Source organism: Caulobacter sp. LARHSG274, assembly GCF_052871235.1.
In genome coordinates this window covers 52937-106973 of the sequence record NZ_JBIXJO010000013.1, presented here as the reverse complement: position 1 = coordinate 106973, position 54037 = coordinate 52937, and the positions used below count along the sequence as shown (strand labels likewise).

The window sequence follows — 54037 nt, the reverse complement described above, 5'->3', positions numbered from 1 at the left end:
CCGTTCGACGATCTCCTCGAACTCCTCGACATTGTAGGCGATGCCGCCGCCGGTGCCGGCCAGGGTGAAGGACGGGCGGATGATGGCCGGCAGGCCGACGAAGGCCAGGCCGTCGCGGGCCTCCTCCAGGGTGTGGGCGGCCTTGGACTTGGGGCTTTCCAGGCCCAGCTTGTCCATGGCGTCGCGGAACTTCTGGCGGTCCTCGGCCTTGTCGATCACCTCGGCCTTGGCGCCGATCATCTCGACGCCGTACTTGGCCAGGGTGCCGTTGGCTTCGAGCGCCAGAGCGGTGTTCAGCGCCGTCTGGCCGCCCATGGTCGGCAGCAGGGCGTCGGGCCGCTCCTTGGCGATGATCTTGGCGACCATGTCCGGGGTGATCGGCTCGATATAGGTCGCGTCGGCCACGTCCGGATCGGTCATGATCGTGGCCGGGTTCGAATTGACCAGGATGATCCGGTAGCCCTCGGCGCGCAGCGCCTTGCAGGCCTGGACGCCCGAATAGTCGAACTCGCACGCCTGGCCGATGACGATCGGACCCGCGCCGATGATCAGGATCGAGGAGATGTCTGTTCTTTTGGGCATCGGAAAACTCGCGCGCAGAGACACGGTCGCGCACATCCGCGCGCCCGCTGCCGACCATCTTGCAGGTTAAGCCGCCCGTTTAGAGAGGGAGTCGGGTCGGCGCAACCCCGGAACTTGGCGGGAGGTTAACGCGGGTTTCGGGTGAACGGGGTTCGAAGGTTCGTCCCTTTCCAGGATCGCCAGAGTCTCGCCTTCCCAGGGCCCGCGCCGAGGGCTCATCGAACAACAGTCGTTGACAGCCGCTCGCTCTTCATTTAACCATCACGTTAATTAGCATAGATGTTAAATAAATGACCGATCAGCTCTCCGTCACCTTCCAGGCCCTGGCCGACCCGACCCGCCGCGCGATCCTGGCGCGGCTGGCCGACGGCGCGGCGTCGGTCAACGAACTGGCCGAGCCGTTCGAGATCAGCCTGCCGGCCGTCTCCCGCCACCTGAAGGTGCTGGAGAGCGCGGGCCTGATCAGCCGCACCCGCGAGGCCCAACTGCGGCCCTGCAAGCTGGAGCCCGAGGCCTTGAGACACGCCTTCTCCTGGATGGAGACCTACCGCCGGTTCTGGGACGACAGCTTCGACCGCATGGCCGACTACCTGGCCGAGCTGCAGGCCAGGACCGCCCAGGCCGCCCACACCCCGAACAAACCCCTTCGCCCCAAGGAGCCCAAGGCATGACCGACGTCGCTTCCCCATCCCCCTCGCCGGCGACCTCGGTCGTGCAGGACGACGAACTGCTGATCGAGCGGATCTTCGACGCCCCGCGCGACCTGGTCTTCTCGGTCTGGACCCAGCCCGAGCACCTGATGCGCTGGTGGGGGCCCAAGACCTTCACGCCGATCGGCATCGAGCAGGACTTCCGCGTCGGCGGCGCCTACCGGTTCGGGATGCGCAGCGAGGAAGGCCGCGAGATCTGGAAGGCGGGCGTCTACCAGGAGATCGTCCCGGGCGAGCGCATCGTCATGACCTTCCGGTGGGAGGACGGCGCCTGGGACGTCGACAACCTGGTCACCGTCACCTTCCTGCCCATGGCCAGCGGCCGGACGCTGCTGCGCTTTCACCAGACCCCCTTCAAGACCGTCGCCGCCCGCGATTCCCACATCGGCGGCTGGACCAGCCTGTTCGAGAAGCTCAACACCTACCTGGAGACCGTGCAATGAACGCCATGACGCAAACACCCCCCGTCGTTTCCGCCTTCGCCTGGGTGCCCGACTTCGCCCGCGGCCACGTCCGCGACCTTCGGGTCCGCTGGGCCCTGGAGGAAGCCGGCCTGCCGTACGGCACCTTCAAGCTGTCGCCCGGTGAGAACGCCGGCGCCTATCGCCAGCAGCAGCCGTTCGGCCAGGTTCCGGCCTATCGCGACGGCGAGGTCGAGATGTTCGAGAGCGGCGCCATCGTGCTGCATATCGCCGAGCAGTCGGAGACCCTGATGCCGCGCGATCCGGCCGGCCGGGCTCGGGCCCTGACCTGGATGTTCTGCGCGCTGAACACCATGGAAATCCCGGTCGGCAACCTCGCCGACATCGACATCTTCAACGCCGGCGCCGACTGGACCAAGGAACGCCGTCCCGCCGTCGAGGCCCACGCCCGCAAGCGCCTGGGCGAGCTGGCCCTGCGCCTGGGCGACAACCTCTATCTGGACGGCGACCGCTTCACGGCCGGCGACCTGTTGATGACCGACGTGCTGCGCAACGTCCCCGCCGCCCTGCTGGCCGAGCAGCCCAAGCTCGTCGCCTATGTCGAGCGCTGCACGGCCCGTCCGGCCTTCCAGAAGGCCCTCGCCGCCCAGATGAGCGATTTCACGGGCTCGCCGCCGCCCGGCTGGAACTGAGGTCGGTTCAAACCCGGGAAGGTCGCTGAACGCGGCCTTCCCGGGTTTCCTGTCTAGCGGCCGTTTGCTTCAAGTTGAGACGCGCCTCCCAAATCCCCGTCTCCCCGGCGAAGGCCGGGGCCCAGGTGAAACCCACGAGCCGCTCAGGATGAATCTGGATCCCGGCCTTCGCCGGGAAGACGGAAGAAGGGGAGAGCGCGTTGATCTAAAATCAATACGCTCTAGCGACCGCCGATCTGCGGCGGCGCGCGCACCACCGGCGGGACGGCGGGAATCTCGGCGGGCGTGTCGGGCATGGTCCAGGCCCAGCCGGCCGCCGCCCGTTCGTAGCCCAGCTTGAACAGGGCATTGCGATTGTTGGCGGCGAAATCGAGGCCCGAGGCGTCGACATCGGCGGTGTCGGGGATGGCGCTGTAGAACAGCTGGCCGCCGTTGCGCCGGGCGAAGGCGCTGCTGGCCGCCAGGTGGGTGCGCATCAGGGCCTTGCTCATGGCGTCCCACGAGCGGCCGACGATCGACAGGGCCCCGCCCTTGGTGAAGCCGAAGGCGCCGCCGACCTTGCCGTTGACGATCACGAACATCCGGCCAGGGCGGGCCGAACCCTTGTCCGCCGTCCACAGCAGCAGGGACTCCGGGGCCACGAAGAACGGAATGGTCACCCCGCCATCGACATGCATCTCCGACAGGTGGCGCGGATGCCCTTCGATCTCGATCAAGGTGGGCGGGAAGACGCCGGGAATGCTGGCCGAGGCGACCATCACCTTGATGAACAGCTCGCGGGCTTCGGCGTCGTGGCGGCTGGCGATCGCGCCCATGTCCCAGATCACCGTCTCCTCGGTGTCGAGGTTGGTGGTGGCGATCAGCAGTCGCCGGCCGCGCTTGTGCTCGGCGGCGATGGCCTGCAGCATGTCGTCGGTGACATAGCTCTCGACCAGGGCGCGCAGGGCGGCGTTGCTGTAGAAGCTGGGATGGAACAGCACGCCCAGCCCGCGCGACTTCAGCACCCGGCCGGCCGCCTCGCCGGTCGAGGCCTCCTTCAGGCGCTCGTCCCAGCTGGGGCCGAGGAAGGCGAAGGGCGCGGCGAGAGCGCCGGTGCTGACCCCGGTGACGATGTCGAACTCGGGCCGTTCGCCGCGCGCGGTCCAGCCGACCAGGACGCCGGCCCCGTAGGCCCCGTTCGAGCCGCCGCCCGACAGGGCCAGGACGTCGAAACTCTTCTGGACCTGGGCGCGCTTGCGGGCCGGGGCGGCGAAGCGGATGGCCGCGTCGCTGTCGCTGGCGTTGAACCGCAGTTCCGCCAGGCCGCTGGGCGGGGCGGTGGCCAGGTCGCTGGCCTGGAAGGTGTCGCGTGACAGCGAGCCGCAGGCCGCCAGGCCGAGCGTCATGCAGACCAGGGCGAGAAGGCGGATGAGACGCATGGTGGAACCGCTGCCTTGACCGTTCTTGGTGTTACGCCGCCGGGCGCACGTCGTCCATGCCGGACGTCTCAAACCCGTTCATGGCCGCGGTTTCGCGCAAAGATAAGGCGCAAAGAAAATGGGCCGGCGCGTGTGCGCCGGCCCATTCCAAATCTCGAAGGCTGAAGGCGATTAAGCCTGCAGTTGGCCCGCCGACATCTTGCCCGAGCGGTTGTCGCGCTCGAGTTCGTAGGTGATCTTCTGACCTTCATCCAGGCCGCGCAGACCGGCGCGTTCAACGGCCGAGATGTGCACGAAGACGTCGGCGCCGCCGTCGTCCGGTTGAATGAAGCCGAAGCCCTTGGTGCCGTTGAACCATTTCACGGTGCCGGTAGCCATAGTGGTAGTCCTTGCAGTCAATATTCGTCGGCGGAGTCGTTCCGCGCGACGATCAAATTTCGTTGGGGATCGGTGGGCGCGTCCGGCGCTCTCACAAGGAGAGCATGGAAAAGCAGGCCGAACGGCAGCGAATTCGATAAGCCACCATGAAGCCCCCGCGAACTTTCCGCAAGTGAATTCGTGAATCGTCGGGATTCCAAAATAGTTTTGGACCCCAAGCGCCACTTTGAACGTTAATCTACTCTCTCGCGCTACTGCGGGAGTTTTTTGTCTTTCAAGGAGTGAACCATGACCCTGATCGAGCGGATTCCTCTGCTGAACGACCAGGAGCTGGTGACGCTTCTGGCCAACGCCCGCCGGCTGGACATTGTCGGGACGCCCGAGCAGCGCCGCGGCGCGACCGAAGTCCTGCCCGTGCTGGAACTGGAGGCGTCCAAGCGTCGTCAGGTCACGCTGGAAGCGGCCACCAAGAAGCGCGGCGCCGCCACCGCCGCCAAGCGCAAGGCTGAAGCCGCCTAGGCGTCGTCCGCGCATCCCTGCAACCAAACTCGCCTTGCCTGCGCCGTTATTGAGAGTCATTCTCAATAACGGCGCAGCGCTTTGGAGGCGGTCATGGTGTTTCGGGCGACGGGAATTGTCTGGCTGGCCCTGATGATGCAGGCCGAGCGCATCCGCCGGGGCGAGGCCGGTCCCGGCGACCGGCTCGACAGCGAATGGCTACTGCACGGTCCCACCGATCCCGACGTGGTCGAGACGGCCGAGCCGCCGATTACGCTGCTGGCGGCGGAGTAGGGGCTCTAGGCTCTATGGACAGTTGACGATCTTGGGCCGAATTCCTCGTCCTTCGACAGGCTCAGGATGAGGAATTCTACTGAACCGCCTTGCCAGTAACCCTCATCCTGAGCTTGTCGAAGGACGAGGGCGGCGCCCACCACGTTAAACGCCCAACTATCCACACCTGGACCCTCAGGTCGCCAGCTTGAACATCCGGCCTTCGCGCCACAGGGCCGGGAGCATCAGCAGGCCCAGGCAGACCAAGGCGATGGCGATCCGCGACGCCTGCGGAAACGGGCCTTCGTAGAAGTCCAAGGTTCGCACCCCGAACACCAGCAGCACGTGCCAGGCGTAGATCTGCAGCGAGTGGCGGCCCAGCAGCCGCAGGAACGGGGTGCGGAAAAAGCCCAGAAGCAGCGCCGAGACCTTGCGGATCCAGGCCCGCGGCGAGCGCGGCCCGGCGATCAGCAGCCAGGCCAGGCCGATCCCGGCGGCGGCGAAGTTGAGCAGGTAGACCAGGCTGAAATCGCCGCGCAGCTCGAACTGGCTGAAGCGCTCCAGCACCTGCGGCGGGATCTGGTTGGCGGTCAGACCGACCCGGAACGGCAAAAAGAACAGGCAGATCGCCAGGGCGGTCTTGGGCAGCCAGGTCTGGTCGGGGTGGAACACCTGGTCCCAGCGCAGCCGGCCGGTGACGGTCAGGACGCCCAGCACCATGGCGCTGACGAACACGATCTGCCAGGCCATCAGGTTGAAATGGCCCCGCAGTCCGGTGCGGCCCTGCTCGGCCAACCAGGTGTTCAGGGCGGCGGTGAACGGCTGGTGCAGGCCAAACTGCGCGGCCAGCCACAGCAGGGCCGAGCCGACCAGCACCATGCCGCCATGCCCCCGCAAGCAGGCCCAGACCAGAACCGGCGAGGCCACCATGTAGACGACGTACTGCGGCAGGATGTCGAGCAGGGTCGGCTGGTAGAGCAGCGCCGCCGCGCTGGCCAGGCCCGGCAGGTTGCCCCAGTCGAGGGCGCCCAGCCAGTCGGTCCAGGAGCGAGCGGCCCGCGGCGCCAGCCAGGCCAGGGTCAGGACGCCGGCCAGACTGGCCATGGCGTAGAGGTAGATCTCCCCGCTACGCCGCCACAGCGCGCTCGCCCCGCGTCGGAAGCCGGCCCGCAACATCTTGCGCCCATAGACCATGCCGACCAGCAGGCCGGAGATGAACACGAAGCCCTGGGCGTCCTCGACGAAGGCGATCTGGCGCTGATTGATCCAGATCAGCCAGTAGCCGCCGTTGAAGACCAGGTGGTTGATCAGCATGAACACCAGAAAATAGCCGCGCAGGCCGTCGATCACGTCGATGCGCGGCGCGGGGGCACCGCCGACGGCCTTGTCGCTTTCCGGCGTCGTCATGCTTCCGGGTCATCCCGCGCGGTCGAGACCGCCTAGGTGCGTCAGCACCATGGCCTCAATCGGGCGGCGGACCGGACGAGACGCTAACGCGCCGTGTCGGCAATCGGCGGATAGGGGTGGGTTCCGCCGTTCGGGTCCTCGACCTCGCCGTCGACCGCCAGGTAGTCCGGGCCGATCGGGACCTTGCCGTGGCCGTCGGGGATGTCGAGCACATAGGTCGGCTGGCACAGGCCCGAGAAGCGGCCGCGGATGGCCCGCATCAGGGCGCGGCCTTCCTCGACCGTGGTCCGCAGGTGGGCCGTGCCGGGGGCGTGGTCGCCGTGGTGCAGGTAGTAGGGCCGGATCCGGGTCTCGACGAAGGCCCGCATCAGCGCGCCCAGGGTCTCGGGATCGTCATTGACGCCGCGCAGCAGCACGGTCTGGCTGAGCATCGGCAGGCCGGCGTCGATGATCCGCGCGCAGGCGGCCCGGGCCGCCGGGGTCAGCTCGCGGACGTGGTTGGCGTGCAGGGCGACATAGACCGCCTTGCCGGGGACCTTCAGGGCCGCGACCAGCTCGTCGGTGATCGCCTCGGGGTCGACGGCCGGCGCGCGGCTGTGGAAGCGCACGACCTTGACGTGGTCGATGGCCGCCAGCCGCCGGCCCAGGTCGCGCAGCCGGCGCGGCGACAGCACCAACGGGTCGCCGCCAGTGACGATCACCTCCCAGATCTCCGGATGGCCGGCGACATAGGCGAAGGCGGCGTCCAGCTGGGCCGGGGCCAGATTGGCCAGGCCCTCGGGCCCGACCATTTCGCGCCGGAAGCAGAACCGGCAATAGACCGCGCACGTATGGGTGGGCTTGAGCAGCACGCGATCGGGATAGCGGTGGACGATCCCTTCGACCGGACTGTGGGTCAGGTCGCCGATCGGATCGGCGACTTCCCCGGCGCTCTCGACCAGCTCGGCTTCGTGGGGCAGGAACTGGCGGGCGATCGGGTCGGCGGGGTCGGCCGGGTCGATCAGTTCAGCCATGGCCGGGGTGATCGCCACCGCATAGCGCGCCGCCACCTGTTCGAGGGCCGGCAGGCGCTCGGGGGCGATCAGGCCGGCTTCGGCCAGGGCCAGGGCGCTGCGGAGGGTGGGGGCGGCGGTCATGGATGGCGCGGCATATGGCCCATCGGCGGGGCCGAAGCAATGCGACGCGGGACGAGACGCCTTGCAAACCCGCCGCGGAATCGCTGGATAGCGGTCCCACACAGGAGCGCAGGACGATGAAGCTGATTCCCACCCTGATGCTGGCGGCCGCCCTGGCGCTGGGCGCGGGCCAGGCCCTGGCCGACCCGCAGTTCCTGGTCGGGACCTACAGCGCCGACGGCCACAAGGGCATGACGCTGCTGAAGTTCGCGCCGGCGACCGACCGCTTCACCGCCGTGCGGACCTTCGCCGACGTCGAGAACGCCTCCTTCGCCCTCTACGACGCCAAGACCGGCCGCCTGTACGTCACCGACGAGATCGAGGCCGCCGGCCAGGTCGGCGCCTACAGACTGTCCAAGGACCTCAAGACCCTGGCCCCGCTCGGCGTCCAGCCGTCGGAAGCCGGCGCCCCCTGCTACCTGGCGCTCAGCCCCGACAAGACGCGCCTGGCGGTCGCCAACTATTTCGGCGACGTGGTGGCGGTGTTCGCGATCGATCCGAAGACCGGCGCGATCCGGCCGGGGCCGCAGGTGCTGCATGCGGCCGGCGAGCCGCAGGCCGCCTTCAAGGCCGGCCACGCCCACTGGGTGCAATGGTCGCCGGAGGGCGATCGGATCTATGTCAGCGACCTGGGCCATGACGAGATCCGCAGCTATGCCTATGACGCCCGCACCGGCGCGATCGGCGCGCCGACCACCGCCGCCGCCCTGCCGAAGGGCGCGGGCCCGCGCCACCTGGCCTTCCACCCCAAGGGCCGGTACGCCTATGTCGTGGCCGAACTGGCCAACACCGTCACCGCCTTCCGGCGCGAGGCCGACGGGACGCTGACCGCGCTGCAGACCGTCTCGACCCTGCCCGCCGGCTTCACCGGCAAGAGCCAGGCGGCCCATCTGGTCATCAATGCGGCCGGCGACACGCTCTACATGTCCAACCGCGGCCACAACAGCATCGCCAGCTTCCGCATCGGCGCCGACGGCAGGCTCACCCCGCTGCAGACGATCGCCACCGGCGGCGACTGGCCGCGGTTCTTCCTGCTCGACGCCCCCGACCAGCGCCTGTTCGTGGCCCATCAGCGGAGCAACGACATCGTGGTGTTCCACCTTGAGGCCGACGGCACGCTGACGGCGACGGGCAAGCGCTTTGAGATGTCCCGGCCAGTGATGATCGTCCCCGTCGGGCGGTAGCGCCCTACGGCAGCGCCGCCTTCTGCAAGGTCTCGCGGGTCTCGCAGGCCACCCGGCCGGAGCCGCCGGTGGCGCCGTTGATGTCGTCGACCTTTTCGCCCTTGCGCCAGCCCTTGGGCAGCAGCATGTCGCCGGTGTAGTCTATGCCCAGGTCGATCCACTTGTCGGCCGCGCAGTCGAGGGCGAAGACCAGGATCGGGCCCTTGCCGGCCGGCCAGTTCTTGTAGGGACCGTTGGGCCTGCCCTCGGCGATGCGCAGGACGATCAGGCCGGACGCCTGGTCCACGCGCATGAAGTCCTCGTCGTAGAAGGTTTTCGCCTCGCCGGGCGCGGGCTTCCAGGTTTCGGCCCGCGGGGCGGTGGCGGTCGCCATCGCCAGGCCCAGGGCCGTTACGCTTAGCAAACACAGACCGAGCCGCTTCATCGCCGCCCTCCCCGTATGCCTTATCGTTGGGAGGAGATTAAACCCGCCAAGCTTGAGCGGCAAGCGAAGCGTCCCGGGAGCGTCAGCTCGCCCGCGCCGCCAGGCCTTCGGCGATCGCCGTGTTCAGCGCCGCGACCCCGGCGGCCGGGCCGCCCGGATGTTTCCAGACCCCGGCCGAGACCGCCAGGAAGTCGGCCCCGGCCGTCGCCAGGGCGGCGGCGTTGTCGGCCGTGATCCCGCCGATCGCCACGCAGGGGGTCTCCATCACCTCCTGCCAGATCGACAGGATCTCCGGATCGGCGGTGGTCGGGGCGTCCTTGGTGGTGGTCGGGAAGAACGCCCCGAACGCCACATAGTCGGCCCCGGCCTCGGCGGCCTCCATGGCCAGGTGGCGGCTGTCGTGGCAGGTGACGCCGATCATCGCATTGGGCCCCATCAGCTTGCGGGCCTGGGCGTAGGGCATGTCGTCCTGGCCGATATGGGCGCCGTCGCAGCCCAGCCGGGCGGCGAGGTCCGGACGGTCGTTGAGGATCACCGCCACGCCGCGGGCGCGGGCGATCGGCGACAGGGTTTCGACGGCGGCGGCGATGACGTCGTCGGGGGCGTCTTTCAGGCGGATCTGCAACGCGGCGACGTCGCCGCCGTCCAGGGCCGCGGCCAGGTCGCGGCCGAAGGCGGCCAGGTCGTCCAGCACGGGCGGGGTGATCAGATAGAGGCGGCAGTCGGTGCTCATGGGCCGGGGATTACGCCAATTCGCGGCCCGGGACGAGGGGGCAGGCGGCCGGGTTCAAATGTCGCACTGCGAGTCAGTTGCAAAAGCCCCGCGCCTGCGCTACATGAGAATGACAATCATTCGGCGGGAAGCGCGTCCTTGTACGTCTGCAACTGTAACGGCATCCGCGAGCGCGAAGTGCGCGCCGCCATCGACGCGGGGGCCACCCGCCCCGCCGAGGTGTTCCGTCACAAGGGCTGCCAGGCCCAGTGCGCCAAGTGCGTCTGCGAGATGCGCCAGATGATTCAGGAAAGCCGCGAGGCCCTGGCCTACGCCGCCGAATAGCCGGCGAATTCCGCGACCGCGAAGCAGTTTCACGCTTTTCCGTGAGGCTGAGAAACACTTGCAGACATAGCGGTTGAAGCCCCTGCGACAATCGATCACGGTCCCTCGACTTTCGAATCTGAGGAGGCCGCCATGCAAGGCGATCCTGGCGTCATCCGACTCCTGAACGCGGTGCTCACCAACGAGCTGACGGCGGTGAACCAGTACTTTCTGCATGCGCGGATGTACGACAACTGGGGCTTCAAGCGCCTGGGCAAGATCACTTACGACGAGTCGATCGGCGAGATGAAGCACGCCGACAAGCTGATCAACCGCATCCTGTTCCTTGAGGGCCTGCCCAACCTGCAGGACCTGCACAAGCTGAAGATCGGCGAGACCGTGCCTGAATGCCTGGCCAGCGACCTGTCGGTCGAGGTCGGCGGCCGCGAGACCCTGATTCCCGGGATCATCCAGTGCGAACAGGCCCGCGACTATGTCAGCCGCGAGCTGCTGCGCGAGATTCTCAGCGACACCGAGGAGCACATCGACTTCCTGGAGATGCAGCTGGGCCTGGTGAAGTCGCTGGGCGAGCAGAACTACCTGCAGAGCGCGGTCGGGGAGCTGCCGGCCTAGGGTGGCGGAGCCCTCACAAAGCCTGCGGCCCGGCTGGAACCAAGGTCCAGCTAGGCGGGTTACAGGCATGTTTAGCGAGGAGTTCCGTCATGCACATCCCGAACGGCAAATCCCACGGGAGGCGGGCCCTCGCCGGCCGCGAGTCGTTCGAGATCGACACCAAGGCCGACACCCCGGTCACGGCCGGCGCCCAGCTGGCCATCGGCCTGGCCCTGGCCGGCGGAGCGATCCTGGTCTCGACCCTGCTGGGCCGCCGCCACGAGCGGCTGATCGACGACGAGGAATATGCCGTCGGCTACGCCGAGATGCATGAGCCGGTCGCCCACCAGCCCAAGGCCCTGACCAGCCTGATCCTGCCGCCGCTGTTCATCGCCATGACCCTGTCGGGCCTGCGCATCTGGAACGCGCCCTCCAGCCCCACCCGGACCCGGGCTCTTGCCCTCTGGAGCCTGGTGCAGGGCTTCAACGCCCTGTGGCTGGCCCTCGGCGCCAAGCGCGTCGGGGGTCAGCTGGGGGCGGCGACGGCCTCGCTGGCGGCCTCAGCGGCCTATGCGGTGCAGGCGCGCAAGCTGGTCACCCCCGCCTCGGGGTTTTCCAGCCCCTATCTCGGCTGGCTGGGCTTCGCCAACGCCCTGACGGAAGAGCTGTGGAAACGCCCGCGCCGCGCCACCGTCCACTGAACCCCGTTCATTGACCGTTCAGCCGGCAACGGCTTAGCTTCCCCAACCTCTGGGGGAGTGTTCGAGCCATGCGACCGTCGATGATGCTGACCGCGGCCCTGCTGCTGCTGGCCGGCTGCGCCACCATGAGCAAGGACGCCTGCCTGCAGGGCGACTGGGCCGGCGCCGGCTTCAAGGACGGCGAGGCCGGCTATCCGCAGAGCCGCCTGGACGAGCACGCCAAGGCCTGCGCCAAGGTGGGCGTCTCGCCCGATCCGGTCCCCTATTTCACGGCCCGCGACCAGGGGCTGAAGCTCTACTGCACCCAGGATCGCGGCTTCCGCGAGGGCCGCACCGGCCAGTCCTACGCCGGCGTCTGCCCGCCGGGCGACGAGCGCGGCTTCCTGGTCGGCTATGCCGACGGCAAGCTGGTCCAGGCGGCGGTCGAACGGGTCAGTCAGGCGCGGTCGGACCGCGACAGCGCCGACCACCGGGCCGAAAAGCGCGACAAGGAAGCGCTCGGTGTCGAGGAGGAACTGAAGAACCCCGCCCTCAACGACGAACAGAAGAAGGAGCTGCGCGACCGGCTCAACCGCCTGCGCAGCGAGCGCCGCCAGGCCGTCGAAGACGGCCGCCGCGCCGACTGGGCCGAACGCGACGCTGAGCGCGAGGTCGACGAACTGACCCACCGGTTCGGGCCGCGTTACGGCGGGTGGTAGGGTTGACCGACTACTTGATCCCAACCACCCGGTCCAGGCTGAACCGCCCGCCGCCCTTGGCGATCAGCAGCAGCAGGATGGCGGCCCAGGACAGGTGGGTGCTCCAGGCGTCGGGATAGACGAACACCTCGATCACCAGGGTCATGCCCAGGAAGACGAGGGCGGAGAGCCGGGTGAACAGGCCCAGCACCAGCAGGATCGAGAACAGGTGCTCGCTATAGGTCGCCAGGTGGGCGGCGACGTCCGACGGGATCAGCGGCAGGGCGTATTCGTCGGCGAACAGCGAATAGGTGCTGTCGGTGATGTGCAGCAGGCCGTCGACCTTGGTCCGTCCCGACAGGAAGAACACCGAGGCGATGCCGAGGCGGGCGACCAGGGCCAGCAGGTCGTCGGGCAGGGCCTTGCGGGCGACGCCGGCCAGCAGGTCGAACGGTCGCGTCAACGGATGGACGGCCGGGGCCGGGGTCAGGGCGGGGGTCATCGGTCATCTCCAAGGTCGAGGCCGCTGAACGCGCCGTCGGCGATCAGGGCGGCGAACAGGCTGGCGAGGTCGGCATGGGGGTCGGCCTGGGCGGCGGCGGTGATCGCCTCGCCCAGGGTCGCGTCGTCGCGGGCGGCGGTCAGGAAGGCCAGGCCCGCGGCGTCGAGCACGCGGCTATGGACCGTGTCGGCCGGGCGGACGATCAGGATTCCCTGCGGCTCCGGCGACAGCATCATTTCGGCCGGATCGGGCTGGCGGGCGGCCAGCCACAGGCCGGGCAGGCCGCTGTCGAAGCCGGCGAAGGCCAGGCTGGGATGCAGGGTCGCCCGCGCGCCGGCCAGGACCTCGGGGTCCAGCGCGAAGGCCTCGGCGGCCAGCGGCTCGGCCTCCGGCGCGAACAGGGCGGTGGTCCACAGGCGGTCCAGCCGGGCCATGGCCGGCAGATAGGGCAGGTCGGCGGCCGGCGGGAAGCGCGCGAGCCAGTCGGCGAAGCCCTCGCCATAGGCCAGCAGGGCGGCGCCGCGGGGCGGATGCTGGCGGGCGAACAGGGCGGCGGCGGCCCGGAACCAATCCTCGCCGACCAGGCTGGCGACGGTGGGGAAATTGGCGGCCAGGGCGTCGACGCAGCCCTTGGCGATGGTGTTGCGATAGATGGAAAGGCCGGCGGGCTCGGCCTCGCCCTCGGGCAACCAGGCGGCGATGGGCGTGGCGGTTCGCTCGGCCAGGGCCGAAACAAAGGCGTCCTGGAAGGCCTGCAGCTCAGGCATCGACCGGCTCCAGGTCCAGCAGCTCGGCATGGGCCCGGTTGCGCTCGGCCATCAGCACCGCGAAGGCCGGAATGTCGTCGTCGCGCTCGATCAGGGTCGGGCGGGCGCCGATGCGGCGGACCAGTCGACGGTACAGCGCCCAGACGGCCTCGGCCACCGGGGCCGCATGGGTGTCGATCAGCAGGGCCGAGCCGCCTTCATCGGCGCCGTGGCCGGCCAGGTGGATCTCGCCGATCGCCTCGGCCGGCAGGGCGTCGAGATAGGCCTCGGCCGCATAGCCCAGGTTGCTGGCGCCGACGAAGACGTTGTTGACGTCGACCAGCAGGCCGCAGCCGGTGCGGCGGGTCAGTTCGACCAGGAAGTCGGTCTCGTCGAAGTCGTGGCCGGTCAGGGGCAGGTACAGAGACGGGTTCTCGATCAGGATCCTCCGTCCCAGGACGTCCTGCGTGCGGCCGATATTGCCGGCGATGCGCTCAAGAGCGGCGCGGGTGCGCGGGAACGGCAGCAGGTCGGGTTGGTGGACGCCGCGATGGGCGCTCCAGGCCAGGTGCTCGGAGACCACGAACGGCGCGAACCGGTCGGCCAGGGCCTTGAGGGCGGCCAGGTGGCCTGGGTCCGGATCGGCGTCGGCGGCCAGGGACAGGCCCACCCCATGCAGCGACAGCGGCCGCCGGGCGCGGATCGCCTCCAGCCAGCGCAGCCGCGGCCCGCCGGCGGCCATGTAGTTCTCGGGATGGACCTCGAACCACAGCCCCTCGGCCGCGGCGTCGAGCGCCTCGGCGTAGTGCTGCGATTTCAGGCCGAGGCCGGCGGTGGGGGACATGGAAATCTCGCAGGTCATGATCGCCTCCCTCCGTTTGCCCGGCCTTCGCCGGAGAGACGGAAGAGGGGGATGCGCCGTCCGGGGCGGGGGTGTCCCGGACGGCGCATTCGGCCTAGGCCTTCGGCGTCAGCGAGCCCATGCCGGTCGGGGTCTTGATGCTGGTGCAGGTGCCCTTGGGCACGTTCTTCCAGCTGTTGCCCTGGTAGTCGGCCTTGGAGGTGCCCGCGCAGCTGGTGCCGGCGCCGGCCTTGCAGTCGTTGTGGCCGGCCTTGGCGACGCCGTAGCACTTTTCCATCTCGACCTTGGCGGGCTTCATGTCGCTCTGGGCCATGGCGGCGCCGGCGCTGAGGGCGAACACGGCGGCGAGGGCGAAAGCGGGGGTGCGGCTCATGGTGCGTTTCCTTCTCTAAGAGCATCTCGACCGGCCCGGCGCCGATCGTCGGCCCGTTTCTGCGCGGTCAAGGTCAGGTACGGGCGAGGCGGGGGCAAGGTTACACCCTTCGGCGAACAAAATTCACCGAGCCCGCCAAACCACTGGTTTCCGCCTTCCGCGACGCCGTGTAACCATCGCACCGTCTCGCGCGAACAAGGAGGAGGCGTGACGGAAACCGAAGCCCGCCTGAAGGCGCTGATGCTGCTGGGCCTGGACGGCGACGCCCCGGCCTATCGGCTGCTGCTGTCGCAACTGGGCGGCCGGCTCCGCGCCTATTTCGAGCGCCGCATGCGCGACGCCCCTGGCGATGTGGAGGACCTGGTGCAAGAGACCCTGATGGCGGTGCATACGCGGCGCGCGACCTATGATCGCGCCCAGCCGTTCACCCCCTGGGCCTTCGCCCTGGCGCGCTACAAGCTGATCGACCACTGGCGCCGCCGCAAGGTGCGCGCCACCGTGCCGATCGACGACTATGTCGAGGTGCTGGCCGCCTACGCCCCCGAGCCCGGCTCGGCCATGGACCTGGACCGCGCCCTCGAGACCTTGCCGGAGCGCCAGCGAATCCTGGTGCGCGACGTCAAGATCGAGGGCCTCAGCCTGGCCGAGGCGGGCGGCCGGGCGGGCGTGTCGGAGGGCGCGGCCAAGGTCGCCCTGCACCGGGCCCTGAAATCCCTCAGCGAAAGGATGCGCGGTCGTGCGGACGGATGAGCTGATCGATCAGCTGGCGACCGCCCCGCGTCCGATCCGGGCCGGGGCCGTGCCGCGCCGCTTCGCCGGCGTCGCCGTGGCCGGGGCCCTGGCGGCCCTGGTGCTGGTGCTGTCCTGGCTGGGGACGCGGGACGACCTGGCCCAGGCCGTGACCGGCCGGATGTTCTGGATGAAGGCGACCTATACCGCCCTGCTCGGCCTGGCCGGCTTCTGGGCGCTGGAGCGCCTGGCCCGGCCTGAGGGGGTTCCGCGGAAGGCCCTGCTGTTCGGGGCCGTGGTGCTGGCGGCGTTCGTCGGCCTGGGCCTTGGCCAATGGCTGGCCGCCGACCCCGACAGCCGGATGCGGATGATGCGCGGCGGCTCGTGGACGGTCTGCGCCCGCAACATCCTGGCCCTGGCCCTGCCCGGCCTGGCGGCGACGCTGCTGGTGCTGCGCGGCATGGCCCCGACCCGCCCGACCCTGACCGGCTTCGCGGCCGGGGCCTTCGCCGGCGGGGTGGCGGCCACGGTCTACGGCCTGCACTGCGGCGAGAGCACCATGGTGTTCGTGGGGATCTGGTACACGCTCGGCGTGCTGGGAACCGGCGCGCTCGGCGCGCTCATCGGGCGCTGGGCGCTGCGGTGGTGAGCTGCCTCTCCCTTCCCCCGCAAGGGAGAAAGGGTGCAAAGTCTTATACCAACGGCCTTTGATTCCGACCGTTCTCGCCCCCAACAGCTCGTCATCCCGGGCCTTGTGCCCGGGACCCCTGGTTCAGCTGACGGTGAAGCGAAATGGCGCGCCAGCGCGCCACACCCCTGCACTTGCGGCGGACAGAGGGGTCCCGGGCACAAGGCCCGGGATGACGATGAAAAGAGAAGCGCGAGGAGTCGAACTCCAGGGCGCTTGGTATTAGTCCTTCGCCCGTTCCTGGTACGAGCCGTCTTCGGTCAGGATGATCACCCGGGTGCCCGAGGCGATGTAGGGCGGCACCATGGTGCGCACGCCGTTGCTGAGGATCGCCGGCTTGTAGGACGACGAGGCGGTCTGGCCCTTCACCGAGGGCTCGGTCTCGACGATTTCCAGGACCACGGTGCGCGGCAGCTCCAGGGCGATCGGCACGTCGTTGTGGGTCGACAGCTGGACGGTCATGCCCTCCTGCAGATAGGCGCCCAGATCGCCGACCACGTCCTCGGGGGCGACCAGCTGATCGTAGCTCTCGGGGTTCATGAAGTGATAGCCCTCGCCGTCCTGGTACAGGAAGGTGTGGTCGCGCTGGTCGACGAAGGCGCGCTCGACCTGCTCGGTCGTGCGGTAGCGTTCCGACACCTTCACCCCGTCCGAGATGCGGCGCATGTTCAGCTGGGTGACCGGCGTGCCCTTGCCGGGGTGGATGTTCTCGGCGTTGAGGACCACGTAGAGCTTGCCGTCCATATCGACGACGGAACCCTTCCTCAGCGAGCTGGCGGCGACTTTGGTCAAGTAGTGCGTCCTTAGATCCCGCGGCGGCCCGGGGCCGCGCGAATTTGCGTTGGATATCGCCCTCCTATAGCGATCCTCGCCAGGATCGCCAGTCATCCGAGGTGTTTTCGCGTGCCCACCCCTTCCGCCTCGCCCTGGTGGCGGCCCGAAAACCACGCCGACCGGCGGCCGTTCCTGCTGGTCCGCAACCGGATCAAGGCCGCGTTCCGCGCCTGGTTCGAAGCCCAGGACTTCCTGGAGGTCGAGACCGCGGCGCTACAGGTCTCGCCCGGCAACGAGGCCCATCTGCACGCCTTTGAGACCGCCGCCCTGACCCTGTCGGGGGAAAGCGCCCCGCTCTACCTGCACACCTCGCCCGAGTTCTCCTGCAAGAAACTGCTGGCGGCGGGCGAGCGGCGGATCTTCGATTTCGGCAAGGTCTGGCGCAACCGCGAGCGCGGGGCGCTGCACCATCCGGAGTTCACCATGCTGGAATGGTACCGGGTCGGCGCGCCCTACCAGGCCCTGATGGACGACTGCGCGGCCCTGCTGGCCCTGGCCGCGGAAACGGCCGGAACGCGGGCCTTTCGCTTTCGCGGCTTCGCCTGCGATCCGTTCGCCGCGCCCGAGCGGGTGACGGTGGCGCAGGCCTTCGACCGCCACGCCAGCGTCGACCTGCTGGCCTCGATCGCCGACGACGGGACGACCGACCGCGACGCCCTGGCGGCCGCGGCGCGCGCCGCCGGAGTCCGCGTCGCCGACGACGACACCTGGGCCGACGTGTTCAGCCGGGTGATCGTCGAGAAGGTCGAACCGAACCTGGGGATCGGCCGGGCGACGATCCTCTGCGAATATCCGGTCGCCGAGGCGGCCCTGGCCCGGCCCAAGCCCGGCGATCCGCGGGTGGCCGAACGCTTTGAGCTCTATGCCTGCGGCGTCGAACTGGCCAACGCCTTCGGCGAACTGACCGACCCGGCCGAACAGCGCCGCCGCTTCGAGGCCGAGATGGACGAGAAGGCCCGGGTCTATGGCGAGCGCTACCCGCTGGACGAGGACTTCCTGGCGGCCCTGGAGATCATGCCGCAAGCTTCCGGCTCAGCCCTGGGCTTCGACCGGTTGGTGATGCTGGCGGCGGGGGCCTCGCGGATCGACCAGGTGCTCTGGACGCCGGTGGCGGATGTGGAACCCTCTCCCGGAGGGGGTTAAGACTCCGCGCCTCAGCTGTTCAACCGCGCCAGCTTGTCCGGATTGCGGATGGTATAGACCGCGACGATGCGGCCGTCGGCGATCTCCAGGCCCATGGTCTGGAACACCACGCCGGCGTGCGACAGGACGATGCCGGGCGCGCCGTTGATGCGGGCCAGGCGGGCGACGGTGTCGTCAGGGGCGGGGAACTTCTTCTTGATGCCCATCAGCAGGCGGACCGCCTTCTCCAGGCCGAACACCGGGTTGATGGTCGCCTTGGCCACGCCGCCGCCGTCGGCGTGCATCACCACGTCCTGGGCCAGGATGTCGCGCAGCACGCGCTCGTCGCCGCCCAGGGCCGCGGCCAGGAAGGCGCTGGTCAGGCGCTGCTCCTCCTCGGCGCTGGGACGATAGCGGGGCTTGCCGGCCTTGACGTGCTCGCGAGCCCGGGCGGCCAGCTGGCGGCAGGCCGCCTCGCTGCGGCCCAGGGTCTTGGCGACCTCGGCGAACGGGGCGTCGAACACGTCGTGCAGCAGGAAGGCGGCCCGCTCCAGGGGGGTCAGCCGCTCCAGGGCCAGCAGGAAGGCCACCGACAGGTCCTCGCCCAGGTCCTGGTGGTCCTCGTCGACCACCGGTTCGGGCAGCCATTCGCCGACATAGACCTCGCGCCGGGCCCGGGCCGACTTCAGCCGGTCCAGGCACAGGCGGGTGACGACGCGGTTGAGGAAGCCGGCCGGATTGCTGACCTCGCCGGCCTCCACCCCGCGCCAGCGCAGCCAGGCGTCCTGCACCACGTCCTCGGCGTCGGCCCGCGAGCCGAGCATGCGATAGGCCAGCCCGGTCATCGCCCCGCGCCGTTCCTCGAAGATGGAATCCCGTTCGCTCATGCCGTCCTCTTCTGGCGCCGAACGCACGATCGCACCACCAGCAGGCCAAGGATCGCCGGCAGGATCCATTTCGCCCAACGCATCGGTCGTGATCTCCGTGTTCGAAGACAGGACGAGCTGGAAGACGTGGATGTGACATGGAGTGCAAAAATCGATCCCCACCGCCGTCATCCTCGGACTTGTTCCGAGGACCCCTTGCGCCGCCGAGATGGGCTGGCCGAAAGGGGCGCATCTCTCGCCGTGGACGTTCTGAACCCGCGACGAGGCTGAAACAGGGGTCCTCGGAACAAGTCCGAGGATGACGGTCTGGAATGTGGCGACCCCCCTCGCCTTGCGTTCACCGGCCTCCGCGTCTAGGTATCGCGCCCGCTTTCCCGATCTTTCTATCCGCCCGCACGCCTATCCCCCGCCGTCGCCCCCTTTCACGAGGAAAGCGACGCTGCGTAGGGGGACCCTTGAAGGACACCCAGATTGGCCACCGCTTCCGCCCTCCTGAACGTGATGATCGACGCCGCCCGCAAGGCCGCGCGCGGCCTGGCCCGCGACTTCGGCGAGGTCACCGAGCTGCAGGTGTCCAAGAAGGGTCCCGCCGACTTCGTCACCGCCGCCGACCAGAAGGCCGAGCAGGTGATCTTCGAGATCCTGGAAAAGGCTCGCCCCGGCTACGGCTTCCTCGGCGAGGAGCGCGGCATGATCGAGGGCACCGACAAGACCCACACCTGGATCGTCGACCCGCTGGACGGCACCACCAATTTCCTGCACGGCATCCCGCACTTCGCGGTCAATATCGCCCTGCAGCGCGAGGGCGAGGTGGTGGCCGGCGTCACCTACAATCCGATCACCAACGACCTGTTCTGGGTCGAAAAGGGCAAGGGCGCCTATCTGGGCGCCGAGAAGCGCCTGCGCGTCGCGGCCCGCCGGCACCTGGACGAGAGCGTGCTGGCCACCGGCGTGCCGTTCCTGGGCAAGCCCGGCCACGCCCAATTCCTCAAGGAACTGCACCAGATCAGCCAGAAGGTCGCCGGCGTGCGCCGCTTCGGCTCGGCGGCCCTCGACCTGGCCTGGGTCGCGGCCGGGCGGTTCGACGGCTATTGGGAACGCAACCTCAAGCCCTGGGACGTGGCGGCCGGCGTGCTGATGGTCACCGAAAGCGGCGGCAAGGTCTCGACCATCGAGGAAGCCGGCGATCCGGTCGAGGGCGTCTCGATCCTGGCCACGAACCAGGAACTGCACCCGCTGGTGCTGGAACGGCTGCGGGCGGCTTAAGCCAGGCTCGGCGCAAACAAAAACGCCCCGGACGCAAGTCCGGGGCGTTTGCATGTTCGGCGTCGCCTCAGCGGCAGACGGTGCGTTCGTAGACCGAGCCGCTCCACTCGTCGTAGTCGCGGGTGGTCCAGCAGTCGCGGACCCGGCCGTAGCCATAGCCGTAGCGCGGACCATAGCCATAGCCGTAATAGCGCGGCGGGGGAGGGGGCGGGGCGTAGTAGCCGTAGTCGTAGCCGCGGCGGTAGTGGCGGTCGCTGCCGCTGCTGGCGATCGCCGCGCCCAGGGCCAGGCCGACCACCCCGGCGGCGAGGGCGGCGTCGCCCCGGTCGCCATGGTGATGGCGGCCGTAATAGCCGCCGCCGTAATAGCCGCCATGGCGGTAGGGATCGGCCGAGGCGGCGGTGGCGCCGGCGACCATGGCCAGGGCGGCGACGCCGGCGGCGACACGGCCGATCTGGGTCTTCAGCTTGGGGTTCATGACACTGTGTCCTTGCCGGAGGGGCGCCAGTGCGTCCGTCTCCATCTTGGGATCATCCTCGGTTCCGCCGGCTGAACGCAGGCTGAACGCGGTCGTCAGGTTGGCCGGCCGGGCCGTACGGCCGGGAAATCGACGGGACGGCGTCCGAATTATTCACCCTTTGGCGCTTAGGTGGAAGCCATGACCGCGCCCAGAACGGGCGTCGGACGGCGCGAAGGCGATCAGGCGATGTCCAGGAACGTGGCTTATGCGGCCGGCGAGGATCTGCAGATCCTGTCTTTCGAGGTCGGGACCCAGACCTATTGCGTGCCGGTGGGCGCGGTCCGCGAGATCCGCGGCGTCACCCCCGCCACCCCGCTTCCCGACGCCCCGCCCTTCGTGCGCGGCGTGATCAACCTGCGCGGCCAGGTCATGCCGGTCATCGACCTGTCGCAGCGCCTGGGCAAGGGCCCGGCGATCGACGGCGCCCGCCAGGTGATCATCGTGGTCGAGCACCATGACGACGTCGCCGGCCTGCTGGTCGACGCCGTCTGCGACAGCTTCATCGTCCCGGCCAGCGCCATCAGCCCGCCGCCGGCCCTGGGCGAGGAGGCCTCGCCCCTGGTCTCGGCGGTGATCACCACCGAAACGACCATGGTGGTGCTGCTGGCCGTCGAGGCCATCCTGCCCGAGCGCGCGGCGGCCCTAGCGGCCTAAATCAACCCGCCCACGCCCGTGCCACGCCGGGACTCGGTCGCCGCCGAGACCTCGTCTCCCGGCCGCACCGCGCGCAGGTTGTTCTGCACGTTGTCGACGCCGGAGACGCCTTCGGCCAGCACCTCGGCCCGCCGCTTGTCCTCGCGCGACCGCACCGTGCCGGTCAAGGTGACCTCGCCATTGGCGACCGTCACCTCGATGCCCTGGGCGTCCAGCCAGCTGTCCTCGGTCAGGCGGTCGTTGACGTCGTCGCGGATGCGCTCGTCCGAGCGGCGGTAGTTCTTCGGCCCTCGTCCACGATGCTCGCCCTGGCGGGCGTCGACATTGCGCCGGGCCTGGGCGTCGTGATCCCCCATCCAGGACGCCACCTCGTCGCGGGCCCGGTCGACCCAGCTGCGGTCCTCGTCGGCGCGGTAGCCGCTCCGCTCGCCATAGGCGCCGCGGTCGTAGCGGTGGGTGTCGTAGGGCCGCCCGCGGTCGTCATGATGGCGCGGTTGCAGCCGGCCATAGCCGCCGTAGCGGTCGGTGCCGGCGCCGTAGTCGAAGTCGCCGACCACGCCGTAGTCGCCAGGGGCCGAGTAGGCCGCGCGGCCGGGGCCGTACTCGGCGCCCGAGCGGGCCGGGCCATAGCCGACATCGCCGCCCTGGGCCTGGGCCCGCAGGAATTCGCCGCCGCGCCGGCCGCGGCCGTACGGACGGCTCGGCGGGCGGGCGTCATAGCGGTCGCGGTCGTCGGGCCAGCCGCCGGCGTAGCTCCGGTCGCGCTCATCGATGAAGTCGCGGTCGCGATCGATCTCGAACCGCCCTTCGCGGTCATTCCATCGGCTCTCGGGCATGGATCTTCTCCCGTGTTTTTTGCTGAGGGCGCGCGTCGTGGCGCCTTGCGAAACAACGCGGAGACGGGAGGCCAAGCTCCGAGATGGGAAATGGCGCCAATTGCAACGCTTTCTTGAGCTCTATGGGTCAAGTTGTCGCAACCTCTAGGCGTAAGGAGCGGCCGTGCGGCTGAGCGAGTTTCTCGACGACGGGCTGGAAGGCGCGCTGCTGATGATGGGTCGACGCAGCCGTTCGGTCCGCGTCGTCATCAGCCTGATGATCGACGGCCTGCTGCTGGCCAATTTCGGCTGGGTCGCGGCCGGCGCCTGGCTGGCGGTCAATGTGGCGCTGGAAGCCTGGCTGCAGTTCAACCAGATGCGCTACGGCCATGGCAAGGGCCAGTACGCCTCGGCCGTGACCCGCCTGAGCACGGTCGCGGCCTTCAGCGGCGTATGGTCGACCATGGCCGCCCTGACCTGGATCCACGGCTCGCCGGCGATGAAGTTCACAGCGCTGATCGTGCTGTTCGGCCTGCTGATCGAGGCGCTGAAATACGCCGTCCTCAGCCGCGCGGCGTTCACCGCCCTGGCCCCGTTCCCGGTCATCGCCCTGGTCGGGGCGCCGATCCTGTTCGGCGGCTTTCGCGGCTGGGAGCTGGTCTTCGCCATCGTCGCCCTGACCGGCCTGGGCGCCTATCTGACCAACGCCGCGCGGCTGATGCGCGACAACGCCCGCGCCCTCGAACGGGCCCAGGCCCAGGCCCTGGAGGCCAGCCGCGCCAAGTCGGCCTTCCTGGCGATGATGAGCCACGAGCTGCGCACCCCGATGAACGGCGTGATGGGCATGGCCCACGCCCTGGGCTCGACCGCCCTGGATCCGCGCCAGACCGGCTATCTGGACACTATCGTCCAGTCGGGCGACGGCCTGATGGCCATTCTCAACGACATTCTCGACCTGTCGAAGATCGAGGCCGGCAAGCTGGAGCTGGACGTGGCCGGCTTCGACCTCGGCGAGCTGGGCCGCCAGCTGCACCAACTATGGGAGGAGACCGCCCGCGCCAAGGGGCTGGACCTGGCCCTGGAGATCGCCCCCGGTCTTCCGGCCTGGGTGATCGGTGACGCGGCGCGCGTGCGCCAGGTGATGCTCAACCTGGTCGCCAACGCCCTGAAGTTCACCGAGCAGGGCGGCGTGCGCCTGACCATCGGCCCGGACAGCGCAGGCGGCGTCGCCATCGCGGTCAGCGACACCGGGGTGGGCATCAGCCCCGACCAGCAGGCCAGGCTGTTCCAGCCGTTCTCGCAGGGCGACGTCTCGATCACCCGCCGGTTCGGCGGCACGGGCCTTGGCCTGTCGATCTGCCGCTATCTGGTCGAAATGATGGACGGCGAGATCTCGGTGGTCAGCCAGCCGGGCGTCGGCTCGACCTTCCGGGCGACCCTGCCGCTGGCGGCTGCGCCGGCGCCGGTGTCCGGGCTGACCCTCGTCCCGCCGCCGGCCGAGGGGCTGGAAGGCCGCCGGATCCTGGTGGTCGACGACAACCGCACCAACCAGATCGTCGCCCGGGCCATCCTCGAAGCGGCCGGGGCGATCGTCGACGTCGCCGACGACGGCCGGCACGCCCTGGAGCGGCTGAGCGGCGAGACCTTCGATCTGGTGCTGATGGACGTCCACATGCCGCGAATGGACGGCGTCGAGGCCCTGGCTCGCATCCGCGCCGGCGAGGGCGGACGCCGCGACATCCCGGTCATCGCCCTGACCGCCGACGGCATGTCCGGCGAGGCCGAGCGCCTGGTCGCCCGGGGCTTCGACGCCGTGCAGCCCAAGCCGATCCGGCCCGCCGACCTGCTGCAGGCGGTGGCGGAGGGGTGCGAGGGGGCGCGTGCGGAACTGGAGCCTCTCGAACTTCACGCCTGACTTGGGTCGCCGCTGAAGAATCGGCGCATGATCGGGTCGAAGAAGGATCATCCACACCCGCGGCCAAAAAGCTGTGGGCAAGGTGGGGACACCTGGTCCCACCCCGGTTGACGCCTTTCCTGCAGGCCTATGGCCGGTGCTGACGTATCGCCATGGTGTCTGGTTCCGCGCCCTGAAGTTCCGCTACCGCACCCATGCGTTTCGACGACCATTTCCTCGACGAGCTGAAGACCCGCCTTCGCCCTTCCGACGTGATCGGCAAGTCGGTGAAGCTGCGGCGGCAGGGGCGCGAATATGCCGGGCTGTCGCCGTTCACCAAGGAGAAGAGCCCGTCGTTCTTCGTCAATGACGACAAGGGCTTCTATCACTGCTTCTCCAGCGGCAAGCATGGCGACATCATCAGTTTCCTGCAGGAGACCGAGCGGCTGACCTTCACCGAGGCGGTGGAGCGGCTGGCGGCCGAGGCCGGCATGGCCCTGCCCGAGCCCGACGCCCGCGCCGCCCAGGAGGACAAGAAGCGCGCCGGCCTGACCGACTGGATGGAGCTGGCCGCCGCCTGGTTCGAGAGCGAGCTGCGCCGCCCGGTGGGCCAGGCGGCCCGCGACTACCTGGCCCGCCGCGCCCTGCCCGAGGACCAGTGGAGCCGCTTTCGCCTGGGCTTTTCGCCCTCTGGGCGGACCGCGCTGAAGGACTATCTGGTCGCCAAGGGGGCCAGGCCCGCCGAACTGGTCGAGGCCGGCCTGCTGATCGCCCCCGAGGACGGCGGCGCGCCCTATGACCGCTTCCGCGACCGGATCATCTTCCCGATCACCGATACCCGCGGCCGGGTGGTGTCGTTCGGCGGCCGGGCCATGGATCCCGCCGCCCGCGCCAAGTACCTGAATGGCCCTGAGACCACGCTCTTCCACAAGGGGCGGCTGCTGTACGGCCTCTACGAGGCCCGCAAGCTGCTGCACGCCGCCCAGGCCGCCGCGCCCACCGAGACGACGCCGCTGATGGTGGTCGAGGGCTATATGGACGTCATCGCCTGCCAGCGGGCCGGCCTGCCGGCCGTGGCCCCGATGGGCACGGCCATGACCGAGGAGCAGATGGAGGTGCTGTGGCGCCTGCATCCCGAGCCGACCCTCAGCTTCGACGGCGACAAGGCCGGCCAGCGCGCCGCCAGCCGGGCCATCGACCGGGCCCTGCCGCTGCTCAAGCCCGGCCGCTCCTTCCGCTTCTCGATGGTGACCGGCGGCAAGGACCCCGACGACGTGCTGCGCGAGCAGGGCGCGGCGGCCCTGAAGAGCCAGATGACCCAGACGACCTCATTCGTCGAGGCGCTGTTCGCCCGCGAGCGCGACCTGGAGCCACTGGACACCCCCGAGCGCAAGGCCGGCTTCAAGCAGCGCCTGCGCGCCGCCGCCGCGACCATCGCCGACAAGGACCTGGCCGCGGCCTATCGCGACGACCTCTACGCCCGGCTCGACGCCCTGTTCCCCAAGCCGGCGTTCGGCGGCGGGTCGAACGGGTCCGGCGAGGGCCGGCCGTGGACGCCGCGCGGTCCGTGGAAGGGCCGCGACCGGGGTCCGCCCGACCCCGGCATCCGCGGCGTGGCCCGGGCCGAGATCGGCCGGCGGCTCAACCCCTTCCACGCCGCCGTGGCCATCGCCGCCCTCGACCACCCCGCCTGGGCCCGCTCCTATGACGAGGCCCTGGAGCGGATCGGTTTCGGCGACCCCCGGCTGGCCCCGCTGGCGATCGAGCTGTTCCACGCCCTCAGCGACGAGATCGGCGACGACGTTCCCCTGCGCGACATTCTGACGCGCAAGGGCCTGGGCGGCCAGATCGCCGAGGCCGAGCGGGTCGCCGCCGCGGTCGGCGCGCCCTTCCTCGACCCCAAGATCGACGCCCACCGCGCCCGCGCCCTGTGGGCCGCCTGCTACGAGGCCCTGGTCGAGATCGGCGACAGCGAACGCGCCCTGGAGGCCCTGCGCCGCGAACCGGTCACCGCCGGCACGCTGACGGCGGTCCGCGACCTGCGCACGCGCATCGGGGTGCTGGAGCGGCGGATCAGCGGGCTGGAGTTCTGGGAACCGGCGCCGACGACGGTGGTGATCAGCTAGATTACTCCGTCTCCCCGGCGAAGGCCGGGGTCCAGATCGAACCCCGAGCGGCAGCGGGTTCGCGTCGCCCCTTGGCGCACTCACCCCAAAGGCTCAGGATGAATCTGGACCCCGGCCTTCGCCGGGGAGGCGGGGTTTATTGGTTCAGCGTTGCGTAGAGATCGACCCACTCGGGGTTTCGCTCCTCGATCGCCCGCAACTTCCAGCCTCGCTTCCACTCCTTCATTCGCCGCTCAAGGACCAACGCTCCTTCACGGCTGTCGCAGACCTCGTACCAGACCAGGATGCTACAGCCGTATTTGGCCGTGAATCGCGAACCATCAGCCTCCCTGTGTTCCCAGACGCGTCGCTGGAGATCATCGGTCGAACCGATGTAGAGCGTACCGTTGCGGCGATTGGCGACGATGTAGACGAAGAAGGCCATGACTGGATTTTGCCTCGCGAGAACGGCTCGCCAAGCGCAAAAACTCCCGTTTCCCCGGCGGAGGCCGGGGTCCAGATTCATCCTGCGCGGCGGGGGCGGACGCGCCATCCGCCTGGGCAGACGCTCTGTGGCCAGGGGGTTCGACCTGGCCCCCGGCCTTCGCCGGAAGGCGGATTCAACTCCCTCCCATCTTGACTCCGCCGTCATGCGACGCCATCTGGCGACTCAAGGATTTGCCACGCTGCTGATTGACATCGCTCGGGCCGCCATTTTGATGCGCGCGCCCTCCTTGAAACAGGATGTCACCCTCGCCGCCGCCAGGTCCCAGTGGCTGCCGAACCTCGCGGGAGGCGACGCATGATCATGCTCGAAGACGACGCCTCCGCCCGAGCCCTGCTCGCGGAGCGTTAGCCCATGGCTCTTCGGCGCGTGTCAGGCGTTTCCCTTGAGAATTTTTTCGGCGGTCTCCTGGACCCCTTGGACGGACGGCAGGGCGTGATGCGGAAGCGGCCCTTTCAACATTAGACATTTCTCGGCGCGCGCCCGGCCTTCGGCGCGGCGTCGGTTTCGGAGACCTGAATGAGCACGACGACGACTGACGGAGTTGAACCGCCCGAAACCGGCGGCGGCGACGGCCCCCTGCTCGACCTGACCGATGCCGGCGTCAAGAAGTTCATCAAGCAGGCCAAGGCCCGCGGCTACGTCACCATGGACGAGCTGAACAAGGTTCTGCCGTCGGAAGAAGTGACCTCCGAAGCCATCGAAGACACCCTCGCCATGCTGAGCGAGATGGGCGTCAACGTGGTCGAGGCCGAGGAAGACGCCGAGACCTCGGAAGGCGGCGAAGTCGTCGCCCGCGAGGACAACCAGCAGGTCATCACCAGCGAGAAGCCTGCGGCCTATGACCGCACCGACGACCCGGTGCGCATGTACCTGCGCGAGATGGGCAGCGTCGAGCTGCTGTCGCGCGAGGGCGAGATCGCCATCGCCAAGCGCATCGAGGCCGGCCGCGACACCATGATCCGCGGCCTGTGCGAAAGCGCCCTGACCTTCGAGGCGATCATGGTCTGGCGCGAGGAGCTGGGCACCGGCCGCATCCTGCTGCGCGAAGTCATCGACCTGGAAGGCACCTACGCCGCCATCAACGGCGTCGCCGCCGCTCCGGCCGCCGAGGACGCCGAGCCGGCCGAACCGGTCGACGAGGAAGCCTCCGGCGAACCCAAGGCCGAGGGCGAAGGCGACGACGAGGACGATTTCGACGACGGCGCCGGCCCGACGGTCAGCGCCATGGAAGGCGAGCTGCGCGAAGGCGTGATGGCCATCCTCGACGCGATCGCCAGCGAGTTCGAGACCTTCCGCAAGCTGCAGGACAAGCTGGTCGGCAGCCGCCTGAAGGGCGCGGACCTCGGCGAGGCCGACCGCCAGGCCTATGAGAACCTGTCCAACACCATCATCCAGCACCTGAAGACGCTGAAGCTGAACAACAACCGCATCGAGGCGCTGGTCGAGCAGCTGTATGCGATCAACAAGCGCCTGATCGGGCTGGAAGGCCGGCTGCTGCGCCTGGCCGACAGCTACGGCATCAGCCGCAGCGAGTTCCTCAAGGCCTATTTCGGTTCGGAGCTGAACCCGAACTGGATCGACCAGGTCAAGGCCATGGGCGTGCGCTGGACCAAGTTCGTCGAGAACGACGTCAACTCGGTCGCCGACATCCGCCAGGAAATCGCCGCCCTGGCCACCGAGACCGGCGTGCCGATCGACGACTATCGCCGTATCGTCCAGACCGTGCAGAAGGGCGAACGCGAGGCCCGCCAGGCCAAGAAGGAGATGGTGGAAGCCAACCTCCGTCTCGTGATCTCGATCGCCAAAAAGTACACCAACCGCGGCCTGCAGTTCCTGGACCTGATCCAGGAAGGCAATATCGGCCTGATGAAGGCGGTCGATAAGTTCGAGTACCGCCGCGGCTACAAGTTCTCGACCTACGCCACCTGGTGGATCCGCCAGGCGATCACCCGCTCGATCGCCGACCAGGCCCGGACCATCCGCATCCCGGTGCACATGATCGAGACGATCAACAAGATCGTCCGCACCAGCCGCCAGATGCTGCACGAGATCGGCCGCGAGCCGACCCCGGAAGAGCTGGCCGAAAAGCTGGCCATGCCGCTGGAGAAGGTGCGCAAGGTCCTGAAGATCGCCAAGGAGCCGATCTCTCTCGAAACCCCGATCGGCGACGAGGAAGACAGCCACCTGGGCGACTTCATCGAGGACAAGAACGCCATCCTGCCGATCGACGCGGCCATCCAGTCCAACCTGCGGGAAACCACCACCCGCGTGCTGGCCTCGCTGACCCCGCGAGAAGAACGCGTGCTGCGTATGCGCTTCGGCATCGGCATGAACACCGATCACACCCTCGAAGAGGTTGGCCAGCAGTTCTCGGTCACCCGCGAACGCATCCGCCAGATCGAGGCCAAGGCCCTGCGCAAGCTCAAGCACCCGAGCCGCTCGCGCAAGCTGCGCAGCTTCCTGGACAGCTAAGCTCCAGAGCACCATGACAAGGAAGGGCCCGGTGGCGACACCGGGCCCTTTTTCGTTGGGCGTCAGCTGCGCCTTGCCGCCGCCAAAGAAAAGGCGGCCCCGAAAGGCCGCCTTAGATGGAGGGGGCAGGCTTAGTTGCCGACCTTGGCGTCGGCCGCGCCGGTTCCCGAGGTCGAGGCGCTGGCCCCGTGGCGCGAGGCCGAGCCGGTCAGGCCCAGCGAGCCGCTGTTGCTGGTCGAGCTCTTGTTGCTGGAGGCGCTGCTGGAGCCCGAGCCGTTGGCCGAGCCGGTCAGGCCGTCGCCGGTCAGGCCGCCGGCGGCGTCGGCCGAGCCCGAGCCGTTGGCGCGGGCCGAGCCGGCGGTGTTGCGGGCCGAGCCGATGGCGTTGCGGGCCACGCTGGTTCCGCGGCCGGCGGCCGAGGTCGCCCGGTCGCGGGTCGCGCCGATGGCGGTGCGGCCGCTGTTGGCCGCGTTGCCGATGCCCGAGGTCAGGCCGCTGGCGTTCGGCGCGGCGAGCTGGCCGCCGGCCGAGCCATTGCCCGAGCCGTTGCCCGCCAGGGCGCCGGTCAGGGACGAGCCGGCCGCCGAGGCCGAACCTTCGCCCGCCGCCGAACCCGAGCCCGAGCCGTTGGCGCTCGCCGAACCGGCGGTGTCGCTGGCCGAGCCGATGGCGTTGCGGGCCACGCTGGTCCCGCGGCCGGCGGCCGAGGTCGCCCGGTCGCGGGTCGCGCCGATGGCGGTGCGGCCGCTGCTGGCCGCGTTGCCGATGCCCGAGGTCAGGCCGCTGGCGTCGGGGGCGGCGAGTTGGCCGCCGGCCGAACCATTGCCCGAGCCGTTGCCCGCCAGGGCGCCGGTCAGGGACGAGCCGGCCGTCGAGGCCGAGCCCTGGCCCGCCGCCGAACCCGCGGCCGAACCGCCGGCGTTGGCGCTGCTCGCCGCGCCCTGGGCCAGGCCCTGGACGGAGCCGCTGGCGTCGCGGGCCCGCTGGGTGGTCCGGCCAGCGGTGTCGCGGACCCGCCCGGTGGCGTCGGTCGCCCGCTGGCGGACCCGGCTGGTGGTGTCAGAGGCGCGCGAGGTCACGTCGCCGAGGTCGGGCGCGCCCAGTTGGCCGGCGCCGCCCATCGAACCGCCCATCTGGCCGCCCAGCCCGCCGGTGAGGCCGCCCAGGCCGCCGCCCAAGCCGCCAGTGAGGCCGCCGCCGAGACCGCCGCCGCCCGAACCGCCGAGAATCTGGGCCTGGGCCATCGGCGCGGCCAGAAGCAGGGCGGCGGCGGTGGCGGTGATGAAGAACGAGGTCTTGCGCATGGTGTCTCTCCTGGAAAGATCGAGTGCGAAGTCTGCGGGGCGGCGCTGTCGTCCGCCTCCTGACCCGTCCAACGACCCGTCCTCGGGTTTTCTTCCCGACCCGCGAAGATTTTTTAGCGCCCCGCCTCGACCAGGCCGTGGCCGTAGAGCGGGTCGGGGCCCGGCGCGCCCAGGTCGATCGCCGTTTCGGCCAGCCGGGCCGTCGCCCGCCGGGCCGAGGCCGGGTCGGCGGCGTCGCTCAGCCGCGCCAGCCGCGCAGTCACTACCGGAGCGGCGTAGGAGGTGCCGCGGGCGGTGACCGTGCGCCCGCCGGGGGCGGCGACCCGCACCTCGGCCCCATAGGCGGCGAAGTCGACATGGGCGGCGCGGCCGGCCTCGGGCAGCAGCCGCCGGCGGCGGTCGACCCCGGTCACCGCGATCACGCCCGGATAGGAGGCTGGATAGAGGACCGGGGCGGCGGGTCCGTCATTGCCGACCGCCGCGACGATCAGGCAGCCCCTGGCGACCAGCGCCTTGACCGCCGCCCCCAGCGGCCCGTTGGCCGGCCCGACCAGGCTGATATTGACCACCGGCACGCGGGCCTGGGCCATCCAGGACAGCGCCCCGACGATGGCTTCGGCCGATCCGCCGGTCGGGCCCTGGCCATAGACGTCGGCGGCCAGGATCTCGCCGACGCCGCCGGACGCCAGCAGCGAGGCGGTGGCGGTGCCGTGCGGGCTGGGCCGCGCGCCGCCCGGGGCGAAGCCGCGCTGCTGGACCTTGACCCCCGAGAACGCCGCCTGGCCGGAATCGACGCCGCCGTCGAGCAGGCCGGCCCGGCCCTGGCGCCCGCCGGCCGGCGAGGCGGCGTCGCCCGCCGGCGCCGAGGTCCCGCCCCCGGCGTCGGCGTAGAGGTGATTGAAATCATAGTCGCCGCCGGGGTCGATCTCCCGCGCCCGCGCCACCGCCGCCCGGGCGCTCAGACCCTTGGGCGGCGTCAGGGTGACCAGCACCAGGCCCAGGGCGTCGGCCTGGCTTTGGCGGGCGACCGTGAAGCCGGCCGCCTGCAGCCGGGTCAAGGCCCCGGCGTCCGGCGACACCGCCAGGACTTCGCCGCGCACCACCGGCTGGCCTTGGTCGTCCAGTTCCAGCGCGCGCGGATGGGCCCGCACCAGGGCCCGCAGCCGGTCCAGGCGCGCGGCGGCCAGGACCTCGGGGGCCAGCTTGTCCGGAGTCAGCTGCTCGACTGTCTGTCCCACCCCGCGCAGCAGGCGCTCGGGCAACTCGGGCAGCGGCAGGCCCGAGCCCGGCAGCACCGACGCCGGCGACGGCAGCAGCTGGGCCCGCGTCGGGGCGGCCGCCGCTAGCGCCAGCAGGCAGCACAGCGTCGCGAAGGCGGGGCCTGGAGGAGGGCGGGGAGGGGTCATCGGCTGCCTGGTTCTTCGCGTGATCGGCGACCACCATGGCCGCATCGCGGCGCGCGTGGAATAAGTTTAGGGTTCATGGATTAAACGCCGGACCCGGCGCGTTTCTTCCACAGGTGACGAAGGCGGACCTTGGATTCTTTCCAGACGGAGATGCTGGCTCTACTCCCCCGCCTGCGCCGGATGGCGCGGGTGCTGGCCTGGGAGCCGGCGGACGCCGACGACCTGACGCAATTGACCGTCGAGCGCGCCCTGGTGCGCCGCGACCAGTGGCGTCCTGGTACGAAGCTCGACAGTTGGATGTTCCGGATCATGCGCAACGCCTGGATCGACGAAGTGAGAACCCGCAAGCGGCACGGCCGCGTGCTGGCCCCGCCCGAGCATGGGGAGCAGGCGGCCGATCCCAGCGCCCCCTCGCTGGAGGCCCGGCTGGGCGCCTCGGCGGTGGAGCGCGCCCTCGACGCCCTGCCCGAGGACCAGCGGATCGCCGTGGCCCTGGTGCTGATCGAGGGCCTGTCCTACCAGGAGGCCGCCGACAGCCTCGAGGTGCCGATGGGCACCCTGACCAGCCGTCTGGCGCGCGGACGCGCCGCGCTGCAAACTGTGTTGATCGACCAAGGAGCCAAGCCATGACGGTGCCGGACGAAGAGCTCTTCGCCTTTGTCGACGGCGAACTGCCGCCTGCAGCCATGGCCCGCATCGAGGCGGCCATGGTCACCGATCCCCAGCTGCGGCTGCGGGTCGAGACCCAGCGCGCCCTGCGCCGCCTGCTGGCGGGGGCCCACGCCGACGCCGTGCAGCAGCAGCCGCCGGCGCGGCTGGCCGCGGCGGTCACGGGCGTCGAACCGTCCAAGCCGACCGCCAGGCCGGCCGAGGTCATCGCCTTTCCCGGCGCCAAGGCGAAGGCCAAGCCCAAGCCGCGCGAGATCAAGCTCGCCAGGCCGCCCGGCGCCGCCGGCCGGGGTCCGCCGGCCTGGATCGCCATGGCCGCCTGCCTGGTGGCCGGCCTGGTGGTCGGCCGGATGGCGACGCCCGGCGCCCCGACCCTGAGCGGGGCGGACGATCCGACGCCGATCGCCGCCGGTCCCCTGGCCCAGGCCCTGAACACCCAGAGTTCCGGCCAGGCCGCCGGGCCGGTGCGCATCGGCCTGTCGTTCAAGAACCAGCAAGGCCTCTATTGTCGGACCTTCCAGGCTGCGGGCCGGGCGCCGGTGGCGGGCGTGGCCTGTCGCGAGTCCACGGCCTGGCGCGTGCGCGGCGTCAGTCCGGCCGCCCCGGCCCCGACCGCCGACTATCGCGCCGCCGGCTCGGAGACGCCGGCGGCGGTGCTGGCCACGGTCGACGCCATGATCGTCGGCCAGCCGCTCGACGCCGCGGCCGAGGCCCGGGCCAAGGCGTCGGGCTGGAAAGCCCGCTAAGCGTTTTCGTGTTTCAGGCGCCGCCCTCCGGAAGGACGCGTCCAACCGGAGGGCGGCAGGCCCGAACCCTCGCAGGGGGGAATGCGGGGACAGGTTCGGGCCGGCTCGTGGCCGACGGGGAGGGGGCGCTAGACCTTCAGGTCCAGCAGGGCGCCCATCATGTCGTCGGCGGTCTTGATAACGGCGGCGTCGGCCTTGACCTCGGTCTTGGCCGAAATCTGGTCGACGGCTTCCTGGGCCAGATCGACCTTGGACTCGGCCTGCCCCTCTTCGACGCCCCAGGCGGCCGTCCGCTGGGCGCTGGCGCTGAGGCGGTCGGCGGCGGCGAACATGCCCGCGGCGGCGGTGGCGAGGACCTGCACGGCCGTCTCCTCTGGTTGCCCGGTGAATGTCTGATGCTTCGGTTAAGCGGTCTTCACTAAACACGGTGAAAATACACGGTTAACGCGAAAAGCGCGATACTCTATCTGCAGCCTCCCAGACAAAAGCAGGTTTTTCGGAAAGATTACAAAAGGTTCAGAAGCGGAATCTCGACAAGCCCGCCGCCCCTGCCCAAGCTCGCGCCTTCGCGGGGCTCCCCCGCCCCTGGAGCCTTGCCTTGACGCCGTTCTCCCGTCGCGCCGCCGTCGTCGGCGCCGCCCTGCTGCTGATCGTCCAACCCGCCTTCGCCGCCGAAACCACCGCCAAGGCCACGCCGCAGGCCAGGTCCGCCGCCGGCTTCACGCCTTCGCCGGCCGCCATCAAGGCGCACATGACCTTCCTGGCCGACGACCTGCTGGAGGGCCGCGAGGCCGGCACCCGCGGCTACGACATCGCCGCCAACTACGTGGCCTCGCAATACGCCCAGCTGGGGGTCAAGCCGGCCGGCGACGGCGGCGGCTATCTGCAGCAGGTGCCCCTGACCGCCTTCCGCGCCGCGTCGGAGGGCGGCATCTCCTACACCGGGGCCAACGGCAAGTCGGGGAGCCTGACGTTCGGCGAGGACTATCTGCCCTCGGCCCAGGCCGCCCAGGCCCAGCTGTCGCTGACCGCGCCCCTGGTCTTCGTCGGCTATGGCGTCAACGCGCCGGAGCGCGGGCGCGACGACTATGCCGGCTTGGACCTGAAGGGCAAGATCGCCGTCTTCCTCAACGGCGCGCCGTCCGGCTTCCCGACCGAGGAACGGGCCCACTACGCCAGCGCGGCCACCAAGCGGGCCGAGGCGGCCAGCCGCGGCGCGGTCGGCGCGCTGATGATGCCGACCACCAGCTACGAAAAGCGCCGGCCGTTCGCCCGTGGCCTGGCCGGCTACCAGGAGTGGCGGATGACCTGGCGCGACGCCCAGGACGTTCCTTTCGTGCGCGGCGGCGCGGCCCCCAGCCTGGCCACCCTCAGCCTGACGGGCGCGGCCAAGCTGTTCGCCGGCGCCCCGGTCGCCCTGGACGCGGTGCTGGCGGCCGTCGAAACCCCCGACGGCCGGGTCAAGGGCTTCGACCTGCCGATGCAGGCGACGGTCCAGCTGAAGACCGAGATCGAGAAGCGCCAGAGCAGCAACGTCGTCGGGCTGATCGAGGGCTCGGACCCGGCGTTGAAGGCCCAGGTCGTCGTCCTCAGCGCCCACCTCGACCACCTGGGGATCAGCACCCACGGCAACGATCGCGACAAGATCAACAACGGCGCGCTCGACAACGCCTCGGGCGTAGCGACCCTGCTGGAGGTGGCCCGAGGCTTCAAGGAGGCCAGGGTCCGCCCGAAGCGCTCGATCCTGCTGCTGGCGGTGACGGCCGAGGAAAAGGGCCTGGTCGGCTCGGAATATTTCGCCCACAACCCGACCGTGGCCAAGGCCGACATCGCCGCCGACGTCAATCTGGACATGCCGGTCCTGCTGTACGACTTCCAGGACGTGGTCGCCTTCGGGGCCGACCGCTCCAGCATCGGCCCGGCCGTGGCCCGCGCCGCCGGCCGCATGGGTGTGACTCTGTCGCCCGACCCGCTGCCGGAGGAGGGCCTGTTCACCCGCAGCGATCACTACCGCTTCGTCGAGCAGGGAATCCCGTCGGTGTTCCTGATGACCGGCTTCAAGAACGGCGGCGAGAAGGCCTTCAAGGACTTCCTGGCCACCCACTACCACAAGCCCAGCGACGACCTCAGCCAGCCGATCAACTACCAGGCCGCGGCGCGCTTCGCCCGGGTCAATTACGAGATCGCCCGCGAACTGGCCAACGCCCCGGCCCGGCCGACCTGGAATCGGGGCGACTTCTTCGGGACGCTGTTCGGGAAGAAGTAGCGCGGTTGGACGCCCCTTCTTGACCCGCCGCCCCGCCGGCGCGATTTTGCCCGCCTGCAATGCGAGAGGCGGACGGGTGCTGAGCGTAGGAGCCCTGCTGAGGATCGGCCTGGTCGCGCCGGCGATCATGGTGGCCGACGTGTGGCTGGCCCAGAGGCTGTTTCCCGGCTTCGACGCCGGGGCCCAGTTCATCAGCGAGCTGGGCGGGCCGGCCGCGCCCAATCCGGCGATCTTCAATGTCGGCATGATGCTGGCCGGCCTGGCCGGGATGGCGGCCGGGGCCGGCTTCGCCCAGGCCCTGGAAGACGCCGGCGGCCGCCGCCGAGTCTCGGCCTTCGCCGGCCTATGGGTGGCGATGACCGGCCTGGGGGCGCTGTTCGCCGGCCTGTTCCATTGGCCCGACCCGATGCACCGGGCCTGCGGCGTCGGCCTGGCCATTCAGTTCGCGCCGCTGTTCACCGCCTGGGCCCTGTGGGGCAAGCCGCGCCATCGCCGCCTGGCGCATTTCTCGCTGGGCTGGTTCTTCGGCCTGCTGCTGGTCCTGGCCCTGCTGACCGGGGTGTGGAACGTCCGTACCGGCTCGGACGTCGGCCTCTGGCAGCGCGGCCACGCCTTCCTGGGCCTGCTGTGGCTGGCCATCGCCGCCTTCTGCCTGGACCGCCACTGGCGCTCGCGGCCGGCCGCGCCGGATCCCGACGCCGACTCGCCCGGCGCCCCCGACTACGCCCCCGCCGCCTCGTAGGTGACGATCAGGTCGTCGGAGGCCAGGGCCTCGCCCTTCAGCGCGCTGACCAGCTCGGCCAGCGGCGTCTCGGGACCGAACGGCAGCCGCTCGGCCAGGGCGAAGATCTGGAAGTGATAGTGGTGCACGCCATGACCCGGCGGCGGCCGTGGTCCGAAATAGCCGATCCCGCCGTTGTCGTTGCGGCCCTGGGTCGCGCCGCCGATCAGGCCCAGGCTGGCGTCGTTGGGCAGGCCCTCGGGCAGGCTGGTGGCCTCGCCAGGAATGTTCCAGATCAGCCAGTGGATGAACGGCAGGTCGCGCGGCGCGTCGGGGTCCTCGACGATGATCGCATAGGCCGCCGCGCCCTCGACCGGCGTCCAGACCAGCGGCGGCGAGCGGTTATCGTGATAGGCGCTGTGGCGGTCGGCCAGGCGGCCGTCGGGATCGGCGGCCGTGGTGGTCAGGACCAGGTCGTTCGGGCCGAACGGCTGGATCTTGCCCAACGTGATCGCCGCGCCGGAATGGTCGGGGGTTTGCGCATGGGGCATGGGGGCTCTCCTGTCCTCCAGGCTATAACCCCCGGGCCGCCAGCGCGGTTCTCGCCTTTCAGCGCCAGGCGTAGTTGAAGCTGATGCTGATCCGCTCGGCCTTGGCGGCGTTGGCCGGCACCTCGTGGCGCAGCCAGCTTTCCCACATCAGCACCGTGCCCGCCTGCGGCTGGACATAGACGAAGGTCTGGCGGTCCTCCGGCGCGTCGGCCTGGCGGGTCGGGGCGGCCATCATCAGCGGCAGGCGCGGATCCTCCAGCTTCAGGGCCGAGGCGCCCGGCGGGGTCGCGACATAGACCGTGCCCGACAGCACGCTGTGCGGATGGACATGGCCGCTATGGGCGCCGCCGGGCTTGAGGATGTTGATCCACAGGCTGTCCATCACCAGCCGCCCGCCGGCCAGCTCCAGGTTCAGGTCCCTGGCGAAGGCGACGGCGTGCTTGTCGAGCTTCTTTTTCAGGTCGGCGAACAGGCTGTCGCGCTGCGGCAGGTCGTCGAGCGAGGCATAGGAGGTGTAGCCGTTGTAGCCCTTCTCTCTGGCCCAGGCCCGGCCGGCCCGATCCTCGGCGGCGATTGCCCGGCAAGCCTCCTCCAGCTGGGCGTTGAAGACTTCGAACCCCTTGTCGGCGGCGAGACTGCCCTCGTAGAGGTGGGTGACGAAGAGCGGGCGCAGGGTCATGGGGCGTCATACCGCCCCGCCGCGTTGACGACAAACGGGGATGGGGGGATCATTACGACATGGCCGACGGTGAAATCACCCTCAAGATCGATGCGGCGCTCGCCGACAGCTTGCGCGCCCGCGCCGAGGAGGCGGGCCAAAGCGTCGAGGCATACGCCTACAGCGTCCTCGAGCATGGATTTGTGGAACGCCCCGGTTTCGAGGACGGCAACGCCCATTGGGACGAGGTTCAACGCATCGCCGATGAAACGGAACGTGATGGGGGCATTCCGTTGGAGGATGTGCAACGTTGGGTCGCCTCGTGGGATACCGACAACGAATTACCGCCGCCTGAACCCCGTCCGCGAAACGCTGAATGAGATCGGTCGAGATCTCGGCGCCTGCGCGGCGGGACATTCAATATCTGCGTAAATGGCTGGCCGAGCGGACACCGAGCGCAGCGAAGCGAGCGACGGAGACCATCCTTGCTTCCGCGGAGACATTGGCTGATTTTCCGGAACGCGGAAGACTGGTACGGGGCGGTCGCAGGGAGTTAATTGTCCCCTTTGGATCAGCGGGCTACGTTCTCCAGTACGTCGTTCTTCCCGAGCGGGTCATCTTGTCTCGGGTGTTCCATAGCCTCGAACGTCGCTGAACCGACCAGACTCGCCTATATGTCGCGCGTGACCGATACGACCACCGACATTCCCGCCGACACCGCCCTGAAGGGCGCCGCCCTGATCAAGGACGAGGTCTCGCGCCTGCCCGACGCGCCCGGCGTCTATCGGATGATCGGCGACAACGACGAAGTCCTCTATGTCGGCAAGGCCAAGAGCCTGAAGAAGCGGGTGGTGCAGTACGCCCAGGGCCGCTTCCACACCAACCGCATCGCCCACATGGTCGACGCCACGCGGTCGATGGAGTTCGTCACCACCCGCACCGAAGCCGACGCCCTGCTGCTCGAGATCAACCTGATCAAGTCGCTGAAGCCGCGCTTCAACGTGCTGCTGCGCGACGACAAGAGCTTTCCCGAGATCATGATCCGCCGCGACCACGCGGCCCCGCAGCTGCGCAAGCATCGCGGCGCCCACACGATCAAGGGCGACTACTTCGGGCCGTTCGCCAGCGCCGGGGCGGTGAACCGCACGCTCAACACCCTGCAGAAGGCCTTCCTGCTGCGCTCGTGCAGCGACAGCGTCTACGAGACCCGCTCGCGGCCCTGCATGCTGCACCAGATCAAGCGCTGCGCCGCCCCCTGCACCGGCCTGATCGCCCAGGACGACTACCAGGCCCTGGTCGACCAGGCCGAGGCGTTCCTGCGGGGCAAGTCCCGCGCGGTGATGGCGCTGATCGCCCAGCAGATGGAAGCCGCCGCCGAGGACCTGGAGTTCGAGCGCGCCGCCCGCCTGCGCGACCGCATCCGCGCCCTGGCCTCGGTGGCCCAGGAAAGCCAGATCAATCCCGAGACGGTGGAGGAGGCCGACGTCGTCGCCCTGCACGTCGAGGGCGGCCAGGCCTGCGTGCAGGTGTTCTTCTTCCGGGCCGGCCAGAACTGGGGCAACCGGGCCTATTTCCCGCGGGTGACCGGCAACGCCGAGGAGGAGGACGAGACCGCCAGCGAGGAGCAGCGGATACTGACCGCCTTCCTCGGCCAGTTCTACGACGACAAGCCCATCCCCCGCCTGATCCTGACCAATCTGGAACCGGCCGATCGCGAGCTGCTGAGCGAAGCCTTCTGCCTGAAGAGCGGCCGCAAGGTCGAGATCGCCACGCCCAAGCGCGGCGAGAAGGCCGACCTGGTCGGCCACGCCCTGACCAATGCGCGCGAAGCGCTAGGGCGGAAGATGGCCGAGGGCTCGGCCCAGACCAAGCTGCTGGCCGGGGTCTGCGAGGCCTTCGGCCTGGACGCCCCGCCCGAGCGGATCGAGGTCTATGACAACAGCCACATCCAGGGCACCAACGCCGTCGGCGGCATGATCGTGGCCGGGCCCGAGGGCTTCATGAAGGGCCAGTACCGCAAGTTCAACATCAAGAGCACCGAGCTGACCCCCGGCGACGACTACGGCATGATGAAGGAGGTGCTCAAGCGCCGCTTCGCCCGCCTAGTCAAGGAAGAGGAGGAGGGCGACAGCAGCGCCCGTCCCGACCTGGTGCTGGTCGACGGCGGCAAGGGCCAGTTGGACGCGGCTCTTGAGGTGATGGCCGACCTCGGCGTCGATGACATCGCCGTGGTCGGCGTGGCCAAGGGTCCGGACCGCGACGCGGGCCTGGAGCGGTTCTTCATGCCCGACAAGACGCCGTTCATGCTCGAGCCCAAGTCGCCGGTGCTCTACTACCTGCAACGGCTGCGCGACGAGGCCCACCGTTTCGCGATCGGCGCCCACCGCACCCGCCGGTCGATGGACCTGAAGAAGAACCCGCTCGACGAGATCGAGGGCGTCGGTCCCGGTCGCAAGAAGGCCCTGCTGCACGCCTTCGGCTCGGCCAAGGGCGTGGCCCGGGCCGGGGTCGAGGACCTGATGAAGGTCGACGGCGTCAGCCAGCCCCTGGCCGAACGCATCCACGCCTTCTTCCGCAAGGGGTGAGGCGGACGCGTTTACTTCCCACGCGCGCAAAGGCAGGATCGCAATCTTGAGACGGCGACCTGGTCCGCCGTTCCTGGCTTGCCGAGTCTCCAATGGCCGACGCGTCGCCCGAGTCCCTGGTCCCGGACACACCGGACCCTGTCGCCCTGATCAACGCCTGGCTCGCGGTCGAGGCGTTGCAGCCCCAGACCTTCCCCAACCAGGACGCCCTGTTGAAGGAATCCCCTGCGGCGGCGGGCAGGCGCGGCGGCCCGCTGCCTCGGGCTCCATTCCCGTTCGATCCGGCCCGCGGTCCGATGCCCTGGGAAACGCCCGAAGGCGACCGGGCGCGGCTGCGGATCGCCGACGACGAGGCCCTGGTCTGGTATGTGCCGCTGGGCTTCGTGCGCATGGAACCGGCGGTCGAGCGGCTGATCACCGAGGTCGAGCCGGACGGTCCTGAGCGCGAGAAGGGTTCGGGCGTCTCGGTGCTGGCCTTGGCGGCCTTCGACGAGGCCGGGCGCGCCCTGCCGTCCCACCTGCTGCTGTCGAGCTTCGGCTGGGCCTGCGGCCAGGTCCTGGCCGGCCGGATCGACCAGCTCCACCGCTTCGTCGACATCGAAACCGACCTCCGCCACCAGTTGGGCCAGGCCCTGGTCGAGCTGGACCTGGACGGCCGAAAGGCGCCGACCTCGCGACAGCGCTTCCGCGACGGCATGGCCGCGATCATGACCGCCCTGGGCCTGCCCGCCGATCTCCTGGAACGACCGCGGGTGGCGATCCGGGTGATCGGCGACCCGGACGGCGACCCGGTCGAGATCATCAACAGCTTCTATCTGCGCGACCTGCACCGGGTCCGCACGGCGCTGGAGGCCGGTGCGGGCGGCGCGACCCTGGCGGCCTATCTGGGCCAGGCGCCGCCGACCGCGCCCCTCGACGTCCTGGGCGACAAGGCGGTGCTGGAAAGCCTTGTCGCGCCGGCCCTGACGCCGCCGGCCCGCTGGCCGGCCCCGCGTCCGGCCCAGCTGGTCACACTGCAGCAGGCGGCGGTGAACGGGGCCCTGCGCCACTTGGCCGAAGGCGGCCTGCTGTCGATCAACGGTCCGCCCGGCACCGGCAAGACCACCCTGCTGCGCGACGTGGTCGCCGCCGTGCTGGGCGCACGCGCCGACGCCCTCGCTGCGCTGGACGACCCGGCCGCGGCCTTTACCCCGGTCGACCTCGTCGCCGAGAGCGGCCATCGCCGCGTCCTGCACCGCCTGCCCGCCGCGCTGCGCGGCTACGGTCTGGTCGTCGCCTCGTCCAACAACGCCGCGGTCCGCAATGTCAGCGCCGAACTGCCCCTGGCCGGCGCGGTCGATGCTCCGGACGAGGTCCGCTACTTCGCCGAAACCGCCCGAGCGGCGCAGGGCGGGGAGGCGGAGTGCTGGGGCCTGATCGCCGCCGTGCTGGGAAATCGCAAGAACCGCGGCGAATTCGTCGAGAGCGCCTGGTGGCATCCCGACTGGGGCCTGGAGAAGTATCTCGGGGCCGCGGCCGGGCGCGTCGAGGCCGAACCGCCGCCGATCGTCGTCGCCGAAAAGCCGCCCCGCACCCGGGCCGAGGCCCTCGAACGCTGGCGGCGCGCCCGGCTGGACTATCGCGAACGCAAGGCGACCGTGGACCGGCTGCTGGCGACGCGCGACCAGATGCGCTGGGCCCTGCGGGGCGGCGCGGCGGCGCAACAGGCGGTCGAGGATGCGGTCTCGGCCCACGCCGCCGCCTGCGCCGACGCCGAGGCGGCCGACCAGACCCGACGCGACGCGGCCCAGGCCGCCGCCCGGGCCGAAGTCGCCCTGGGCGACGCCCGCCGCCTCTGCGACGGCGCGGCGGCATTGCGGCCGGGCCCGATCGCCCGGCTGCTGAACGGTGACGAGAGTTGGCGGGAAATCCAGGCCCGCGCCCTGGCCCGGCTGGACCAGGCGCTCGCCGACCAGGCCGCGGCGCGGGCCGAGGAGGACGCCGCCGCCCGGCGCAGCCGCGAGGCGACGGCGCGGGCGGCCGCCGCCGAAACCGCCGCCGCCGGGGCTCGCGACCAGCGCTCGACCCTGCGGGCGCTGGAGGCCGAATGCGCCGCCCTGTTCGCCGACGGCCATGCCGGCCCGTCATTCTGGGAGGGCGACCATGCGCGGATTCACACCGCCAGCCCGTGGGCCGACCCCGAACTGACCCAGGCCCGGGACCAGCTGTTCGCCGCGGTGATCGCCCTGCACCGGGCGTTCCTCGACGCGGCGGCGCGGCCGATGAAGTCCAATCTGGGCCTGATGATGGACCATCTGAAAGGCCGCCGCCCGCCGTCGGGCGCCGACGTCCATCTGGGCGACCTGTGGGACAGCTTCTTCCTGCTGACCCCGCTGGTGTCGACGACCTTCGCCTCGTTCGACCGGCTGATGGACGGCATGGGCGAGGGGTCGCTGGGCTGGCTGATCGTCGACGAGGCCGGCCAGGCCGCGCCCCAGGCCGCGACCGGGGCGCTGTGGCGAGCGCAGCGGGCCCTGGTCATCGGCGATCCGTTGCAGATCGCGCCGGTCTCGACCGTTCCCCAGGGCCTGGTCCGGGCGATCTTCGCCAGCCACGGCGCTCATCCGGACGTCTGGGCCGCGCCCCGCGCCTCGGCCCAGACCCTGGCCGACGCCGCCAGCCCGCTGACAGCCACCCTGGGGTCGGGCGCCGACCGGCGGCGGATCGGCATGCCGCTGCTGGTTCACCGGCGCTGCCAGGAGCCGATGTTCTCGATCTCCAACCAGATCGCCTATGACGGCCTGATGGTCCATGCGACCGGCGGGTCCGGCTCGGTCATCCGCGACGCCCTGGCCGACATCGCGCCCGGCAGCTGCTGGCTGGACGTCGTCTCCAGCGCGCCCAAATGGAGCCCGCAGGAAGGCGAAGCGGTGCTGGCCCTGCTGGATCGGCTGGCCGAGAAGGACGTGCGGGATCCCGACATCTACCTGATCGCGCCGTTCCGCGACGTCGCCGACAAGCTCCGGGCCGCCGTGCTGCGCAGCGGGGTCCTGGAGCGGCTGGGCGTGGAGTCCGGTCCCAAGCGGTGGAGCGAGACCCATATCGGCACCGTCCACACCTTCCAGGGCAAGGAGGCCGAAGCGGTGTTCCTGGTGCTGGGGGCCAGCGCCGAGGCCAGCCGCGGCTCGCGCGACTGGGCCGGCCAAACGCCCAACATCCTCAATGTGGCGGTGACCCGGGCTCGCAAGGCGCTCTATGTCGTCGGCCGGCGCGAGGCCTGGCGGACGGCCGGCGTGTTCGCGACGGCCGCCCAGGCCCTGCCGGTCGCGACCCTGCCGGTATCCGCCGTCGCCGAGGCGGCTACTCCACCGTGAACCTCAGCCCCGCCTCCCGTTCCAGCCGCTCGACCAGCTTGCCCTGCATCGCCGCGCCCGGGGTCCAGATGCCGCCGGCCAGCTCGGGCGACTCCTGGACCAGGCACAGGGCCGCCTGGGCGATCATCTTGCTGGTCGAGCCGTAGCCGGGATCCTTGTCGCCCTTGACGCCGGCTCGCACCTGGCGGCCGTCCGGCCCGAGGCCGACGAACAGCAGGTCGTAGAAGCCGGCCTCGCGTTCGGCCAGGCTGGGGCCCTCGCCGGGCTTGGGACCGTCCTCGGCGCCGAGGCTGGCGTTGCCGGCGGCGACCGCCTTGGCCGCCGCCTCGCCGGCCTCGCCCGGGCCGGTCAGCACCATCTCGTCATAGACGAAGCCCTCGCCATAGGCCTGGCCCATCAGCAGGTTGGAGCGGTGGACGTTGCGGGTGTTGATCGCCGCCATCACGAACGGCGCGGCCCAGGCGCCCAGGTCCTCGTCATAGGCCACGGCCGCGCCGGATGGCTGCCGGGGGCCGGCGAAGCCGGGGGTCAGGGAGAAGGGGTCCTTCAGCAGCTCGACCACCGACGGGTCGCGGGCGGCGGCGGCCAGGGTGGCCTTGAGGCTGGCGGCGGTGCCGCCCGAGAACTTGCCACGCATGGCCCGCACCCGGCCCTTGACCCGGGCGACTGGGGCGCCGAACTGCTTGATCGCCTCCTGCTGCAGGAACCAGACGCCCAGCTCGAAAGGGATGGAGTCGAAGCCGCAGGAGAAGACGATGCGCGCGCCGCTGGCCTTGGCCGCGGCCTCATGGGCCTCGATCATCCGGCGCATCCAGACCGTCTCGCCGCAGAGGTCCAGATAGTCGGTTCCCGCCTGCGCGCAGGCGGCGACCAGGCCCGAGCCGTAGAGCTGGTAGGGGCCGACGGTGGTCAGCACCGCCTTGGTCCGCGCCACCAGGGCCTGGAGCGAGGCCGGGTCGTCGGCGTCGGCGATCACCAGCGGGGTGTCGGCCATGGGGACGCCCGTTTGGGCGCCGATTTCGTCGCGCACCGCCGCCAGCTTGTCGGCGCTGCGGCCGGACATCGCCCACCGGACCTCGCCGCCGGTCCCGTAGCGCCGGGCCAGGTGCTCGGCCACCAGCCGGCCGGTGAAGCCGCTGGCGCCGTGGACGATGACGTCGAATTCCGCTGACCGCTTCATCAGGTCGCCTCCCGCGATTTGTCGTTGGCCGACAGAGTGGCGCGGATAGGCGGCGGAGGCAAACGGGTGTTTGATTTTTATGTCGCGGGCGGGGTCGACGGCTTCAGCGCTGCAAGCCCGCCGAAGCTCAGCGCCGCCGCCACGGCCAGATAGGCGCCCACCGGGACCAGCCCGCCGCGGTCGGCCAAGGCCTGGGCGATCATCGGCGCCAGGCCGCCGCCGAGGATGCCGCCGACATTGAAGGCGGTCGAGGCCCCGGTATAGCGCACCCGGGCCGGGAACAGGTCGGGCAGGAAGGCGCCCAGGGGTCCATAGACGAAGCCCATGACCAGCAGGCCCAGAGCCAGGAAGGCGAAGATCAGCGGCAGAGAGCCCGAGCCCAGCATCGCCGGCAGCAGGGCTCCGACAGCGACGGTCATGGCGCAGCCGGCCATCAGCACCCGGCGCGGATTGGCCGCGTCGGCCCAGTAGCCGGCGGCGACGATGCCGGCGGCCATGAACAGGATCGCCCCCAGCTGCACGCCCAGCATGGCCGAGCGGCTGTAGCCCAGGGTGGTCACGCCATAGCCGAGGGCGAAGGCGGTCATCAGATAGTAGACGGCGAAGCAGCAGATGGCCGCCAGCGTGCCGCACAGGGTGGCCCGCCAATGGCCGCGCAGCAGCTCGCCCAGCGGCACGGCCGGCGGCGGCGCGTGGGCCAGGGCCTCGGCGAAGGCTGGGGTCTCGGTCAGCTTCAGCCGCACCCACAGCCCCACCCCGACCAGGGCGGCGCTGCCCAGGAACGGCAGCCGCCAGCCCCAGGCCAGGAACTGTTCCGGCGTCAGCAGGACGCCCAGCAGCAGGAACAGCCCGTTGGCGGCGATGAAGCCGACCGGCGCCCCCAGCTGCGGGAACATGCCGAACCGCGCTCGCCAGCCCACAGGCGCGTTCTCGACCGCCAGCAGCGCCGCCCCGCCCCACTCGCCGCCCAGGCCGAAGCCCTGGCCGAACCGCAGCAGGCACAGCAGGGTCGGGGCCAGCCAGCCGGCCATGGCGTAGGTGGGCAGGAAGGCCACGGCCAGGGTCGAGCCGCCCATCAGCAGCAGCGAGGCCACCAGGGTCGACTTGCGGCCGATCCGGTCGCCGAAATGTCCGAAGGCCACAGCGCCAAGAGGCCGGGCGATGAAGGCCACGCCGAGGCTGGCATAGGCCGCCATCAGCTGGGCCGAGGCCGACTTAGCCGGAAAGAACAGCGGTCCGAACACCAGCGAGGCGGCGGTGGCGTAGATGTAGAAGTCGTAGAACTCGACCGCCGTGCCGACCAGGCTGGCGGTCAGGACGCGGCGGGTGGAATTGGTCGCGGTCGGTTCAGTGGTCTTAGCCATGACGCCCTTCGAAAAACTTCGCCATGGCTTGGCGTTCGGAAACCTCCGCGTCAACCGAGCCGACGCAAGAAACAACCCCTTCCAAGGCCTGGCCGCTTCCCTCGCGAACAAATCCGACCGCCGTTCAAGCTACATGCGGCATGCCCGTGCAAGAGCAACGGTCTCCAGGGAAGGGCGGCAGCACCTTCCTCAGGTTGCGCGGATCTGCTAGCGCTGCCTTGGGGGAATTGTCCAATGTTCGATCCGCGTCCTGTTCTCGTCGTTGTTCTGTGGTTGATCGTCGCCAATAGCGCGCAAGCACAAGAGGCCTCAGCCTTCGACACGCAGCTAGAGCCCCAGGCTCCGCTGGATTTGGCCATGTCTCCGAAGGATCCTGATCCGGCCCACTACTATCCCGACCGCGCTCAGCGCATGGAGAAGGGCGGCAGCGCCCTGCTCTCATGCACGGCCGACCCGCAAGGTGGGCTGAGCGACTGCGCGCTGCTCAGCGAGGCGCCCGAGGGCTGGGACTTCGGCGCCGCCGCGCTGAAGATGGCCAAGGCCGGCCTGATCCGGAAAGCGCCGGTCGGGGGTGCGGCCGGCAAGGTGATCGTTCCGGTCGTCTTTGAGCCGGAAGGGACCAGGACGCCCGGAGGCCTCAGGAAGCCGGCCCTACCGCGCCGCGTGGCAGGCGCCCTACCGAAACCTGTCTCAAGCGTCGCTCCGGGGGAGACCATCCTAGCCTTCCCGTTCGCCTTCAATCGGACTGCGGTGCTGAGCGCCGACCTCACCGGCTTCAGCATCTGGGTCAAAGGCGTAATGGCGCCGGCGGGCAGCCCGGGCTTCTATGCCGGAACCTTCTATTGGAGTTTGGCCAAGGCGAGCGGAGAGGTTTGGTGTTTCCTGCCGTCGCCGACCACCGCTCCGGCCAAGGCAGTCTGCGTGATGGTCTTCGCAAAGCTGGCGGTCATCTTGCCCAACATCAATCCCTACGTGATCACCAGCTTCGCGTCGTCATCTGGAACATTCAACTACGCCAACGCACCCCGCTTCGAAGAGAAATTCGTCGACATCCCCGGCGACCTGCACCTGGAATACCGCTTCCGGCGCTGGACGAAGACCGAGGTTCAGATTGAAGAACTGGCCGGTGGCCGGCGGGCGAGTATCCTGTCGCTGCCGCTGAATTCCGATGGCCGGGCGAAACTGGAGACCCTGGCCGGCGACTATTGGCTGACGCCGGCGGCCGGCGCGTCGAACCGCGTCGAGGTGAGCGCGGCGGCGCCATAGACCGAACATCCAGCTAGTTCGCGACACGATCCATGGGGAAAACTGAATGTCCAAGATGCTTCGCGGCATGACCGCGACCTTGGCCCTGGCGGCCGCCTTTTCGATCGACCTGTCGCCATCGGCCGCCCAGGTTCAATCCAACCCGCCCTCGGGGTTGGACGCGAGCATCACGCCTCAGCCGCCGGTGACCACTCCCTCATCTCCCCCCTCGACCTCGGCCTTTGTCGTCTACGGCGCCCCGTCGCGACCGCGGCCTGTGGCCCCCTATCGACTGGCGGGCGAAAAGCCGACACCCGCCGCTCGCGTCAAGCCGGGCGGGGTGATCGTCGCCTTCCCCTTCGCCTATAATCGAACCGCCGTGCTCACCGAGAACTCGGAGCCGGGCAAGTCCAAGCCCCTGCTTCGGACGGGAGCGCCGGGCTACTACGCCGGAACTTTCGGACTACCCGGCCAGGCCCAGGGCTTCGACATCTGGTGCTTCAAGTACGCGGAACCGCCGTTGGGCTATCTCTGCGCCCACCCCTATAGCCAGGGTCCTGGCGGTTCTGGCCCAGGCGCCGGAGTCGTCAACGTCAAGAACACCTACGTCTTCAGCGCCGTGACCTTCCTTTCAGGACGCGCCGTGAGCCGCATCGAAGCCTTCGTGTTCGAGGAAAAGCCCGTGGAGATCCCCGGCGATCTGCGCATGGAATATCGCTTCAAGCGCTGGACCAAGACCGAGGCGCGGATCGAGCAATGGGCGGGAGGGCGGCGGGCCGATGAATGGGTCTTCAAGCGTCGCCCCGATGGCAGTGTCCTGTTGCGCACGCTAGCCGGAGCCTATCGGCTGACACCGGCCGCCGACGCGCCGGACGAGGCCGACATTAGCGAGCGTTGAGCGCCGCCCCCATAGCCCTTCGCCGCGTTCATGCGTTAGAACCGGCGCCATGAAAGCCCTGCCCAACATCCTGACCTCCGCCCGGCTGGTCATCGCCCTGTTCATGTTCGTGGCCCTGGCTGCGGCGGCCGGCGGGGTGCCGGGGCTGAGCGACCAGCTGAGCGCCGAGCAGCAGTTTTCGCTGCAGCGCTGGGCGTTCTGGGCGTTCGTGGTGGCGGCGGTGACCGATTTCTTCGACGGCTGGCTGGCCCGCAAGCTGGACGCGGTCAGCGTCTGGGGCGCGATCCTCGATCCGATCGGCGACAAGATCCTGGTCTGCGGCGCCCTGCTGGGGCTGATGGCCCTGGGGCCCAACCCGCTGGTCATCCTGCCCGCCGGCCTGATCCTGTTCCGCGAATTCGCCGTCAGCGCCCTGCGCGAGGTCGGGGCCGGCAAGGGGATCAAGCTGCCCGTCACCCTGCTGGCCAAGTGGAAGACCACCCTGCAGCTGGTGGCGATCGGGGCCGAGCTGATCCTGGTCTCGTGGAGCGCCTTCGGCCTGCCCAACGAGCCGAGGGTGTTCGGCCCGGCCAGCCTGGCGACCCACGCCCTGCTGTGGGTCGCCGCGGTGGTGACCCTGGTCACCGGCGCGCAGTACTGGGAAGCCGCCCGCAAGGCGCTGGTCTAGAGGCTCGCCTCTCGCACCTCTTCCCGCCTTCCCTCCAAGGCGCCGTCCAACGAACAAGGCCTCCCAGGTCGCCCTGGGAGGCCTCGTCATCTCGACGAACGCTGCGGTTCTTAAGCCGCCGCCGCCTTGGTCTTGACCGTGCCGAACTTGGGGTTCAACTCGCCGGAGACATAGCGCTTGGCCATGGTCGCGGTCGGCAGGGCGCGGATCTTGCCGGCGTGGCCGGCCGAGCCGAACTCGACGAAGCGGGCCTGGCAGACCTTGCGCATGGCCTCCTTGGCCGGCTTCAGATAGGCGCGCGGATCGAACTCGCCGGGCTTTTCGACCAGGATCTTGCGGATCGCGCCGGTGATCGCCAGGCGGTTGTCGGTGTCGACATTGACCTTGCGCACGCCGTGCTTGATGCCGCGCTGGATCTCCTCGACCGGTACGCCCCAGGTCTGGGGGATCTCGCCGCCGTACTGGTTGATGATGTCCTGCAGGTCCTGCGGAACGCTGGACGAGCCGTGCATCACCAGGTGGGTGTTGGGCAGGCGGCGGTGGATCTCCTCGATCACATGCATGGCCAGGACGTCGCCGTCCGGCTTGCGGGTGAACTTGTAGGCCCCGTGGCTGGTGCCCATGGCGATGGCCAGGGCGTCGACGCCGGTGGCCTGGACGAAGTCGACCGCCTGGTCCGGGTTGGTCAGCAGCTCGTCATGGCTGAGCACGCCCTCGAAGCCGTGGCCGTCCTCGGCCTCGCCCATGCCGCTCTCAAGCGACCCGAGCACGCCCAGCTCGCCCTCGACGGATACGCCGCAGCTATGCGCCATCTCGACCACCTTGCGGGTGACCTCGACATTGTACTCGTAGGTGGCGGGGGTCTTGGCGTCCTCCATCAGCGAGCCGTCCATCATCACCGAGGTGAAGCCGTACTGGATCGCCGTGGCGCAGGTGGCCGGGCCGTTGCCGTGGTCCTGGTGCATGCACACCGGGATGTTGGGATAGATCTCGGCCAGGGCGTCGATCATCCGGGCCAGCATGATGTCGTTGGCGTAGTTCCGCGCTCCGCGCGACGCCTGGATGATGACCGGCGAGTCCACGGCTTCCGCCGCTTCCATGATCGCCAGGCCCTGCTCCATGTTGTTGATGTTGAAGGCGGGCAGGGCGTAGTCGTGCTCCGCCGCATGGTCCAGCAACTGTCTTAGCGTGATCCTCGCCACGTGGTGTTCTCCTGCAAGCGTGAAGTGTTTGGGTGATTTCTTGTTGTTGGGGCTCTGACGCTTTTGCGTTCTTTGCCCGGGTCGCCTGTTCCGCTCTCCCGGTGAAGGCCGGGACTTCCAACTGAGCGGGCCCGCATGGCCCCGGCTGGCGCCGAGGCGGGCGGAAGTTGGTGTTTCCTCCTAGACCTCCAGGGCGGCGACGCCCGGAAGCGTCTTGCCCTCCATCCATTCCAGGAACGCGCCGCCGGCGGTCGAGACGAAGGTGAAATCGCCGACGACGCCAGCGTGGTTCAGCGCCGACACGGTATCACCGCCGCCCGCCACCGCCACGATCTTACCCGACTTGGCGAGTTTGGCGGCGTGTTTTGCCGCCGAAACGGTCGCTTCGTCGAACGGCGGCACCTCGAAAACGCCCAAAGGGCCGTTCCAGATCAGGGTATTGCTCGAATTCATGGCGTCGATCAGGCGCTGGGCGCTTTTCGGGCCGGCGTCGAGGATCAGGTCGTCGGCCTCGACGGCGCCCAGGTCGCGGGTCTGGGCGTCGACGCCGGGGGCGACCTTCTTGGCCACCACCACGTCGATCGGCAGCAGCAGCTCGCAGCCGCTCTTTTCTGCGGTGGCGATGATCTGGCGGGCGGTGTCGGCCAGGTCCTTCTCGCAGAGGCTGCCGCCCACGTCATGGCCCTGGGCGAACAGGAAGGTGTTGGCCATGCCGCCGCCGATCGCCAGGCGGTCCAGCTTGGCGACCAGATTGTTGAGCAGGTCGAGCTTGGTCGAGACCTTGGAGCCGCCGACGATGCCCAGCACCGGCTTCTTGGGGTTGCCCAGGGCGGCGTCCAAGGCGTCGAGTTCGCGTTGCATGGCCAGGCCCGGATAGGCCGGCAGTAGGCGGGCCAGGGCTTCGGTCGAGGCGTGGGCGCGGTGGGCGGCGCTGAAGGCGTCGTTGACATAGAGATCGCCGTTCGCGGCCAGCTGGGCGGCGAAGGCGGCGTCGTTCTTCTCTTCGCCGGCGTGGAAGCGGACGTTCTCCAGCAGGGCCACGCCGCCGTTCTCCATCGCATTGACGATTTCGGCCGCGGCCGGGCCGACGCAGTCGCCCGCGAAGGCCACCGGCTGCTCCAGCAGCTTGCTCAGCGGCTCGGCGACGAAGGCCAGGCTCATTTCGGGGACCACCTTGCCCTTGGGCCGGTCGAAGTGGGCCAGCAGCACCACCTTGGCGCCCTTCAGTGACAGGTAGTGAATGGTCGGCAACGCCGCGCGCAGCCGGGTGTCGTCGGTGATCTTGCCGCCATCGACCGGCACGTTGAAGTCCACCCGGACCAGGGCGCGCTTGCCGGCGAGATCGGCGGTGTCGAGGGTGCGGAAGGGCATGGGTGTGTCTCTTACGGTTTGAGCTCGCGCCCAGGCTTTTGGGGCGCCTCTTGTAGGTGTCCGTCGACGATATCGAAGAAACGCCAGTCGGCTTTTCGTGCTCTTCGTACTTCGACTCGCGTGGGGTTGAAGCTTTCGATCGACGCGATATCGGCCAGATATTCGCGGTCGTCAGGATTTTCGAGGAACTTGGATCCGCACCACCCGTCGGTGGCGCTGAAGTAGACCGCAGTCGCGACCTTTCCTGCCAACCAGTCGCCAATCAGCTCTTTCGCCGCGTTTGCCGCTCTGAAAGAGTCTGTGTCATCGTAGACGCCGTCGTCTGGCAGGTGAGTGTGCCAATTGCCGAAGGCGACGGTCAATTCGTCGTCAGAGGTGCTGATGAACACCTCCTCAGTCGCCGCGCCGAGATGCGACCCGATCCGGAGAACTAGGTGGTCCGGATCCCACCACTCCCAGTCTCCCGACTTGGTGGTCGGCCAATCTTGGAATTCTTGATAGATCGCCGCGCTCCATTCCGTCACCGGCTGGGCCGGTGACGGAACATAGGGGACGCCGATGGTTGGAGGAGCGGCCGTCTCCGACATGACCAACTCCCCCAACGCGCCTTACAGGAACTTCGCCATCACCAGGGCCGTATCGGCCATCCGGGTCGCGAAGCCCCATTCGTTGTCGTACCAGCTGAGCACGCGGACCAGCTTGCCTTCGATGACCTGGGTCTGGGGCAGGGCGGCCGTCGAGCTGGCGGCGATGTGGTTCAGGTCCGACGACACCAGCGGGTCGGTGGTGGTGAACAGCACGCCGTTCATGTCGCCGTCGGCGGCGGCCTTCAGGGCGGCGTTGACTTCGTCGACCGTGGTGTCGCGCGACGGCACGACCTTCAGGTCGATGACCGAGACGTTGGGGGTCGGCACGCGGATCGAGCTGCCGTCCAGCTTGCCCTTCAGGGCCGGCAGCACCAGGCCCAGGGCCTTGGCGGCGCCGGTCGAGGTGGGGATCATCGACAGGGCCGCGGCGCGGGCGCGGTAGAGGTCCTTGTGCATGGTGTCCAGCGTCGGCTGGTCGCCGGTGTAGCTGTGGATCGTGGTCATGTAGCCGCGCTCGATGCCGACCAGGTCGTGCAGCACCTTGGCCACCGGGGCCAGGGCGTTGGTGGTGCACGAGCCGTTGGAGACGACGATGTCGTCGGCGGTCAGGACGTCGTGGTTGACCTTGTAGACGATGGTCTTGTCGGCCCCGTCGGCGGGGGCGGACACGAGAACGCGCTTGGCCCCGGCCTTCAGGTGCAGGGCGGCCTTGTCGCGGGCGGTGAAGATGCCGGTGCACTCGAAGGCGATGTCGACGTTGAGGTCCTTGTGCGGCAGCTCTTCCGGGTTGCGGATCGCCGTGACCTTGATCTTGCCCATCCCGACGTCGATCCAGTCCTCGCCGGACGTGACCGTGCCGGGGAAGCGGCCGTGGACGCTGTCGTAGCGCAGCAGGTGGGCGTTGGTTTCGACGGGGCCCAGGTCGTTGATGGCGACGACCTCGATGTCACGGCGGCCATGCTCGGCGATGGAGCGCAGGACGAGACGTCCGATCCGGCCGAAGCCGTTGATGGCGACGCGAAGAGCCATGAGGTCTTTCTCCTAACGATCGTTCGGCCGAGGCGACCGACGTTCCTTGATTTTGCAGGGGGTTTTGCGGTGCGGGGCGGGGAAGTCAACCCCTATGGACGCGGGGGACCGCTCACATCGCATGACCTATTGTTATCCGAAGCGTTTCATCGCCCAATTGTCGCCATGGCGGGTGGCGAAGCGGGCAGCAGTCTATATGTTGCGCCGCATGATGGGACGATGCCGATGACCCCGGGCGAAGGGAACGCCCTCGAGCTCGCCGCGCGCCGCCTGGAGCGCGCCGTGGCCCAGCTGGAGCAGAAGATCACCGCCGAGCGCGCCGCCCGGCCGACGCCGACGCCGACGTCCGACGCCGCGACGGGCGAGTCGGCCCAGCACGCGCCGGCCGGCCTGTTCGACGCCGACGCCGAGGCCAAGGCCCTGCAGCTGGCCGCCGAGCTGGAAACCGCCCGGGCCCGCGAGCGGGCGTTGGAGGAGGCCGGCGAGCAGGCCTCCGAGGCCTTGGGCCGGGCGATCGCCGAGATCCGCGCCGCCCTGGGCGACGAGACCCTGATCTCCGAGGGCGTGCACGACGACGAGGACGAGGCGCGCGACGACGAGGGCCAGGACCTGTTCGGCGCCCCTCTGGACCGTCCGGAAAGGGAGGCCTGAGCCATGGCCCAGCTGACCATCCAGGTGAACGGCCGCCCCTACACCGTCGGTTGCGAGGACGGGCAGGAAGCCCACCTGCTGGAGATCGCCCGTCTGTTCGACCGCCAGGTCCGCCAGGTCAGCGCCGACGTCGGCCAGCTGGGCGAGACCCGGCTGTTCCTGATGGGCGCCCTGCTGCTGGCCGACGAGCTGTCGGATCTCAAGCTGCGCCTGGCCCACGCTCAGTCGGAACTGGCGCGCCTGCAGACCGAGCAGACCCGCGTCGAGATCCGCGCCATCAAGGCCCTGGACGCGGCGTCGGAGAAGATCGAGGCGCTGGTCCAGGGCTAGCCCCCAACCTGGCGAATTCTCCGGGCGGAGCCGCGCCTTGACGAGGCCTGGCGCAAGGCCGATAGATGCGAACAATTCTTATTGTCGT

Annotated in this window: 58 protein-coding genes (1 of these 58 only partly in view); 31 read left to right on the top strand and 27 right to left on the bottom strand. The window is 69.7% G+C overall.

Features of this window, described 5'->3' with window-relative positions:
- Window positions 1-582, bottom strand: partial view of a carbamoyl-phosphate synthase large subunit gene (gene carB / locus ACIPQB_RS18885; protein WP_446486799.1) — the start only. It extends 2712 nt beyond the left edge of the window; the window shows 582 of its 3294 coding nt (coding positions 1-582); its start codon is at window positions 580-582; the stop codon falls past the left edge of the window.
- A 290-nt stretch (window positions 583-872) separates the two neighbouring features.
- On the opposite strand from carB, the gene ACIPQB_RS18880 reads away from it, so the two are divergent.
- From ACIPQB_RS18880 to ACIPQB_RS18870, 3 genes are read left to right on the top strand one after another with little or no spacing between them, the layout of a single operon-like run.
- Entirely contained in the window at window positions 873-1253 is a 381-nt protein-coding gene (locus tag ACIPQB_RS18880) for an ArsR/SmtB family transcription factor (RefSeq protein WP_446486798.1), read from the top strand.
- Entirely contained in the window at window positions 1250-1735 is a 486-nt protein-coding gene (locus tag ACIPQB_RS18875) for an SRPBCC domain-containing protein (protein WP_446486797.1), read from the top strand. The genes ACIPQB_RS18880 and ACIPQB_RS18875 overlap by 4 nt, the downstream gene beginning before the upstream one ends.
- Window positions 1732-2406: a glutathione S-transferase family protein gene (locus ACIPQB_RS18870; protein ID WP_446486796.1), complete on the top strand. Its 675-nt coding sequence runs from the start codon at window positions 1732-1734 to the stop codon at window positions 2404-2406. The genes ACIPQB_RS18875 and ACIPQB_RS18870 overlap by 4 nt, the downstream gene beginning before the upstream one ends.
- Before the next feature lie 221 nt (window positions 2407-2627).
- On the opposite strand, the gene ACIPQB_RS18865 is transcribed toward ACIPQB_RS18870, so the two are convergent.
- Both ACIPQB_RS18865 and ACIPQB_RS18860 read right to left on the bottom strand, forming a co-directional pair.
- Complete coding sequence (locus tag ACIPQB_RS18865) at window positions 2628-3824, bottom strand: patatin-like phospholipase family protein (protein WP_446486795.1); 1197 nt, start codon at window positions 3822-3824, stop codon at window positions 2628-2630.
- Between the two features lie 171 nt (window positions 3825-3995).
- Window positions 3996-4202: a cold-shock protein gene (locus ACIPQB_RS18860; protein WP_007666377.1), complete on the bottom strand. Its 207-nt coding sequence runs from the start codon at window positions 4200-4202 to the stop codon at window positions 3996-3998.
- Window positions 4203-4490: 288 nt separating this feature from the next.
- Between ACIPQB_RS18860 and ACIPQB_RS18855 the strand changes: the two genes are divergently transcribed.
- Together ACIPQB_RS18855 and ACIPQB_RS18850 are read left to right on the top strand one after the other, a co-directional pair.
- The gene (locus ACIPQB_RS18855) at window positions 4491-4721 is read left to right on the top strand and encodes a hypothetical protein (protein WP_446486794.1); all 231 of its coding nucleotides are present in this window, start codon (window positions 4491-4493) and stop codon (window positions 4719-4721) included.
- Between the two features lie 93 nt (window positions 4722-4814).
- Window positions 4815-4994, top strand: coding sequence for a hypothetical protein (locus ACIPQB_RS18850; protein ID WP_446486793.1), 180 nt, complete (start codon window positions 4815-4817; stop codon window positions 4992-4994).
- Window positions 4995-5168: 174 nt separating this feature from the next.
- Here ACIPQB_RS18850 and ACIPQB_RS18845 read toward each other — a convergent pair whose 3' ends face one another.
- Complete coding sequence (locus tag ACIPQB_RS18845) at window positions 5169-6380, bottom strand: OpgC family protein (protein WP_446486792.1); 1212 nt, start codon at window positions 6378-6380, stop codon at window positions 5169-5171.
- Window positions 6381-6463: 83 nt separating this feature from the next.
- Window positions 6464-7516 carry a lysine-2,3-aminomutase-like protein gene (locus tag ACIPQB_RS18840; protein WP_446486791.1) on the bottom strand — a complete coding sequence of 351 codons (1053 nt, stop codon included), beginning with the start codon at window positions 7514-7516 and terminating at the stop codon, window positions 6464-6466.
- 116 nt (window positions 7517-7632) lie between these two features.
- Here ACIPQB_RS18840 and ACIPQB_RS18835 point away from each other — a divergent pair, with 116 nt between their 5' ends.
- On the top strand, window positions 7633-8739 hold the full coding sequence (locus ACIPQB_RS18835) for a lactonase family protein (protein ID WP_446486790.1): 1107 nt from the start codon (window positions 7633-7635) through the stop codon (window positions 8737-8739).
- Window positions 8740-8743: 4 nt separating this feature from the next.
- Here the strand turns inward: ACIPQB_RS18835 and ACIPQB_RS18830 are convergent, their stop codons facing one another.
- Window positions 8744-9163 carry a hypothetical protein gene (locus tag ACIPQB_RS18830; protein ID WP_446486789.1) on the bottom strand — a complete coding sequence of 140 codons (420 nt, stop codon included), beginning with the start codon at window positions 9161-9163 and terminating at the stop codon, window positions 8744-8746.
- Window positions 9164-9245: 82 nt separating this feature from the next.
- Window positions 9246-9896 carry a thiamine phosphate synthase gene (thiE, locus tag ACIPQB_RS18825; protein ID WP_446486788.1) on the bottom strand — a complete coding sequence of 217 codons (651 nt, stop codon included), beginning with the start codon at window positions 9894-9896 and terminating at the stop codon, window positions 9246-9248.
- 138 nt (window positions 9897-10034) lie between these two features.
- Between thiE and ACIPQB_RS18820 the strand changes: the two genes are divergently transcribed.
- From ACIPQB_RS18820 to ACIPQB_RS18805, 4 genes are all read left to right on the top strand, one after another.
- Window positions 10035-10220, top strand: coding sequence for a (2Fe-2S)-binding protein (locus tag ACIPQB_RS18820; protein ID WP_446486787.1), 186 nt, complete (start codon window positions 10035-10037; stop codon window positions 10218-10220).
- 132 nt (window positions 10221-10352) lie between these two features.
- Window positions 10353-10832: a bacterioferritin gene (gene bfr, locus ACIPQB_RS18815; RefSeq protein ID WP_446486786.1), complete on the top strand. Its 480-nt coding sequence runs from the start codon at window positions 10353-10355 to the stop codon at window positions 10830-10832.
- 89 nt (window positions 10833-10921) lie between these two features.
- Complete coding sequence (locus tag ACIPQB_RS18810) at window positions 10922-11512, top strand: tryptophan-rich sensory protein (protein WP_446486785.1); 591 nt, start codon at window positions 10922-10924, stop codon at window positions 11510-11512.
- A 68-nt stretch (window positions 11513-11580) separates the two neighbouring features.
- The gene (locus ACIPQB_RS18805; RefSeq protein ID WP_446486784.1) at window positions 11581-12210 is read left to right on the top strand and encodes a DUF2799 domain-containing protein; all 630 of its coding nucleotides are present in this window, start codon (window positions 11581-11583) and stop codon (window positions 12208-12210) included.
- A 10-nt stretch (window positions 12211-12220) separates the two neighbouring features.
- Here ACIPQB_RS18805 and ACIPQB_RS18800 read toward each other — a convergent pair whose 3' ends face one another.
- The 4 genes from ACIPQB_RS18800 to ACIPQB_RS18785 all read right to left on the bottom strand — a co-directional run bounded on the left by ACIPQB_RS18800 (window position 12221) and on the right by ACIPQB_RS18785 (window position 14672).
- Complete coding sequence (locus tag ACIPQB_RS18800; protein WP_446486783.1) at window positions 12221-12691, bottom strand: DoxX family protein; 471 nt, start codon at window positions 12689-12691, stop codon at window positions 12221-12223.
- Window positions 12688-13458, bottom strand: a complete 771-nt coding sequence (locus ACIPQB_RS18795; RefSeq protein ID WP_446486782.1) for an HvfC/BufC family peptide modification chaperone — start codon at window positions 13456-13458, stop codon at window positions 12688-12690. Before ACIPQB_RS18795 ends, ACIPQB_RS18800 begins: the two co-directional genes overlap by 4 nt.
- On the bottom strand, window positions 13451-14281 hold the full coding sequence (gene bufB, locus ACIPQB_RS18790) for an MNIO family bufferin maturase (protein ID WP_446486781.1): 831 nt from the start codon (window positions 14279-14281) through the stop codon (window positions 13451-13453). Before bufB ends, ACIPQB_RS18795 begins: the two co-directional genes overlap by 8 nt.
- A gap of 112 nt (window positions 14282-14393) precedes the next feature.
- Window positions 14394-14672, bottom strand: coding sequence for a BufA1 family periplasmic bufferin-type metallophore (locus ACIPQB_RS18785; protein WP_446486780.1), 279 nt, complete (start codon window positions 14670-14672; stop codon window positions 14394-14396).
- 207 nt (window positions 14673-14879) lie between these two features.
- On the opposite strand from ACIPQB_RS18785, the gene ACIPQB_RS18780 reads away from it, so the two are divergent.
- Window positions 14880-15422, top strand: coding sequence for a sigma-70 family RNA polymerase sigma factor (locus tag ACIPQB_RS18780; RefSeq protein WP_446486779.1), 543 nt, complete (start codon window positions 14880-14882; stop codon window positions 15420-15422).
- Window positions 15409-16050 (top strand): NrsF family protein, encoded by a 642-nt coding sequence (locus ACIPQB_RS18775; protein ID WP_446486778.1) that lies wholly within the window; start codon window positions 15409-15411, stop codon window positions 16048-16050. Before ACIPQB_RS18780 ends, ACIPQB_RS18775 begins: the two co-directional genes overlap by 14 nt.
- Window positions 16051-16311: 261 nt before the next feature.
- Here ACIPQB_RS18775 and efp read toward each other — a convergent pair whose 3' ends face one another.
- The gene (gene efp, locus ACIPQB_RS18770) at window positions 16312-16881 is read right to left on the bottom strand and encodes an elongation factor P (protein WP_446486777.1); all 570 of its coding nucleotides are present in this window, start codon (window positions 16879-16881) and stop codon (window positions 16312-16314) included.
- 111 nt (window positions 16882-16992) lie between these two features.
- On the opposite strand from efp, the gene epmA reads away from it, so the two are divergent.
- Complete coding sequence (gene epmA / locus ACIPQB_RS18765; RefSeq protein ID WP_446486776.1) at window positions 16993-18066, top strand: EF-P lysine aminoacylase EpmA; 1074 nt, start codon at window positions 16993-16995, stop codon at window positions 18064-18066.
- An 11-nt stretch (window positions 18067-18077) separates the two neighbouring features.
- Here epmA and ACIPQB_RS18760 read toward each other — a convergent pair whose 3' ends face one another.
- Window positions 18078-18932, bottom strand: a complete 855-nt coding sequence (locus tag ACIPQB_RS18760; RefSeq protein ID WP_446486775.1) for a sigma-70 family RNA polymerase sigma factor — start codon at window positions 18930-18932, stop codon at window positions 18078-18080.
- Window positions 18933-19403: 471 nt separating this feature from the next.
- On the opposite strand from ACIPQB_RS18760, the gene ACIPQB_RS18755 reads away from it, so the two are divergent.
- On the top strand, window positions 19404-20198 hold the full coding sequence (locus ACIPQB_RS18755) for an inositol monophosphatase family protein (protein ID WP_446486774.1): 795 nt from the start codon (window positions 19404-19406) through the stop codon (window positions 20196-20198).
- Between the two features lie 67 nt (window positions 20199-20265).
- Here the strand turns inward: ACIPQB_RS18755 and ACIPQB_RS18750 are convergent, their stop codons facing one another.
- Window positions 20266-20676, bottom strand: a complete 411-nt coding sequence (locus ACIPQB_RS18750) for a hypothetical protein (protein WP_446486773.1) — start codon at window positions 20674-20676, stop codon at window positions 20266-20268.
- Window positions 20677-20904: 228 nt separating this feature from the next.
- Between ACIPQB_RS18750 and ACIPQB_RS18745 the strand changes: the two genes are divergently transcribed.
- Entirely contained in the window at window positions 20905-21372 is a 468-nt protein-coding gene (locus tag ACIPQB_RS18745; RefSeq protein WP_446486822.1) for a chemotaxis protein CheW, read from the top strand.
- Here the strand turns inward: ACIPQB_RS18745 and ACIPQB_RS18740 are convergent.
- Window positions 21369-22208 carry a BON domain-containing protein gene (locus ACIPQB_RS18740; RefSeq protein ID WP_446486772.1) on the bottom strand — a complete coding sequence of 280 codons (840 nt, stop codon included), beginning with the start codon at window positions 22206-22208 and terminating at the stop codon, window positions 21369-21371. The two genes, ACIPQB_RS18745 and ACIPQB_RS18740, sit on opposite strands and share 4 nt — an antisense overlap.
- A 163-nt stretch (window positions 22209-22371) precedes the next feature.
- Here ACIPQB_RS18740 and ACIPQB_RS18735 point away from each other — a divergent pair, with 163 nt between their 5' ends.
- Both ACIPQB_RS18735 and dnaG read left to right on the top strand, forming a co-directional pair.
- Complete coding sequence (locus tag ACIPQB_RS18735; protein WP_446486771.1) at window positions 22372-24102, top strand: ATP-binding protein; 1731 nt, start codon at window positions 22372-22374, stop codon at window positions 24100-24102.
- Between the two features lie 194 nt (window positions 24103-24296).
- The gene (gene dnaG, locus ACIPQB_RS18730) at window positions 24297-26207 is read left to right on the top strand and encodes a DNA primase (protein WP_446486770.1); all 1911 of its coding nucleotides are present in this window, start codon (window positions 24297-24299) and stop codon (window positions 26205-26207) included.
- 136 nt (window positions 26208-26343) lie between these two features.
- Here dnaG and ACIPQB_RS18725 read toward each other — a convergent pair whose 3' ends face one another.
- On the bottom strand, window positions 26344-26631 hold the full coding sequence (locus tag ACIPQB_RS18725; RefSeq protein ID WP_446486769.1) for a GIY-YIG nuclease family protein: 288 nt from the start codon (window positions 26629-26631) through the stop codon (window positions 26344-26346).
- 579 nt (window positions 26632-27210) lie between these two features.
- On the opposite strand from ACIPQB_RS18725, the gene rpoD reads away from it, so the two are divergent.
- Window positions 27211-29166 carry an RNA polymerase sigma factor RpoD gene (gene rpoD / locus ACIPQB_RS18720; protein WP_446486768.1) on the top strand — a complete coding sequence of 652 codons (1956 nt, stop codon included), beginning with the start codon at window positions 27211-27213 and terminating at the stop codon, window positions 29164-29166.
- Window positions 29167-29297: 131 nt separating this feature from the next.
- Here rpoD and ACIPQB_RS18715 read toward each other — a convergent pair whose 3' ends face one another.
- A complete protein-coding gene (locus ACIPQB_RS18715) occupies window positions 29298-30470 on the bottom strand; it encodes a hypothetical protein (protein WP_446486767.1) in 1173 nt (390 codons plus the stop codon).
- 113 nt (window positions 30471-30583) lie between these two features.
- Entirely contained in the window at window positions 30584-31876 is a 1293-nt protein-coding gene (locus ACIPQB_RS18710) for a S8 family serine peptidase (protein WP_446486766.1), read from the bottom strand.
- Window positions 31877-32026: 150 nt separating this feature from the next.
- Here ACIPQB_RS18710 and ACIPQB_RS18705 point away from each other — a divergent pair, with 150 nt between their 5' ends.
- Window positions 32027-32506 carry a sigma-70 family RNA polymerase sigma factor gene (locus ACIPQB_RS18705; RefSeq protein WP_446486765.1) on the top strand — a complete coding sequence of 160 codons (480 nt, stop codon included), beginning with the start codon at window positions 32027-32029 and terminating at the stop codon, window positions 32504-32506.
- On the top strand, window positions 32503-33291 hold the full coding sequence (locus tag ACIPQB_RS18700) for an anti-sigma factor family protein (protein WP_446486764.1): 789 nt from the start codon (window positions 32503-32505) through the stop codon (window positions 33289-33291). The genes ACIPQB_RS18705 and ACIPQB_RS18700 overlap by 4 nt, the downstream gene beginning before the upstream one ends.
- Window positions 33292-33419: 128 nt before the next feature.
- Here the strand turns inward: ACIPQB_RS18700 and ACIPQB_RS18695 are convergent, their stop codons facing one another.
- Window positions 33420-33653, bottom strand: a complete 234-nt coding sequence (locus tag ACIPQB_RS18695) for a flagellar basal body rod C-terminal domain-containing protein (protein ID WP_446486763.1) — start codon at window positions 33651-33653, stop codon at window positions 33420-33422.
- A 236-nt stretch (window positions 33654-33889) separates the two neighbouring features.
- Here ACIPQB_RS18695 and ACIPQB_RS18690 point away from each other — a divergent pair, with 236 nt between their 5' ends.
- Together ACIPQB_RS18690 and ACIPQB_RS18685 are read left to right on the top strand one after the other, a co-directional pair.
- Window positions 33890-35557 carry a M20/M25/M40 family metallo-hydrolase gene (locus ACIPQB_RS18690; protein WP_446486762.1) on the top strand — a complete coding sequence of 556 codons (1668 nt, stop codon included), beginning with the start codon at window positions 33890-33892 and terminating at the stop codon, window positions 35555-35557.
- Window positions 35558-35576: 19 nt separating this feature from the next.
- A complete protein-coding gene (locus tag ACIPQB_RS18685) occupies window positions 35577-36299 on the top strand; it encodes a DUF998 domain-containing protein (RefSeq protein ID WP_446486761.1) in 723 nt (240 codons plus the stop codon).
- Here the strand turns inward: ACIPQB_RS18685 and ACIPQB_RS18680 are convergent.
- Window positions 36278-36829, bottom strand: coding sequence for a YbhB/YbcL family Raf kinase inhibitor-like protein (locus ACIPQB_RS18680; protein WP_446486760.1), 552 nt, complete (start codon window positions 36827-36829; stop codon window positions 36278-36280). The genes ACIPQB_RS18685 and ACIPQB_RS18680 overlap by 22 nt on opposite strands.
- 58 nt (window positions 36830-36887) lie before the next feature.
- Window positions 36888-37508, bottom strand: coding sequence for a TIGR02466 family protein (locus ACIPQB_RS18675; RefSeq protein ID WP_446486759.1), 621 nt, complete (start codon window positions 37506-37508; stop codon window positions 36888-36890).
- Between the two features lie 59 nt (window positions 37509-37567).
- Here ACIPQB_RS18675 and ACIPQB_RS18670 point away from each other — a divergent pair, with 59 nt between their 5' ends.
- The 4 genes from ACIPQB_RS18670 to ACIPQB_RS18655 all read left to right on the top strand — a co-directional run bounded on the left by ACIPQB_RS18670 (window position 37568) and on the right by ACIPQB_RS18655 (window position 43425).
- A complete protein-coding gene (locus tag ACIPQB_RS18670; protein WP_446486758.1) occupies window positions 37568-37867 on the top strand; it encodes an antitoxin in 300 nt (99 codons plus the stop codon).
- Complete coding sequence (locus ACIPQB_RS18665) at window positions 37864-38142, top strand: type II toxin-antitoxin system RelE/ParE family toxin (RefSeq protein ID WP_446486757.1); 279 nt, start codon at window positions 37864-37866, stop codon at window positions 38140-38142. Before ACIPQB_RS18670 ends, ACIPQB_RS18665 begins: the two co-directional genes overlap by 4 nt.
- Before the next feature lie 19 nt (window positions 38143-38161).
- A complete protein-coding gene (gene uvrC / locus ACIPQB_RS18660; RefSeq protein WP_446486756.1) occupies window positions 38162-40072 on the top strand; it encodes an excinuclease ABC subunit UvrC in 1911 nt (636 codons plus the stop codon).
- Window positions 40073-40164: 92 nt separating this feature from the next.
- Window positions 40165-43425, top strand: coding sequence for a DEAD/DEAH box helicase (locus ACIPQB_RS18655; RefSeq protein WP_446486755.1), 3261 nt, complete (start codon window positions 40165-40167; stop codon window positions 43423-43425).
- On the opposite strand, the gene ACIPQB_RS18650 is transcribed toward ACIPQB_RS18655, so the two are convergent.
- Window positions 43412-44605, bottom strand: a complete 1194-nt coding sequence (locus ACIPQB_RS18650) for a saccharopine dehydrogenase family protein (protein WP_446486754.1) — start codon at window positions 44603-44605, stop codon at window positions 43412-43414. The two genes, ACIPQB_RS18655 and ACIPQB_RS18650, sit on opposite strands and share 14 nt — an antisense overlap.
- A gap of 77 nt (window positions 44606-44682) precedes the next feature.
- On the bottom strand, window positions 44683-45969 hold the full coding sequence (locus tag ACIPQB_RS18645; RefSeq protein WP_446486753.1) for an MFS transporter: 1287 nt from the start codon (window positions 45967-45969) through the stop codon (window positions 44683-44685).
- 234 nt (window positions 45970-46203) lie between these two features.
- Here ACIPQB_RS18645 and ACIPQB_RS18640 point away from each other — a divergent pair, with 234 nt between their 5' ends.
- From ACIPQB_RS18640 to pgsA, 3 genes are read left to right on the top strand one after another with little or no spacing between them, the layout of a single operon-like run.
- Complete coding sequence (locus ACIPQB_RS18640) at window positions 46204-47235, top strand: TonB family protein (RefSeq protein ID WP_446486752.1); 1032 nt, start codon at window positions 46204-46206, stop codon at window positions 47233-47235.
- Between the two features lie 46 nt (window positions 47236-47281).
- Window positions 47282-48112, top strand: a complete 831-nt coding sequence (locus tag ACIPQB_RS18635) for a hypothetical protein (protein WP_446486751.1) — start codon at window positions 47282-47284, stop codon at window positions 48110-48112.
- A 49-nt stretch (window positions 48113-48161) separates the two neighbouring features.
- Entirely contained in the window at window positions 48162-48779 is a 618-nt protein-coding gene (pgsA, locus tag ACIPQB_RS18630; RefSeq protein WP_446486750.1) for a CDP-diacylglycerol--glycerol-3-phosphate 3-phosphatidyltransferase, read from the top strand.
- Window positions 48780-48889: 110 nt separating this feature from the next.
- Here pgsA and fba read toward each other — a convergent pair whose 3' ends face one another.
- The 4 genes from fba to gap all read right to left on the bottom strand — a co-directional run bounded on the left by fba (window position 48890) and on the right by gap (window position 52968).
- The gene (fba, locus tag ACIPQB_RS18625; protein ID WP_446486749.1) at window positions 48890-49981 is read right to left on the bottom strand and encodes a class II fructose-bisphosphate aldolase; all 1092 of its coding nucleotides are present in this window, start codon (window positions 49979-49981) and stop codon (window positions 48890-48892) included.
- 180 nt (window positions 49982-50161) lie between these two features.
- Window positions 50162-51352 carry a phosphoglycerate kinase gene (locus ACIPQB_RS18620; RefSeq protein WP_446486748.1) on the bottom strand — a complete coding sequence of 397 codons (1191 nt, stop codon included), beginning with the start codon at window positions 51350-51352 and terminating at the stop codon, window positions 50162-50164.
- Between the two features lie 11 nt (window positions 51353-51363).
- Window positions 51364-51939 (bottom strand): hypothetical protein, encoded by a 576-nt coding sequence (locus ACIPQB_RS18615; RefSeq protein WP_446486747.1) that lies wholly within the window; start codon window positions 51937-51939, stop codon window positions 51364-51366.
- 21 nt (window positions 51940-51960) lie between these two features.
- Entirely contained in the window at window positions 51961-52968 is a 1008-nt protein-coding gene (gap, locus tag ACIPQB_RS18610) for a type I glyceraldehyde-3-phosphate dehydrogenase (protein ID WP_446486746.1), read from the bottom strand.
- Window positions 52969-53193: 225 nt separating this feature from the next.
- Between gap and ACIPQB_RS18605 the strand changes: the two genes are divergently transcribed.
- Together ACIPQB_RS18605 and ACIPQB_RS18600 are read left to right on the top strand one after the other, a co-directional pair.
- Window positions 53194-53619, top strand: coding sequence for a hypothetical protein (locus ACIPQB_RS18605; protein WP_446486745.1), 426 nt, complete (start codon window positions 53194-53196; stop codon window positions 53617-53619).
- A 3-nt stretch (window positions 53620-53622) separates the two neighbouring features.
- Window positions 53623-53949 (top strand): cell division protein ZapA, encoded by a 327-nt coding sequence (locus ACIPQB_RS18600; RefSeq protein ID WP_057184841.1) that lies wholly within the window; start codon window positions 53623-53625, stop codon window positions 53947-53949.
- Window positions 53950-54037 lie beyond the last annotated feature (88 nt).

Bases quoted from the DNA above. Each gene is read 5' to 3' on its own strand.
- ACIPQB_RS18880 (WP_446486798.1), top strand. From the start codon at position 873: ATGACCGATCAGCTCTCCGTCACCTTCCAGGCCCTGGCCGACCCGACC.
- ACIPQB_RS18875 (WP_446486797.1), top strand. From the start codon at position 1,250: ATGACCGACGTCGCTTCCCCATCCCCCTCGCCGGCGACCTCGGTCGTG.
- ACIPQB_RS18870 (WP_446486796.1), top strand. From the start codon at position 1,732: ATGAACGCCATGACGCAAACACCCCCCGTCGTTTCCGCCTTCGCCTGG.
- ACIPQB_RS18865 (WP_446486795.1), bottom strand. From the start codon at position 3,824: ATGCGTCTCATCCGCCTTCTCGCCCTGGTCTGCATGACGCTCGGCCTG.
- ACIPQB_RS18860 (WP_007666377.1), bottom strand. From the start codon at position 4,202: ATGGCTACCGGCACCGTGAAATGGTTCAACGGCACCAAGGGCTTCGGC.
- ACIPQB_RS18855 (WP_446486794.1), top strand. From the start codon at position 4,491: ATGACCCTGATCGAGCGGATTCCTCTGCTGAACGACCAGGAGCTGGTG.
- ACIPQB_RS18850 (WP_446486793.1), top strand. From the start codon at position 4,815: ATGGTGTTTCGGGCGACGGGAATTGTCTGGCTGGCCCTGATGATGCAG.
- ACIPQB_RS18845 (WP_446486792.1), bottom strand. From the start codon at position 6,380: ATGACGACGCCGGAAAGCGACAAGGCCGTCGGCGGTGCCCCCGCGCCG.
- ACIPQB_RS18840 (WP_446486791.1), bottom strand. From the start codon at position 7,516: ATGACCGCCGCCCCCACCCTCCGCAGCGCCCTGGCCCTGGCCGAAGCC.
- ACIPQB_RS18835 (WP_446486790.1), top strand. From the start codon at position 7,633: ATGAAGCTGATTCCCACCCTGATGCTGGCGGCCGCCCTGGCGCTGGGC.
- ACIPQB_RS18830 (WP_446486789.1), bottom strand. From the start codon at position 9,163: ATGAAGCGGCTCGGTCTGTGTTTGCTAAGCGTAACGGCCCTGGGCCTG.
- thiE (WP_446486788.1), bottom strand. From the start codon at position 9,896: ATGAGCACCGACTGCCGCCTCTATCTGATCACCCCGCCCGTGCTGGAC.
- bfr (WP_446486786.1), top strand. From the start codon at position 10,353: ATGCAAGGCGATCCTGGCGTCATCCGACTCCTGAACGCGGTGCTCACC.
- ACIPQB_RS18810 (WP_446486785.1), top strand. From the start codon at position 10,922: ATGCACATCCCGAACGGCAAATCCCACGGGAGGCGGGCCCTCGCCGGC.
- ACIPQB_RS18805 (WP_446486784.1), top strand. From the start codon at position 11,581: ATGCGACCGTCGATGATGCTGACCGCGGCCCTGCTGCTGCTGGCCGGC.
- ACIPQB_RS18800 (WP_446486783.1), bottom strand. From the start codon at position 12,691: ATGACCCCCGCCCTGACCCCGGCCCCGGCCGTCCATCCGTTGACGCGA.
- ACIPQB_RS18795 (WP_446486782.1), bottom strand. From the start codon at position 13,458: ATGCCTGAGCTGCAGGCCTTCCAGGACGCCTTTGTTTCGGCCCTGGCC.
- bufB (WP_446486781.1), bottom strand. From the start codon at position 14,281: ATGTCCCCCACCGCCGGCCTCGGCCTGAAATCGCAGCACTACGCCGAG.
- ACIPQB_RS18785 (WP_446486780.1), bottom strand. From the start codon at position 14,672: ATGAGCCGCACCCCCGCTTTCGCCCTCGCCGCCGTGTTCGCCCTCAGC.
- ACIPQB_RS18760 (WP_446486775.1), bottom strand. From the start codon at position 18,932: ATGAGCGAACGGGATTCCATCTTCGAGGAACGGCGCGGGGCGATGACC.
- ACIPQB_RS18750 (WP_446486773.1), bottom strand. From the start codon at position 20,676: ATGAACCCCAAGCTGAAGACCCAGATCGGCCGTGTCGCCGCCGGCGTC.
- ACIPQB_RS18745 (WP_446486822.1), top strand. From the start codon at position 20,905: ATGTCCAGGAACGTGGCTTATGCGGCCGGCGAGGATCTGCAGATCCTG.
- ACIPQB_RS18740 (WP_446486772.1), bottom strand. From the start codon at position 22,208: ATGCCCGAGAGCCGATGGAATGACCGCGAAGGGCGGTTCGAGATCGAT.
- dnaG (WP_446486770.1), top strand. From the start codon at position 24,297: ATGCGTTTCGACGACCATTTCCTCGACGAGCTGAAGACCCGCCTTCGC.
- ACIPQB_RS18725 (WP_446486769.1), bottom strand. From the start codon at position 26,631: ATGGCCTTCTTCGTCTACATCGTCGCCAATCGCCGCAACGGTACGCTC.
- rpoD (WP_446486768.1), top strand. From the start codon at position 27,211: ATGAGCACGACGACGACTGACGGAGTTGAACCGCCCGAAACCGGCGGC.
- ACIPQB_RS18715 (WP_446486767.1), bottom strand. From the start codon at position 30,470: ATGCGCAAGACCTCGTTCTTCATCACCGCCACCGCCGCCGCCCTGCTT.
- ACIPQB_RS18710 (WP_446486766.1), bottom strand. From the start codon at position 31,876: ATGACCCCTCCCCGCCCTCCTCCAGGCCCCGCCTTCGCGACGCTGTGC.
- ACIPQB_RS18705 (WP_446486765.1), top strand. From the start codon at position 32,027: ATGCTGGCTCTACTCCCCCGCCTGCGCCGGATGGCGCGGGTGCTGGCC.
- ACIPQB_RS18700 (WP_446486764.1), top strand. From the start codon at position 32,503: ATGACGGTGCCGGACGAAGAGCTCTTCGCCTTTGTCGACGGCGAACTG.
- ACIPQB_RS18680 (WP_446486760.1), bottom strand. From the start codon at position 36,829: ATGCCCCATGCGCAAACCCCCGACCATTCCGGCGCGGCGATCACGTTG.
- ACIPQB_RS18675 (WP_446486759.1), bottom strand. From the start codon at position 37,508: ATGACCCTGCGCCCGCTCTTCGTCACCCACCTCTACGAGGGCAGTCTC.
- ACIPQB_RS18670 (WP_446486758.1), top strand. From the start codon at position 37,568: ATGGCCGACGGTGAAATCACCCTCAAGATCGATGCGGCGCTCGCCGAC.
- ACIPQB_RS18665 (WP_446486757.1), top strand. From the start codon at position 37,864: ATGAGATCGGTCGAGATCTCGGCGCCTGCGCGGCGGGACATTCAATAT.
- uvrC (WP_446486756.1), top strand. From the start codon at position 38,162: ATGTCGCGCGTGACCGATACGACCACCGACATTCCCGCCGACACCGCC.
- ACIPQB_RS18655 (WP_446486755.1), top strand. From the start codon at position 40,165: ATGGCCGACGCGTCGCCCGAGTCCCTGGTCCCGGACACACCGGACCCT.
- ACIPQB_RS18650 (WP_446486754.1), bottom strand. From the start codon at position 44,605: ATGAAGCGGTCAGCGGAATTCGACGTCATCGTCCACGGCGCCAGCGGC.
- ACIPQB_RS18645 (WP_446486753.1), bottom strand. From the start codon at position 45,969: ATGGCTAAGACCACTGAACCGACCGCGACCAATTCCACCCGCCGCGTC.
- ACIPQB_RS18640 (WP_446486752.1), top strand. From the start codon at position 46,204: ATGTTCGATCCGCGTCCTGTTCTCGTCGTTGTTCTGTGGTTGATCGTC.
- ACIPQB_RS18635 (WP_446486751.1), top strand. From the start codon at position 47,282: ATGTCCAAGATGCTTCGCGGCATGACCGCGACCTTGGCCCTGGCGGCC.
- pgsA (WP_446486750.1), top strand. From the start codon at position 48,162: ATGAAAGCCCTGCCCAACATCCTGACCTCCGCCCGGCTGGTCATCGCC.
- ACIPQB_RS18620 (WP_446486748.1), bottom strand. From the start codon at position 51,352: ATGCCCTTCCGCACCCTCGACACCGCCGATCTCGCCGGCAAGCGCGCC.
- ACIPQB_RS18615 (WP_446486747.1), bottom strand. From the start codon at position 51,939: ATGTCGGAGACGGCCGCTCCTCCAACCATCGGCGTCCCCTATGTTCCG.
- gap (WP_446486746.1), bottom strand. From the start codon at position 52,968: ATGGCTCTTCGCGTCGCCATCAACGGCTTCGGCCGGATCGGACGTCTC.
- ACIPQB_RS18605 (WP_446486745.1), top strand. From the start codon at position 53,194: ATGACCCCGGGCGAAGGGAACGCCCTCGAGCTCGCCGCGCGCCGCCTG.
- ACIPQB_RS18600 (WP_057184841.1), top strand. From the start codon at position 53,623: ATGGCCCAGCTGACCATCCAGGTGAACGGCCGCCCCTACACCGTCGGT.